The organism is Gemmata algarum, from assembly GCF_034097035.1.
Taxonomy (GTDB): Bacteria; Planctomycetota; Planctomycetia; order Gemmatales; family Gemmataceae; genus Gemmata; species Gemmata algarum.
Genome location: NZ_JAXBLV010000204.1, coordinates 1 through 50,422, shown reverse-complemented (window position 1 = coordinate 50,422; position 50,422 = coordinate 1). Strand labels below are relative to the sequence as shown.

The 50,422-nt window shown below is 65.9% G+C and carries 37 protein-coding genes; 13 read left to right on the top strand and 24 right to left on the bottom strand.

The window, feature by feature from the left end; translation table 11 throughout:
- From R5W23_RS23115 to R5W23_RS23070, 10 genes are all read right to left on the bottom strand, one after another.
- Positions 1–3,084 (bottom strand): valine--tRNA ligase (locus R5W23_RS23115; RefSeq protein ID WP_320688344.1); only part of this gene is annotated, 3,084 nt, incomplete at its 3' end.
- 162 nt (positions 3,085–3,246) lie between these two features.
- On the bottom strand, positions 3,247–4,854 hold the full coding sequence (gene cimA, locus R5W23_RS23110; RefSeq protein WP_320688343.1) for a citramalate synthase: 1,608 nt from the start codon (positions 4,852–4,854) through the stop codon (positions 3,247–3,249).
- Between the two features lie 208 nt (positions 4,855–5,062).
- Positions 5,063–5,626, bottom strand: coding sequence for a Uma2 family endonuclease (locus R5W23_RS23105; RefSeq protein WP_320688341.1), 564 nt, complete (start codon positions 5,624–5,626; stop codon positions 5,063–5,065).
- 107 nt (positions 5,627–5,733) lie between these two features.
- A complete protein-coding gene (locus R5W23_RS23100) occupies positions 5,734–6,315 on the bottom strand; it encodes a hypothetical protein (RefSeq protein WP_320688340.1) in 582 nt (193 codons plus the stop codon).
- 91 nt (positions 6,316–6,406) lie between these two features.
- Positions 6,407–6,991, bottom strand: coding sequence for a hypothetical protein (locus R5W23_RS23095; protein ID WP_320688339.1), 585 nt, complete (start codon positions 6,989–6,991; stop codon positions 6,407–6,409).
- A gap of 103 nt (positions 6,992–7,094) precedes the next feature.
- Positions 7,095–8,714, bottom strand: coding sequence for an L-aspartate oxidase (nadB, locus tag R5W23_RS23090; protein ID WP_320688338.1), 1,620 nt, complete (start codon positions 8,712–8,714; stop codon positions 7,095–7,097).
- Between the two features lie 121 nt (positions 8,715–8,835).
- On the bottom strand, positions 8,836–13,521 hold the full coding sequence (locus tag R5W23_RS23085; RefSeq protein WP_320688336.1) for a hypothetical protein: 4,686 nt from the start codon (positions 13,519–13,521) through the stop codon (positions 8,836–8,838).
- Positions 13,522–13,752: 231 nt separating this feature from the next.
- Positions 13,753–14,985, bottom strand: a complete 1,233-nt coding sequence (locus R5W23_RS23080; protein WP_320688334.1) for a TIGR02996 domain-containing protein — start codon at positions 14,983–14,985, stop codon at positions 13,753–13,755.
- Between the two features lie 219 nt (positions 14,986–15,204).
- On the bottom strand, positions 15,205–15,837 hold the full coding sequence (locus R5W23_RS23075) for an MOSC domain-containing protein (RefSeq protein ID WP_320688333.1): 633 nt from the start codon (positions 15,835–15,837) through the stop codon (positions 15,205–15,207).
- 59 nt (positions 15,838–15,896) lie between these two features.
- Positions 15,897–16,313: an organic hydroperoxide resistance protein gene (locus R5W23_RS23070; protein WP_261184119.1), complete on the bottom strand. Its 417-nt coding sequence runs from the start codon at positions 16,311–16,313 to the stop codon at positions 15,897–15,899.
- Positions 16,314–17,246: 933 nt separating this feature from the next.
- On the opposite strand from R5W23_RS23070, the gene R5W23_RS23065 reads away from it, so the two are divergent.
- From R5W23_RS23065 to R5W23_RS23050, 4 genes are all read left to right on the top strand, one after another.
- The gene (locus R5W23_RS23065) at positions 17,247–18,707 is read left to right on the top strand and encodes an NAD-dependent succinate-semialdehyde dehydrogenase (protein ID WP_261184118.1); all 1,461 of its coding nucleotides are present in this window, start codon (positions 17,247–17,249) and stop codon (positions 18,705–18,707) included.
- Between the two features lie 444 nt (positions 18,708–19,151).
- Positions 19,152–19,448 carry a hypothetical protein gene (locus R5W23_RS23060; protein WP_261184117.1) on the top strand — a complete coding sequence of 99 codons (297 nt, stop codon included), beginning with the start codon at positions 19,152–19,154 and terminating at the stop codon, positions 19,446–19,448.
- Positions 19,449–19,576: 128 nt separating this feature from the next.
- A complete protein-coding gene (locus R5W23_RS23055; RefSeq protein ID WP_320688332.1) occupies positions 19,577–20,716 on the top strand; it encodes a glutathionylspermidine synthase family protein in 1,140 nt (379 codons plus the stop codon).
- A 145-nt stretch (positions 20,717–20,861) separates the two neighbouring features.
- Complete coding sequence (locus R5W23_RS23050; RefSeq protein ID WP_320688330.1) at positions 20,862–22,412, top strand: hypothetical protein; 1,551 nt, start codon at positions 20,862–20,864, stop codon at positions 22,410–22,412.
- Positions 22,413–22,560: 148 nt separating this feature from the next.
- Here R5W23_RS23050 and R5W23_RS23045 read toward each other — a convergent pair whose 3' ends face one another.
- From R5W23_RS23045 to hisA, 7 genes are all read right to left on the bottom strand, one after another.
- Positions 22,561–23,277 carry a CPBP family glutamic-type intramembrane protease gene (locus tag R5W23_RS23045; RefSeq protein WP_320688328.1) on the bottom strand — a complete coding sequence of 239 codons (717 nt, stop codon included), beginning with the start codon at positions 23,275–23,277 and terminating at the stop codon, positions 22,561–22,563.
- A 50-nt stretch (positions 23,278–23,327) separates the two neighbouring features.
- Complete coding sequence (locus tag R5W23_RS23040; protein WP_320688327.1) at positions 23,328–24,767, bottom strand: HD-GYP domain-containing protein; 1,440 nt, start codon at positions 24,765–24,767, stop codon at positions 23,328–23,330.
- Between the two features lie 162 nt (positions 24,768–24,929).
- A complete protein-coding gene (locus tag R5W23_RS23035) occupies positions 24,930–25,550 on the bottom strand; it encodes an ExbD/TolR family protein (RefSeq protein ID WP_320688326.1) in 621 nt (206 codons plus the stop codon).
- Positions 25,547–26,347 (bottom strand): ExbD/TolR family protein, encoded by an 801-nt coding sequence (locus tag R5W23_RS23030; RefSeq protein ID WP_320688325.1) that lies wholly within the window; start codon positions 26,345–26,347, stop codon positions 25,547–25,549. Before R5W23_RS23030 ends, R5W23_RS23035 begins: the two co-directional genes overlap by 4 nt.
- Positions 26,348–26,445: 98 nt before the next feature.
- Positions 26,446–27,177 (bottom strand): MotA/TolQ/ExbB proton channel family protein, encoded by a 732-nt coding sequence (locus R5W23_RS23025; RefSeq protein WP_320688324.1) that lies wholly within the window; start codon positions 27,175–27,177, stop codon positions 26,446–26,448.
- Between the two features lie 219 nt (positions 27,178–27,396).
- Positions 27,397–29,544 (bottom strand): elongation factor G, encoded by a 2,148-nt coding sequence (locus tag R5W23_RS23020; protein WP_261184109.1) that lies wholly within the window; start codon positions 29,542–29,544, stop codon positions 27,397–27,399.
- A gap of 84 nt (positions 29,545–29,628) precedes the next feature.
- A complete protein-coding gene (gene hisA, locus R5W23_RS23015; RefSeq protein ID WP_320688323.1) occupies positions 29,629–30,363 on the bottom strand; it encodes a 1-(5-phosphoribosyl)-5-[(5-phosphoribosylamino)methylideneamino]imidazole-4-carboxamide isomerase in 735 nt (244 codons plus the stop codon).
- A 687-nt stretch (positions 30,364–31,050) separates the two neighbouring features.
- On the opposite strand from hisA, the gene R5W23_RS23010 reads away from it, so the two are divergent.
- Positions 31,051–32,391, top strand: coding sequence for an ATP-binding protein (locus tag R5W23_RS23010; RefSeq protein ID WP_320688322.1), 1,341 nt, complete (start codon positions 31,051–31,053; stop codon positions 32,389–32,391).
- Positions 32,392–32,394: 3 nt separating this feature from the next.
- Positions 32,395–33,840, top strand: coding sequence for a tetratricopeptide repeat protein (locus R5W23_RS23005; RefSeq protein ID WP_320688321.1), 1,446 nt, complete (start codon positions 32,395–32,397; stop codon positions 33,838–33,840).
- A 191-nt stretch (positions 33,841–34,031) separates the two neighbouring features.
- Here the strand turns inward: R5W23_RS23005 and R5W23_RS23000 are convergent, their stop codons facing one another.
- Positions 34,032–34,904, bottom strand: a complete 873-nt coding sequence (locus R5W23_RS23000) for a hypothetical protein (protein WP_320688320.1) — start codon at positions 34,902–34,904, stop codon at positions 34,032–34,034.
- A gap of 67 nt (positions 34,905–34,971) precedes the next feature.
- On the opposite strand from R5W23_RS23000, the gene R5W23_RS22995 reads away from it, so the two are divergent.
- On the top strand, positions 34,972–35,328 hold the full coding sequence (locus R5W23_RS22995; protein ID WP_320688319.1) for a cupin domain-containing protein: 357 nt from the start codon (positions 34,972–34,974) through the stop codon (positions 35,326–35,328).
- A gap of 71 nt (positions 35,329–35,399) precedes the next feature.
- Here R5W23_RS22995 and R5W23_RS22990 read toward each other — a convergent pair whose 3' ends face one another.
- Positions 35,400–35,822, bottom strand: a complete 423-nt coding sequence (locus R5W23_RS22990; RefSeq protein ID WP_261184103.1) for an NUDIX hydrolase — start codon at positions 35,820–35,822, stop codon at positions 35,400–35,402.
- A gap of 169 nt (positions 35,823–35,991) precedes the next feature.
- Between R5W23_RS22990 and R5W23_RS22985 the strand changes: the two genes are divergently transcribed.
- A complete protein-coding gene (locus R5W23_RS22985; protein ID WP_320688318.1) occupies positions 35,992–37,194 on the top strand; it encodes a PP2C family protein-serine/threonine phosphatase in 1,203 nt (400 codons plus the stop codon).
- 225 nt (positions 37,195–37,419) lie between these two features.
- Here the strand turns inward: R5W23_RS22985 and R5W23_RS22980 are convergent, their stop codons facing one another.
- Positions 37,420–37,881, bottom strand: a complete 462-nt coding sequence (locus R5W23_RS22980; protein ID WP_320688317.1) for a hypothetical protein — start codon at positions 37,879–37,881, stop codon at positions 37,420–37,422.
- Positions 37,882–38,143: 262 nt separating this feature from the next.
- Positions 38,144–39,637 (bottom strand): thiamine phosphate synthase, encoded by a 1,494-nt coding sequence (locus R5W23_RS22975; protein ID WP_320688316.1) that lies wholly within the window; start codon positions 39,635–39,637, stop codon positions 38,144–38,146.
- Positions 39,638–39,832: 195 nt separating this feature from the next.
- On the opposite strand from R5W23_RS22975, the gene R5W23_RS22970 reads away from it, so the two are divergent.
- From R5W23_RS22970 to R5W23_RS22950, 5 genes are all read left to right on the top strand, one after another.
- Positions 39,833–41,194, top strand: a complete 1,362-nt coding sequence (locus tag R5W23_RS22970; RefSeq protein ID WP_261184099.1) for a TolC family protein — start codon at positions 39,833–39,835, stop codon at positions 41,192–41,194.
- A 143-nt stretch (positions 41,195–41,337) separates the two neighbouring features.
- Positions 41,338–42,225, top strand: a complete 888-nt coding sequence (locus R5W23_RS22965; protein ID WP_261184098.1) for a phosphate/phosphite/phosphonate ABC transporter substrate-binding protein — start codon at positions 41,338–41,340, stop codon at positions 42,223–42,225.
- Positions 42,226–42,452: 227 nt separating this feature from the next.
- Entirely contained in the window at positions 42,453–44,792 is a 2,340-nt protein-coding gene (locus tag R5W23_RS22960) for a DNA gyrase/topoisomerase IV subunit A (protein WP_261184097.1), read from the top strand.
- A 437-nt stretch (positions 44,793–45,229) separates the two neighbouring features.
- A complete protein-coding gene (locus tag R5W23_RS22955; RefSeq protein ID WP_261184096.1) occupies positions 45,230–45,478 on the top strand; it encodes a hypothetical protein in 249 nt (82 codons plus the stop codon).
- Positions 45,479–45,516: 38 nt separating this feature from the next.
- Positions 45,517–47,469, top strand: coding sequence for a DNA gyrase/topoisomerase IV subunit B (locus R5W23_RS22950; protein WP_320688315.1), 1,953 nt, complete (start codon positions 45,517–45,519; stop codon positions 47,467–47,469).
- Between the two features lie 37 nt (positions 47,470–47,506).
- Here the strand turns inward: R5W23_RS22950 and R5W23_RS22945 are convergent, their stop codons facing one another.
- From R5W23_RS22945 to R5W23_RS22935, 3 genes are read right to left on the bottom strand one after another with little or no spacing between them, the layout of a single operon-like run.
- The gene (locus tag R5W23_RS22945) at positions 47,507–48,259 is read right to left on the bottom strand and encodes an SDR family NAD(P)-dependent oxidoreductase (RefSeq protein WP_320688314.1); all 753 of its coding nucleotides are present in this window, start codon (positions 48,257–48,259) and stop codon (positions 47,507–47,509) included.
- Entirely contained in the window at positions 48,256–49,455 is a 1,200-nt protein-coding gene (locus R5W23_RS22940; RefSeq protein ID WP_320688313.1) for a glycosyltransferase family 2 protein, read from the bottom strand. Before R5W23_RS22940 ends, R5W23_RS22945 begins: the two co-directional genes overlap by 4 nt.
- Positions 49,452–50,255 (bottom strand): lysophospholipid acyltransferase family protein, encoded by an 804-nt coding sequence (locus R5W23_RS22935; RefSeq protein ID WP_320688312.1) that lies wholly within the window; start codon positions 50,253–50,255, stop codon positions 49,452–49,454. Before R5W23_RS22935 ends, R5W23_RS22940 begins: the two co-directional genes overlap by 4 nt.
- Between the last annotated feature and the right edge of the window lie 167 nt (positions 50,256–50,422).

Below are 50,422 nucleotides of genomic sequence, written 5' to 3'. Positions count from 1 at the left end.
ATCGGGGCTGAAATACCGCACGTAGTACCGCTCGGCAAAGGCGATCGTGTTTGTCTGCAAATCCTTGAGGTTCTCTTCCAAGGTTGCGATCTGCTTCTCAATGTCGGCCAGCAGGTCTCGTTGCTGCTGCACCACCTCGGCCGGGGCGCTGTTCACGAACTTCTCGTTGGCGAGTTTCGACCGTGTGCCGTCGAGCGCCTTACGCTTGTCGGCGATCTGCTTTTCGAGCCGCTTCATCTCGGCGGCGGCGTCGATCAGCCCCGCGAGCGACACATACGCCTCGAAGTCCGGCTTCACCAACCCGCCTGCCTGTTTAGGCTTGGCGGTGTCGGGGCCGGCGGTGAGGGTTGCGATTCCCGCCAGCGGCCCGATGAACGCGGCCAGGGCGTTGAACTCGGCGGCCACGGCCGCGGAGCACTTCACGGCCACGTCGAGCTTCGTCTTGTCGTCCACCTGGTAGCGGTTGCGGATCTCGCGCACCCCGCGCACCAACTCCTGCATCCGGGCGAACCGCGCTTCCACGTCGGCGCTGATCCAGGCGTCGGGGTAGGACGGCCACGCGGCAATCGCCGCACTCTCCTCGGCCTTGGCTGGGGAGGGGAGCCCACGCTCAGGAGCGGTTTCGTTCAGCGCCTGCCAAAGGGACTCTGACACGAACGGCATGAGCGGATGCACCAGACGCAGAATGCCGTCGAGCACCCCGGCGAGCACCCGTTGCGCGGTGGGGCGCGCGGCGGCGTCCTTGAGTCGCCCCTTCGACATCTCGATGTACCAGTCGCAGAACTCGCTCCACACGAAGTCGTAGAGCAGCCGCGCCACGTCACTGAACTTGTAGCCGTCGAGGGCCGCGGTCACGGCCTTCGTGGTGGTCGCGAGCCGCGACAGCAGCCAGCGGTCTTCGGTGGGAAGTTCCGCGATGTTCACCGGTCCGGCCGCGTACCCTTCGAGGTTCATGAGGAGGAACCGCGTCGCGTTCCACATCTTGTTGGCGAAGTTGCGGCCCTCCTCGAACCGGTCGGAGCCCTGCTTCGCGGTGGGGCGGTCCGGGTCGTCCGTCTGCCACGGGCCGCCGGGCCGGAACTCCTTCTTGCACTCGGGGCAGGTGAGCTTCTTGGTCCGCATGTACATGTGCTCTTGCTTTACCGCCACATCCTTCCCGCAGTGCGGGCAGATGTTCGACACGGGGAGCTTGGCGTCCTGCGTCTCGGTGGCGAGCTTCACCATGCCGTAGCGCATGGCGTCGGTGCCATAAAGCTCAATGATGTCGAGCGGGTCCACCCCGTTACCCTTCGACTTGCTCATCCCCTCGCCGAACCCGTCGAGCACCTTTGGCGTGATGTACACGTGACGGAACGGGATCTCGTTCAGGTTGTAGAGCCCCGTTAGCACCATCCGCGCCACCCACAGCGTGATGATGTCGCGGCTCGTTACGAGTGTGCTGGTGGGGTAGTAGTAGCGGTCGTGTTCCCAATCGGGCGCGGTGCGGTCGGCGCGCTCCTCGGGCAGCGCCGGGCCGGGCCAGCCGAGCGTGCTGTGCGGCCACAGCGCCGACGAGAACCACGTGTCGAGCACGTCGTCGGATTGAGTGAAGCCGTGGGCTGTTAGGTCTGCGGATAATTCGGCATCGTCTTCGCGCAAACACACGAGGAGTGTGCAAGCCTCGGGGTGTTCGAGGAACGCGGCTTTGGATTCGTGCTTCTTCCACCAGTCGCGCCAGCGGTCGGCGTTGTTCCACATCGTGGCTTCGTCGGGATACCGAATCGACCACACCGGGATGCGGTGCCCCCACCATAGTTGGCGGCTAATGCACCAGTCGCGCTTCTCGCCGAGCCAGTCGAGGTACGACCGCGCATAGCGCTCGGGGAAGAACTTCACCTTCCCGGAGGTCACGGCGTCCATCGACATCTGAGCGAGACCGGGCTTGCCGTCCTCGCGGTCGGACATCTTCACGAACCACTGGTCCGACAGGAACGGCTCGATCGGGGTCTTGCTGCGGTCGCTGAACGGCATCGGCACGATCCGCTCGGACTTGTCCACGTACAGCCCGAGTTCCTTCATCTTCTCGGTCACGGCCTCGCGGGCCTTGTACCGGTCCAGGCCCTTGTACTCGCCGCCGGCGTCGTTGATGGTGCCGTCGGGGTTCAGGATGTTGATGATGCCCTTGTGCGGCTCATCCTCCCACACTTTCAGGTTGCGCTGCCAGCAGGCGTAGTCGTTCGGGTCGTGTGCCGGGGTCACCTTCACGCACCCGGTCCCCAACTCGGGGTCGGCGAGTTGGCCGTCGGCGATAATCGGGATCTTCCGCCCGGTGTGCGGTTGGAGCACGAATTTGCCCACGAGCGCTTTGTACCGCTCGTCGTTGGGATGCACGCACACGGCCGTATCGCCCAGCATCGTTTCGGGGCGCGTGGTGCTGAACGAGATGAACGTGTCGGGCATCCCGTCCACGGGGTACTTGAACGTCCAGAACCCGCTCTTGGTGTCCTCGGTGTAGGTCTCGTCGTCGGCCACCGACGTTTGCAGGTGCGTGTCCCAGTTCACCAGCCGCTTGCCGCGGTAGATGTACCCGTCGCGGAACATCCGGAAGAACGTCTCGCGCACCGCGCGGGCGCACACCGGGTCGAGGGTGAAGCGCGTGCGCTTCCAGTCGCAGCTCGCGCCGATTTCGCGAAGCTGGCCGAGAATGCGGGCCTCGTACTTGTCCTTCCACTCCCAGATGCGTTTCACCAACTCGTCGCGGCCCAGGTCGTGTCGGGTCTTCTTCTCCTGCGCGAGGACGAGCCGCTCCACCACGGACTGCGTGGCGATGCCGGCGTGGTCGGTGCCGGGCATCCAGAGGGCGTTGAAGCCCTGCATCCGCTTCCAACGGATCAGCACGTCCTGAAGCGTGTTGTTGAGCGCGTGCCCCATGTGCAGCGCGCCCGTCACGTTCGGCGGCGGGATGACGATCGTGTACGGCCCGTTGGGGTACTTCTTCTTTTCCGGGTCCGGCTCACTATGGAAGTAGCCTTTGCCTTCCCAGAAGGTGAGCCATTTCTCCTGAGCGGCCTTGGAGTCGTATGCCTTCGGAAGTTCGGTCGCCATATTACTTTACCTACAGCCTTTGGCGCACAGGGCGGGTGCCCTGTGCTACGCTCGCCGGCCCCTCCGGGGCGGGCAATTAGGGGATACGCTCAATACCTTTGCACCCCGGAGGGGTCGCCGGACGTAGCACAGGGCGGGAACCCTGTGCGACCTCCCGACAGTTTACTTTTGGTCGCGTTCCACGTCCTTGAACAGCTTGAACTCGATCGCGTCGCACAGCGCGAGCCAGCTCGCCTCGATGATGTTCTCGCTCACGCCCACGGTGCCCCACACGTCGGTGCCGTCGCGTGATTCAATCACCACGCGGACCTTGGCCGCGGTCCCGGCCTTCGGGTTCACTACCCGCACCTTATAATCCACCAACTGCATCTCTTCGAGGCGCGGGTAGAACCGCACGAGCGCCCGACGCAGCGCGCCGTCGAGCGCGTTCACCGGGCCGTCGCCCTCGCTGGCGGTGTGCTCGACGACCCCCGCCACTTTCAGCCGGACGGTCCCCTCCGTGATCGGGGTGCCGTTCGCGCGGGCCTCGATGTTGACCCGGTACGAGATCCGCTCGAACCACGGCTTGTACAGTGTCAGCGACTTGTCCACCTGCCACGGCTTGTGGTCCTTCGCGACCTTCCGCACGAGCAGGTCGAACGACGCCTCGGCGGCCTCGAACTCGTACCCCGCGTTCTCCAGGTCTTGAACGGCGTGGAGGATCTTGGTCGTCAGCGCCTTGTCGTGGTTCATCTGGTACTTTGCGGTCTTCGACAGGATCGTCGAGTGTCCGGACAGTTCCGACACCAGGATGCGGCGCTCGTTCCCGACGGCCTCCGGGGTGATGTGCTCGTAGGTGCTCGGGTCCTTGGCGACCGCGTGCGTGTGCATCCCGCCCTTGTGGGCGAACGCCGACTGGCCGACGAACGGCTGGCCGTTCCGGGCGTTCATGTTCGCCAACTCGTAGGCGTAGCGGGACGTTTCGGTGAGGCGCGTCAGGCTCCCGGGCTTGAGCACGTCGTACTTGTACTTCAGGGCCAGGTTCGCGATCACGCTAATCAGGTCAACGTTCCCGCACCGCTCGCCGATGCCGTTCATCGTGCCCTGCACCTGGGTCGCTCCAGCCCGCACCGCCGCGAGGGAGTTCGCCACGGCGAGTTCGCAGTCGTTGTGGCAGTGGATGCCGACCTCACACGGCAACGCCCGCGTCACGATCGCTACCACCTCGGCGACGCGCTCCGGCATGGTGCCGCCGTTGGTGTCGCAAAGGATCACCGCCGTCGCGCCGGCGCCCGCGGCGGCTTTGAGCGTGCGGAGCGCGTACTCCGGGTTGGCGCGGTAGCCGTCGAAGAAGTGTTCGGCGTCGTAGAACACCTCCCGGCCCTGCGCTTTGCAGTATTGAACGGAGTCCGCGATCATCGCGCAGTTCTCGTCGAGCGTGGTGCCGAGCACCTCCGTGACGTGGAAGTCCCACGTTTTGCCCACGATCGTCACGACCGGCGTGTGCGCGTCCAGCAGGGCCTTGAGGCACGTGTCGGTTTCGGCGGGCGTGTTTTTTCGCCGGGTCATGCCGAACGCGCAGACCTTGGCGTGTTTGAGGTCCAGCCCGCGCACCGCCTGGAAGTACTCGAAGTCCTTCGGGTTCGAGAGCGGGTAGCCGCCCTCGATGTAGTCCACGCCGATCTCGTCCAGCCGCTTCGTGAGGAGCAGCTTGTCCTGGAGCGAGAAGTTGACCCCTTCGCCCTGACTCCCATCCCGGAGGGTGGTGTCGTAGATGCTGACACGGCTCATGGCGGACTCGGGAGAGTGCAGAAAAGAAAAACCCCGGAGGGAACTCCGGGGTGCGTAAGGCTGAACCTTCGGCGGACCCCGCTTACCCGGAGGTAATAATCACGACGACGCCAATTACGGCGGTCGCGGTAACCAGGATGGCGGAGGTGTTCGACACGGTTCTATTCCTCTTCAGATCGCAGTAAAACTACACCACTTCCGGCAAGAATCAAGTGAATAGCGCGTCAACCGATAGACGCCACCCGGGTACCGCGGGTTCGGCGTCGGCCGTGCTTCCGCGTCGGAACGTCGTCGCTATTGTCGGCGCCGTGGCGGAGTAAGCCGTGACCGTCTGTGCGACCGGATCGACATCCCAGACCACCCGCGTGCCCGCTGCGAAGTAATCGGCGCGTTTGTCCGCGTACTCGCGATCGGCTTTCGGGCCGTAGTCGCTCTCGCTCCGCACCTCGACCGCAAAGACCGGGAAACCTTCGATGAACCCCATCGGGTTCGTGGGAAGTGCGCCGGTGTAAAACGATGCGTCTGGGCAAAGAGATTGACGACCCGATGGTAATGGAGGGTCGAAGGCGTACCCCGTCGGGTCGGCAACCGGTTCACCGTGACCACCACTCGTTGAGTAGTCTTCAAGAGCGCGAACAATCTTGCGTGCAACGCGGCTCGGCAAAAAACCGCTGGGCATGAAGGTCACGATCATCCCGTTGATGAGTTCGGCCTTCCCTTCGACTTTCATCAGGTCCGCGAGGGTCGCACAGGGCATCGCTTGTGTACTCATGTTCCCTCCTCACCTTACCGTATCATCGCCCTTGCCGGCGTGTCAATGAATGCGGCCCGCGGGACACTGCCTGAGCGTCCCGCGGGCCGGTCGGTGTGCGAACGAGGCTACTTCTCGACGGTGATCTTCACCGGCTCGCTCTTGAGTTCGTAGGCCTTCTCGCCGTCCTTATCAGAAATCGTGTACTTGGCGCTCAGCTTGTACTCGCCGGGGCCGGTCCAGTACACGTACCGGCCCGCCCCGCGTGCGCCGTCGGACAACCGCTTCACCGGGATCTCGTGAGACTTGCCCGGGGCCAGCGTCACCGCCTTCGGTAGCCGGAACTCCAGCGTCATTGCCAGCCCGCTGCCGAGGCTCACCGTGCCGTCGCCGCCGGTCAGGTCGAAGGTCCACGTGTTGGCGTCCCCGCCCACGTAAATCGTCACCTCGTCCTTGCTCGTGTTGACGATCTCCAGCACCAAATCGACCGCTGGCGGTCTGGGTGGTTGGGTCGGCTTACCGTCTTTCTGAGCTTGCGCAATCTCTTCCAGGTACTTTTTGAACTCCGCGGGAACTGTGCCACTGCCGAACTTGTACTTGTCGGTTTTGGCGACCAGTTTCAGCTTGACCGGCGGTTCGGCCTTCTTGTCCTCTCCCGAAGCCGACACGGCGAAGGCGATCAGCGCGACGGTCGCTGCGAGCAGTTTCATTTGCGGCACTCCACGGGGAAGGCGACACAGACCAGACGACGCCGTTGGGGGTGTGGATTGCGGGCTCCGCGAAGACGGCGGCGCGGAGCGGTCACTTGCCGACGGTGATCGTGATGGGCTCGCTCGTGAGTTCAGTGCCCTTGCTGCCGTCAGCGTTCGCGAGAACGTATTTGGCGCTCAGCTTGTACTCGCCGGGGCCGGTCCAGTACACGTAGCGGGACGCGCCGCGGTGCCCGTCGGCGAGTTGTTTGACCGGGATCTCGTAAGACTTGCCCGGGGCCAGGGTGACCGCCTTGGGGAACCGGAACTCTTCCGTGAACGCGCGCCCGCTACCGACCGCGACAGATCCGCTGCCGCCGGTGAGATCGAACGTGTACGAGTTTGAATCGCCGCCAACGTAAATCGTGGTGTCGTTCTTGGTGGTGTTGGTGAATTTGAGCACCAGCTCGACCGCCGGCGGTTGAGGGGGACGGGCCAACTTGCCGTCCTTCTGGACCTGCGCGATCTCTTCGAGGTACGTTTTGAACTCCGCGGGCGCCTTCCCGTTGCCATCGAACTTGTACTTGTCGTTTTTGGCCACCAGTTCGAGTGTGACCGGCGGTTGGGCCTTCTTATCCTCGGCCGAGGCCGTCACGGCGAACGAGACCAGTACGGCTGCGACTGTGAGCAACTTCATCTGAGACATCCCGCGAGACAGGCGACACAGACGAGACGGGGCACCGCCTCTCGCGGATTGATGTTTCCCGGTCGGTGGGGCCTATGGTTCGGGGACCGCGCCGTCAGGCGAGCGCGACGAACGGCTCGCTCACCACGTGGCGCCGGTCCCAGCCGGCGGCGTCGTTGCGGGCGGGGAAGTCGCTGCGGAAGTGCGTGCCGCGGGACTCCTCGCGGGTGAGGGCGGCGGCGATCATGAGCCGCGCGATCGTGAGCAGGTTTTGCAGCTCCCAGCCGGCTTTGCCGTCGAACTCCCGGCTCAGCGCGTACCGGCACCAGAACCGCAGGTCTTCTTTCGCTTCGAGCAGCCGCGCCCGCTCGCGCACGATGCCCATCTTCCGCACCATCAGGCCCCGGAGGGAGGCCAGTAGGTCGGCCAGGTCGAGCCCGGCGTCGTCGTCCGGCGGGATGACCGATCGGACCGGAAAGGCGGTCATGTCGCGGGGCATTTTCCGGACCGCCTCCGCCGCGCCGCGCCCGCAGTGCGTGCCGTACACCAGCCCCTCGATGAGGCTGTTCGAGGCGAGCCGGTTGGCCCCGTGCAGCCCGCTCGATGTGACCTCGCCGGCGGCCCACAGGCCGGGGACCGTGGTTCGCCCCTGCGCGTCCACCGTTACGCCGCCGACCATGTAGTGCGCGCCGGGCCGCACCGGGATGCGGTCCTTCGTGATGTCCAGGCCGAAGCTCTTGCACACGCGGTTGATGCCGGGGAAGCGGTTCAGCACCATCGCCGGGTCCAGGTGCGAGAGGTCCAGGTACACGTTCGGGTGCTGGGTGCGCTCCATCGTGCGGAAGATGGCCCGCGCGACGATGTCGCGCGGCGCGAGTTCGTGGCGCGGGTCGTCCTTCAGCATGAACCGCTCGCCGTTCACGTCGCGCAGGTGCGCCCCCTCGCCGCGGACCGCCTCGCTGACGAGGTACCGGGCCGACCCCGCAACGTAGAGCACCGTCGGGTGGAACTGCATGAACTCCATGTCGCGAAGTTCGGCCCCGGCGCGGTACGCCGCGGCCATGCCGTCGCCGGTGGCGACCGACGGGTTGGTGGTTTCGCGGTACACCATCCCGCACCCGCCTGACGCCAGAACCGTCTGCTTCGCCCAGATCAGCAGTTTGCCCAGGCCGTTGCGCGCCACCACCGCGCCGCGGCACGCGCCGTCGTGGGTCAGCAGGTCGATCGTGAACGTGTCGTCCCAGATGCGTATGTTGGGCCGCGTGCGGGCGTGGGCGATCGTCGCCCGCATCATCTCGAAGCCGGTGGAGTCGCCTAGCGCGTGAACGATCCGCCGATGGCTGTGCCCGCCCTCCCGGGTGAGCGCGAGCTGGCCGTTCTCCTCGTCGAACTTGGTGCCGAACGCGATCAGGTTCTCGATCTGCTGCGGCGCCTCGCGGACGACCATTTCCACCACGTCGCGGCTGCACAGGCCGTCGCCCGCAACGAGGGTGTCTTCGACGTGGTTCCCGAACGTGTCTTCCGGGGACCGCACGCCGGCGATTCCGCCCTGCGCGTAGGAGCTGTTGCTCTCGGTCACGCGGTCCTTCGTAACGACCAAGACCGAGAGGTCCGGCGGGACCTCGAGCGCGGCGCGGAGCCCCGCGATGCCCGCGCCGATCACCAGCACGTCGGCGAACCGATGGAACGTGTCGCGCGCGTCGAAGGACACAAGGTAGCGGTTCGCGGCGGACATGACGGAACCCGTGAAGCCGGTGTGAAGAGACCTAGTTAGCGTAGGGGAACGGCGGACCGAAAGAACAAAAACCCCGCGGCGCTCGAGGCGCCGCGGGGTTTTCGGCCGGTACGGGCGGAACTCACTTCTTCTCGTTGAGGAGCTTCTCGAACTTGAGCCGCAGGTTCTCAAAGCCCGGCGGTTCGGTGGTGACGGTGCCCGCGGTGCCGGACGACATGCCGGGACGCCCTTGGACCTTGCCGCCGCTGCCCGCCGTGATCGGCCGGTCGGGTTCGGCCGGTCCCTTCGGCGGCGCCTTCTCGCCGCTTGCGGAGCCCTTGTTCACGTCGTCGCGCAGCTTCTCGACGTGCTTCTCGTAGCCGCGGAGGAACTTCTCGTACTCGGCGTCGGTGAAGCCCTGTTTGCGCTTGAACGCCTCGTCGTACCGCTTCTTCTCGAACTGGTCCAGTTGCAGCTCCGCGGTCTTGAGCCGGTTCCGGGCGTCCTCCTCCATCGCCTCCTTGGTCGGCACGCTACCAGCGGGTCTGTTACCGGGCGTGCCTTGCGGCTGGTTGGCGTGGTTCTTCGCGTGCTGCTCCACCTGCTCGCGCAGCTTCTGCTCCTGCTCGGGGGTACCGGGCTGCTGCCCCTTCATCTTCTCCTGGAGGCGCTCGCGGTTCTCTTTGCCGATCTTGTCGTCCAATTCCTTCTCGGCCTGCTCGCGGGTCTTCTGGTCCTTCGACTGAAGATCCTGGGCCTTCTTCGTGAGGGCGTCGAGCTCCTCTTTCGAGAGCTCCTGACCCTTCGCACGTTCTTTGTCCTTTTGCGCGTTTGGATCGTCGATGGGCTCTTTGCCCTTGCCGCTTTCGCCGTTTTTCTTGGCGTTTTCTTCCGCTACGCGCTTGTCTAGCTCCTTCTTGAGGTCGTTGAGCTTCTGCTCCGCGGCGGCGCGCGTGTCCTTGTTGTCGGACTTCAGGTCGTTCATGAGCTGCTCGGCCTCCTTGCGGGCCTGCTCACCGACGGCTTTATCGAGCTTCTTGCGGGCGTCGGCCTTCTGCTGCTCGTTGCCGGACTGAAGGTCCTTCATGGCGTCGGCCATTTCTTTCATCTGCTTCTCGTCGAGCTTTGGCGCATCGCCCGGCTTGTTACCGGTCCCGTCTTTCTTGCCGTCGGTGCCGCTCTTCTTGTCGGCTGCCTCCTTCTGTGCTTCCTTCTTGAGGTTATCGAGCTTGCGCTCGGCATCCTTTCGGGTGTTCTCGTCGGGCGACTGGAGGTCGTTGGCGAGCTTCTCCAGTTCCTTGCGCTTCTCTTGGCCCATGGCCTTATCGAGTTTGTTTCGCGCGGCATCTTTTTGCTGTTCGTTGCCGGACTGAAGGTCCTTCATGGCGTCGGCCATTTCTTTCATCTGCTTCTCGTCGAGCTTTGGCGCATCGCCCGGCTTGTTACCGGTCCCGTCTTTCTTGCCGTCGGTGCCGCTCTTCTTGTCGGCTGCCTCCTTCTGTGCTTCCTTCTTGAGGTTATCGAGCTTGCGCTCGGCGTCCTTTCGGGTGTTTTCGTCGGGCGACTGGAGGTCGTTGGCGAGCTTCTCCAGCTCCTTGCGTTTCTCCTGCCCCATGGCCTTATCGAGCTTGTTGCGGGCATCGGCCTTCTTCTGCTCGTCGGGCGAAGTGAGGTTCTTCGCCGCTTCCTCAAACTCCTTGAGTTCCTGCTCGCTGGGTTTCTTATCCTTGGGCGTGCCGTTGCCCGCACCGCCCTGGGGTTTACTGGCGTTGTTCGGGGCGGGCTTTTCTCCGTTGCTCTCGTCACCCTTCTCGTCGCCCGCGCCACCGGTCGGCGGGTTCTTCGCGTCGGGCTTCTGAGGTTTGGTTTCGGCGGCGCGGGTGCCGTTCGGCTTTTGCGGCTGGTTCGCGCCGTCGGGCTCGGGCTTCGCTTCCGGTTGCCCCATCCCGGCGCCGGGGTTCATCGCGTCTTCTTTCGGCGGCATCCCTTTCGATTCCCCGGCCGGTGGTGCCTTATCCGGCTTCGCCTCGCCGCCCTCGGGCTTGGTTTCTCCCTTGGCTTCCGGCGGTGCGGTGCGGCCTTTCGGGTCGGCGGGCTTCTCGGCACCGCGTGCCGGGTCCGGCGTCGGCTTGGCTTTGCTCCCGGCGTCGGCCGCGGGATCGGACTTCTCGCCAGGGTTGGGAGCGCCCATCGGGGGCTGATCCGCATCCCTTGACGTTGAGGGCTTGGCGCTGCCGCCCGCGCTCTGATCTTGCTTCGGGTTCGCCTCTTTCGGTTCCTTCGTTGCGGATTGCCCTGCTTGTGGCTGCGCCTTCTCGGTGCCCGGAGCGTTCTCGATCGGTTCGTTGCGCGGTTCGGAGGGCGCGCCGTTCTTGGGCTCGGCTCCCGACTTCGTATCGGGCTGCTTTGAGCCGTCCGGCTTCGCGGTCGAGGGCTCTGGGGACTTTTCGGGGTTCCCCTCTGGCTTCCCGCTGGCGGCCGTGCCCTTTTCCGGTTGCATCGGATCGGGCTTTTGTTCGGGTTTCTGCTCCGCCATGCCGCCGGCGTTGCCGCTGTCGTTCTTCGGCTTGTTTTGGGCCGGGTCGGTGCGTTCTTGCGGGCTCGGGGTCTCGTTCGGCTTTGCGGAACTCGGGCTCTTGTTCTCCTCCTCGATCGCGTTCTTGAGCTGTTCCGCCTTGTTCTGAAGGTCCTTCTCCTCTGGCGTCTTGGGCGGCGGCGCGGTTTCCGATTGGTTCATGCCGCCCGTCCCAGTGCCGTTCGGGTCGTTCGGCTGCATGGGGTTGGGCTGGGCATCGTTCATGCCCTTGGACGGATTGTCGCTCTTCGCGCCGGCCCCCTTCGGCATCGGGTTGCCTTCGTTCGAGCCCTTGTCGGGTGTGCCGTCCGCTTTGCCGCCGGAGCCGTCCTGCTTGCCCTCGGGTTTGTTCGGCTGACCGTTTTCCTTCGGGGGCGGGTTCTCGCCCATCGGATCGTTGCCGTCCCGCTTGGGCGTGGCGTCGCCCTTTTTGGGTTCGCCCTCTTTGGGCTGTTGCTCGCCGTTCTGCTGCTGCTGCCCGCCGTTCTGCGGCTGGTCGCGCTTCTCTTGCTCCAGCTTCTGTTGCTGATCTTCGTTGTGCTTCTTCTCTTCGTTCTTGCGGTCGTTATTTTGCTGCTTCAGTTCCTGCTTCTTGGGCTCCTCGACGACCGGCGGCCCGAGGCGCACCCGCTTGACCGCGGACCTGCCGACGTTCGGCTTCGGCTCGGTGCAGTTGTCGGTGGCTTCGAGCCAGTACTCGATCACCATGTCCGGCTTGGCCTCGAACGGCACCCCAGCCGGATCGTTCATCGGCTCGGCGAAGTTGACCGAGCCCTTGTATTGGACATCGGTGGGGTAGGTGCCGTCCTTCTCGCGCTTGAACGACTTGCTCTTGCCGTACAAAAAGGGGCGGTCCAGCAGGTCGCGGGCCGCCGCCCCGGTGAGGCGCATCTTCAATGTGATCGTGTCGATACCAAAGTCATCGCCGATTTTACCGTCGATCACGAGCGGCCCGTTCGCCGGGACGGTGACCTCTTCTTCTTCGGGCTTGTCGATGACGAGGGTCGGCGCGGCGTCGTTCTGGACCACGATCGTGGACACGAACGGCTCGGCGCTCTTTTCGCCGTCGGTGGTGGTGTAGGTGAGCCTGTACCGGCCCGATTCCTTCAGCTTGAACCGAAACTGGAGGGCCTTCGGGTCGTCCGCGGTTGTGGTGCCCGCAACGACCGCCCCGCCGGGTTCGATGACCATCGCCCCGTCGCGAACGTCGTGGTTGGTTTGTGCGGTGAGGGTCACCGTTGTGCCGCGGTACCCCTGGATGAGCGGGCTGTTGATCGTTTCGGCCTTGCGGCGCAGGTACTTCGGGGATTCGTAGGTCGCCTGGAAGTGTGTGAACAGCGGCAGCGACCGCACCGTCACCTTATACTCGTCCGTCTGGTCGTCCCCGGCGGCGACCTTGTACCAGAACCCGTTTTGGACGTGGTGGTTGGGCACGCGCAGCTCGAAGTCGCGTGAGGTCTCGGCTTCCACCATCGGCACTTCGATGTAGTTCGGGTCCGCCGGGTTGTGCCGGATCAGCAGCCGTACCCGTTCGGGGCTGTCGGTGCGGGGGACCTTTCCGCCGATGTGAACCGCGACCGTGACCGTCTGGCCTTCGGTGATGGTCGGTTCGGCGGGTTCGGGCTTGGTCAACTTGATCTGTGTGCGGGTCGCCAGCGGCGTTGAGGTGAACGGTACGAACGCGCGGGTGAGGAGCGATCCGAACTGGGACGGGCGGAAAACGAAGAACAGGACCGCGAGCGTGAGGGCCAGCGCGATGGCGCCACCGCCGAGATAGAGCAGGCTGCGGTGGTCGACGGCCTTGTTTACGTCGGCCTTGGCGACCGACTTCGCGGCGCGGCTGGCCAGGGCCGCCTTTACGGTCGCGTTGAGGGTGCCCTTCTGCTGGGCATCGACGTAGCCGGTGACGCTGTTCTTGGCGTCCTCGATGGTGCCCTCGACCTGCTTGGCCGCGTAGAGCGGGTTGATCTTCTTGCGGAGCGGGTTCACGATCGTGAGGTAGGTGATCCCCGCGAGCGCCCCGACGAAGCCGAGCAGCGACAGTTGCCGGAGCCACTGCGGTAGGTTGAAGAACTTGTCGAGCAGAATCACCGCGGTGGCGTAGGCCAGCACGAACGCGACGAGCACCAACGCGCCGAACGCGAGGTCGTGGGCGCGGATGCGGGTGGTGGCCTGTGCGAGTTGCTCGTCCACCTGCGAGCCGAGCTTCGCGGCGGATTCTTTGGGGTCTTTCGGTTCGAGAACCGCGGCCATTTCAGCGATCTCCGAAGGCAGACGAGCTACCTGGCGTGTTCGGCACCGGGGGTTGCGGAAACGCAATACCCGATTATACCCCTTAGACGAAGGGCCGCCACGGTGGGATTGCCCGCGACCGGCGCGAAGTCGGGGAGTTACAATTCTGACGGGCGCTGTCGCTCCCGCTTCGGACTCGAACCGGTAAAGGGAATATGGCGTTCGCAACGTCCCTTCGCACAAAGTGCGGGATCATTCCAACAGACCGTAAGTGGGTTTTGAGAGAGCGTCCGCACGTTTTAGCACTTGTGCCGCGAACTCCTGAAATTCGCCTCTGGTGTATTCGCGTCCGTTGAGTGTTAGCGATTGTAAGTTGGGGAGGGTGCCGAGCCCGACGAGCGCCGTCTCGTCGTCCAAAGTGCCCAGGTCCAGGTCGAGCGTCCGGAGTTCTCGTAGGGCACTGACGCGCCGAAGGGTCGCTTCGCCGAGCCGACCACCTGCGAGGGTAAGATGTTGGAGGTGCGTAAGTTGTTCCAGGCCGATGACGCCCTCGTCACGAAGTTCCGAGAAGCCGTTAGCGATATACTCGAGACGCTCCAGCGCCTTGCACTTCATCAAGGGGACGAGCGATTCGGTGTTCGCACGCCCGAGGTGAATTGCTCGCAGGTTGGGTAGCCCGGCCAGATGCTCGAGCCCGGTTGCCGTCTCGCGCCCGTAAGCGATTTCGATCTCTTCCAGCTCCGGTAGGTAGGAGAGGAGTCGAAGCTCGGCGTCGGTGGTGGCTTCCTGAACGAGGCGCACCGCTTTCACCGGTTCGCCCTGCCGAACGGAGTCGTTCAATCGGGTGGCGCGCAGGTACCGAATTGCCGCAGACCTCTGCTGCTCTGGCGGTAGCAGAGTGACCTTACTGATGCGGCGTTCTTGAAACGCTCCCCACGCCCGGGCGTTGAGGTCCTCGAGAATTCGGACGTGGGTCCAGCACGGTAACGGTTCGAGGTGGGTCAGCCAAGCCACCTCGAACCCGGTCGCTTCTGTGGTGAGTTCATCGAGATTCGCCAGGCTTGCGATCTCGCGGAGGACAGCGGGCGCGAGGGGCGAAGACATGATTTCCAGATGGCGCAGGTTCGGCAACCGGCGGATGATCTCGAAATCTTTGACCGTCGCGCCCATAATGCTGAGGCTTTCTGGGAGCCCACGGAGGAACGAAATTGCGACCCTCTCGTCGCGGATTGCGTCACTGAATGCCGTAAATTGCTCAGTCCACTGCCCCCAGTGCTCTTCGAGGAGTAGGTTCGCTCGCTCGTTGAGTTTTTGGTATTCGTCCGACGTGTGATCATTGCGGTTCGCAAGCTCGATCTGAGTGCGGACGAATTCTGCGCGCCCGGGTTGCCCGTTTTCGTCGAGCCAGTCCGCGTAGACGAGCCGCGGTGTATCATCGTCCGGCTCGGCGTAGATCGCGCGCAGCAGCGCCGCTTCTTCGCTCATCAAGACCCCTCCCACCTGATCGCAACGGCTCGCTTGCCTTACGACCGCTTTGCCGCGAAATTTGTCCACCCTGGAGTGGCCAACGAACGGCCGCACAGGTGACCCGCACCGAAGCCGGTTGTGGATTCGTCCGCGCCGCAATGTTACTGCGCTTGCTGCCGTTTAGCCGCACCGGCTTTGCGCGTGGCACTCGATTTCGCTGGGTGGAAGAGCTACGAGCTAGTCGAGCCGTTCGCTGAAGTAGTCCTTCCAGGTTTGTGGCAGAACGGGTGACCGCATCGCCCGGCGGAGCAGGGGCTGGTTCTTCGCCTCCACCGTGAACAGCCGGACCACATCGCTCACGGTCAGCTCGTCTTGGGATTCCTGAACCAACTCGATGGCGTCGCCGGCACCGATCTCACCCTCAACCGCCACCGAGAAGTAGAAGCCGGTCCGGCCGGTCTTGAGCATCCGGCGGAGCACATCTTGCCGCCCGAACTTGATTCCCAGTTTGAAGCAGGGCATGCGGGGTTGCGTGACAACGAACTCGGCCGTTCCGATGCGGAACCGGTCACCGATGCGCACGTCTTCCGTCAGCCCCTCGGTGGTCAGGTTTTCACCGAACGCCGCTCCGGATAAGTCGGCGTCCGCGAGGTCCTTCTGCCACAACGGGTAGTGCTCGCCCGGGTACACGTACACGGCCTTCTCGACCCCGCCGTGGACCGACAGGTCCGACTGCTGGTCCCCTTCGATGTTGAGCGCAGAAACCCGCAGCCGCCGCTCGGTCGGCGTCTTGAAGATCGAGGTCCGGACGGTTCCGCCGTTCCATTCGACCCCGCGCGGCCCGCCGACACTCAGAGCGAGCACTTTCATGTGGGTGGCCCTCAAGATCCCCGCCCGGAGCGGAAGCGGGGCGATTCCGGAGCGACACATTACACCAAAGCGATCTCGACTTCGATGTTACCACGAGTGGCCTTCGAGTACGGGCAGATCTGGTGAGCTGCGTCAACGAGTTCGCGGGCGACGACCGGGTCGAGCCCCGGGAGGCTCACGTTCAGTCGCGCGCGGAGCACGTACCCGCCGTCGTTGGTCCCCAGGTCCACTTCGGCGTCGATCGCCCGGTCCGACGGGAGCGGCACCTTCTTCTGAGCGGCTGCCACCCCGATCGCACCCATGAAGCACGCCGACCAACCGGCCGCGAAGAGCTGCTCCGGGTTGGTGCCCGTGCCCGCGGCCCCCGGAGAGGTAAGTTTGATGTCGAGCCGGTTGTCGGAGGAGCGGGACGCGCCATCGCGGCCACCGGTGGTGTGAGTCTTGGCCGTGTAGAGAACCTTGTTGAGCGTGGTCATGATCGTCTCCTGCTGAGTCAATCTCCGTTTTGCAACTGAATGGACATACCCGGTGTTGAGTTGCATCTTGCAACCATTTCGAGCGAACGTCCTTGTGCCGTACCGAATGACGACGTGTGCGTGAGGTGTTACTGTGAGCAGGGATTATCTTCTCGCACTCTCAAAGGGATCGGTTCGCGCAAGTCGTGCGGGCCGATCGTCCCTGCGAGTGGTGCTCGCGCCGGCTCATCCAAGGGCTTGATTTGTGTTGGCGTTTGCGTAAAGATGCTGATTTGCGGGCGGCGATAAGTTTCTTTCTCTGATTCGCCCGTTTTTGCGGCTCGTCCCTGCAAATTACCCCGATCGGGCTCGATAATGCTTGTGCCCCCGGCCTCACTCCCCGGGGCGCTGTTTCAGAGCCAGCAGCGACCGCGGCCCGTGCTGGGAGCGGGTCGCGGTGCCTACGCTCTCTTTAACCGGCTCCGGCGGAACCCGACCCAAGGGCACTCCGCCGGAGCCGCTAACGTTTTGCAGCCGGTCGCGCCGCATCACCGCCTGCGCCCGTCTCATCCGAGGCGGCTCGTCCGCCGTGCTGTTGACACGGGGCGCTGTACCGCGACAGACGGTGCGGGACGGGACCGGTTTCGTTTCACCTCCACCTCCCGATGTGCGGCCTTTGCGTGGTCGCATACGCCGCCGGGCGCCCGTCAATCGCACGACGCTGGAACCATCAGCCGAGCGAGAACGGTGCTCGGGATGTCGGTCCCATCTGGAGACGGGCCGGGACGCCGCGAACGGGCTTGTGACCCGCCCCCGCCGCCCGGGTCGTTAAAAAGCGCAGCGCAATCGCACCCGCCTGTTGAGGTCCGTGTCCGATCGGGGCGGCGGCACTGCCGGTCCGTTCGGCGGTGCGTAGCATACCTGCATCTCGCCACGCTTTTTGGGAGTCGAACGATGTCCGCTTTGCCCGTCAAGAACCGCCAACTGTTCATCAACGGGGCGTGGTGCGAGTCTTCCACCGGTAACAAGCTCCCGGTCGTCAACCCTGCGACCGAGGAGACACTTGCGGACGTCAGCTTCGGTAACCGCGCCGACACCGCGAAGGCCGTCGCGGCGGCGTCCGCGGCCCTTCCGGGCTGGATGAAGCTGACGCCCTACGACCGCGCGAAGTTCTTGAAGAAGATCGCCGACCTGATGCGCGAGCGCGCCGATGCCATCAGCCGGGTGATGACGATGGAGCAGGGCAAGCCCCTCGTCGAGGCGAAGGGCGAGGTGATGCACTCCGCGGACACTTTCGAGTGGTTCGCGGAGGAGGGCAAGCGGGCCTACGGGCAGGTGATCCCGCCGGCCAACGCCGCCAAGCGGCACATGACCATCAAGCACCCCGTCGGTGTAGTCGGCGCAATCGCCCCGTGGAACTTCCCGCTCACGCTCCTGTGCCGCAAAATCGCGCCGGCGCTGGCCGCGGGCTGCACGATTGTTGCGAAGCCGTCGGAACTCACTCCGCTGTGCGGCATTGCGCTCTTCGAGTTGATCGAAGACGCCAAGCTGCCGCCGGGCGTCGCGAACATGGTTCTGGGGCCGGGCGAAGAGGTCGCGACCGAGTTCATGGAGAACCCGGCCGTGCGGAAGGTGAGCTTCACCGGCTCCACGCGGGTCGGCAAGATCCTCATGAAGCAGGCCGCGGACCAAGTGAAGCGGCTCAGCCTCGAACTCGGCGGCCACGCGCCATTTATCGTGTTCCCGGACGCCGACCCCGAGGTGGTCGCGAAGGCCGCCGTGCTCGGCAAGTTCCGCAACAACGGACAGGTGTGCATCAGCCCGAGCCGGTTCTTCGTTCACCAGGACATCGCGAAGAAGTTCACCGAGGTGGCGGTCGAAGAGGCCAAGAAGCTCAAACTCGGCAACGGTCTCGAGGACGGGGTCGTTGTGGGGCCGATGATCGAGCAGAAGCGTGTCGACGCCACCCGCGAACTGATCGCCGATGCGACGGGGAAGGGGGCGGCGTGCCTGACGGGCGGCGGGCGCCCCAAGGGAGCGGCGTTCGAGCACGGCTACTTCATTGAGCCTACCATCCTGCGAGGCGTAACGCCGGACGCGAAGATTTTGACGGACGAGCCGTTCGCGCCGGTTATGCCGGTGCTCGACTTCTCCAAGCTCGACGAGGTGATCGCTGCCGCCAACAACACGAAGTACGGCCTCGCCGCCTACGTGTTTACAAACGACCTGAGCGTCGCGTGGCGGATGGCGGAAGGACTGGAGGCGGGCATCATCGGGTTGAACGACCCGGTTCCGGCAACGCCGCAGTGCCCGTTCGGCGGGATGAAAGAGTCCGGCATGGGGCGCGAACTCGCTCACGAGGGGCTCGAAGCGTACCTGGAAACGAAGTATGTCTCGATGATGCTGCGAGGATAGCACGGGATCAGATCGTCGCTCGCTCGGCGCTGTAACGAGGGTTACAGCGCCACTCGATGGGAGTTGGTGGGTTGTCGGCTGGACATTCGCTGCCCGCCGACTGGTCAGGAGCTGGCAGTTCACTGGCCGTTCGCTACCGCAGAAGTGCCACCTTCCGGGCTCGGTCTCGCTACCCAGACCGAACGGGAACGACGCCGAACAGGCGAGTTGTGACGCCATGTATCCTGGTTCAGATGATGAGGTTCCGTTGTCGGCGTAATCGAATGGCTGATTCGAGCGATTTCACGCACGATATGGGTCAGAGAACCCGATCTGTCCGCAGGCGTTAGACCGTTCGTGAAAAAAACTCTACCCAAGCCGCTGCGGACGTGGTAAAGATGTAGGTGATTAGGTACGAAGAGTTAGATACCGCCCAGATCGGGCGCACCTGTCAGGGTGACTGCCATGACCCGCATGTCGCGTGAGCTGTCTCTTGTTGTGCTCGGTGCTACCGTGCTCACGGGCGCGTATTTCGTGTGGCCCGAAACGAACTACGAAACGGAAGCCGACAAGCAGGCGGAACGGCGCACCGGGGGGCGATCCCGGAGCGGCGGCGGTACGTTCATTTTCATCGGGCACTTTGGGGGTGGCGGCCCCTCCGCGGTGAGCGGCCGTGGGTCGCGCCCGCCGGCGATGGCGAGCGTGTCCAAGGGCGGCTTCGGGACCGTCGGCAGCCGCGTCGGCGGCGGCTTCGGCGGCTGATCCACACGCATTCGGCGGCGGCCGGCGCGAGCTGGCTGGTCAGTGGTGACGACACCACGCCAGCCCGGTTGCGCCGGCCGCACGCGCTTCCGCGCACCTCGCGACCGGCCCGTTCGGTAGGAGCTCCCATGCGCAGGGTCAGCGTCGATCCCCGCCCGAACTGGCAAAAGCGGGTCGAAGAGTTCGGCCTGTTCTACCACACCCTGCGCGGCGAACCGTATTGGGACGAGTCCGCGTACTACCAGTTCACCGAGTACGAAGTCGAGCGGCTGTACGAGGCGACCACCGCGCTGCACAAGATGTGCCTCGATCTCGTGCAGGACGTGATCGATAAGCGGCTCTTCGGGCTGTTCATGATCCCGCAAGAGTTCGAGCAGTACATCATCCGCTCATGGGAGAACGACGAGCCTTCCGTCTACGGCCGGTTCGACCTGGCGTATGACGGTGCGGGACCACCGAAACTGCTCGAGTACAACGCCGACACGCCGACCGGTCTGGTCGAGGCGTCGGTGGCCCAGTGGATGTGGCTCAAGGACGTGGACGAGCGCGGCAACCAGTTCAACAGCATCCACGAGGAGCTGATCGAAGCCTGGAAAGAAGTGCTGAAGCGGGACAGCGGTCCGATCCACTTCGCCGCGATGACCGAACTCGACACGCCCGAGGACTACATCACCGCAGAGTACATGCGGGACGTGGCGATCCAGGCGGGCGCGAAGACCACGTTCATTGATGTCGCGGAGATCGGCTACGACCGGCCGCGCAAGGTGTTCGTGGACAACACCGGTTTCCCGATCCATCGTTGCTTCAAACTGTACCCGTGGGAGTGGATGGTGCGTGAGGAGTTCGGCCCCTACCTCAGCACCGCTCCGACCCGCTGGGTCGAGCCGCCGTGGAAGATGATTCTGAGCTGCAAGAGCATCCTGCCGCTGCTTTATGAGCGGCACCCGGATAGCCCGTTCTTGTTGCCGGCGTCGTTCGACCCGCTCACCGACGGTAGCTACGTGAAGAAGCCAGTTCACGCCCGCGAGGGGGCCAACATCGAAGTGGTGATGGGCGGGCGCCTCGTACAGAGCACCGACGGACCGTACCAGGGCGGGCCGTATGTGTATCAGGCGCTCGCGCCGCAGATGAAGCCCCACGACGGCCGCTACCCGGTGATCGGGAGTTGGGTGGTGAACGGCGTGGCGTGCGGGATGGGCATTCGCGAGGACGATTCGCTCGTCACCCGAAACACCAGCCGGTTCGTACCTCACCAGATGGTGGGCTGAGCGCTTCGAGTTCGCGAGCGGCAACGCTGAAAGCGGACCCCGCCTGCCTCCTGGCGCCCGGATTCCGCCGCCTACTCTGAGTGCGGCGTTACGGCTTCCGACGACACGACTTTCGACTTCGACCGACTATCGTAGCGGAGTGCGAATGGCCACGACGTTCATTTTCGAGGAACTCGACGAGGCGACGCGCGAGTACCTCACCGCGGTGCGCGACAACGAAGGGGTCGGGTCGCCCGGCGTGTTCGCATCGACCAGCGATTCGCTCCCGGGGTGCGGGTGCATCGTCGGCCCGCTTATCATCGGCGCCACGCTGCTCTTCACGCTCATGCCCTGGCTGGGCATTATCCTTCACGAACCGCTCGGGGTTGCGTGCCTCCAGACCGGCGGCATCTTGCTCGGCGGGTGGCTCCTGATGGCCCGGTTCCGCACGCGCGGCGGGTCGAACGCCGGCACCTGGGTGTACGCCGACCCGCTGCACCTGTACGAGGCCTTCCGCGAGCAGGTGACCGTCACGCCGATCGACGACGTTTCCGACGCCAGCTACACGCACAACTACGACAGCAACGGGAACTACCAGAACAGCGTCATCAGCATCGCTTACGGCAAGCGCGGGCTCACCACGGTGACGCTTACCAACGAGGCGCGTTCCGAGTACTTGGTGACCTACTTGAACTACCTCGCGTGGGCGCGGGGGCCGGACGGCGGCGAGCGCGGGGAACTCCCGCCCGCGGACCTGGGCGGTCTCGCGCGGTACGTCGTGCGCAACGGCGACGAGCCGAAGGACGCCGAGAACAACATCAACCTGAGTCTGATCGAGTTGGACATCACCGAGGTGCCCGAAGAGCCGCAACGCGAGGGCCGTGCCGCGCCGCCGCTGCTGCCCTACGTGTTCATGTTCGTGGGGGCACTGCTGTGCTTCTTCGTCATGGGGGTCATCGTTAATCCGGTGGTCCGGGACAACACGATCTTCGACACGGTGATGAAGGACAACCCGCCGCCGTCGATGACCGAACCGCGGTTCCTCCGCGCTTACCTCACCGACCCGCGGAACAAACTGCACCGGGACGCCGTGACCCGGCGGCTGGCGCAGTTCTACGCTCCCGCGATCACCCACGTCGAGACGCGGGCGGAGAATAAGCTGCTCGGCCGCGGAATGGCCGAAGTGCTGAAGGGGTTGGGAACCGCCGAGCAACCCGTCGTGTCGCTGCGCGTGAGCGAGACCGCAACCCCGCCCGGGGCGGGCGCCAAAGAAGGGCGGGAGGAACGCATCCGAACCGAGTTCGCCAACGCGGTGAATACGGCATTCGCGAACGAGTCCTGGGGCAAGGCGATTCAACCACCGCCGGGTGAGGTCTTCACCCCCGAGTCACAACCGCCGCCGATCGGACACCAACTCATCGCGTTCGTCGAACCGCCGGACCCGGACGCCAACGGGAACGCGAAGCCGGTTCACTTCGATATCGCCTACGCCCTTAAGGACGCGGGCAACGGGCTGTTTACGATCGTCGTCAATGTGACGCTGAAGGCGGACGTGACGCAGGATGATGTGGGACGCGGGCAGTTCACGCTCCCGGGGACGTACGGCCTGACGGACTTTGAAACCCGTGCGGTTCCAGCGATCCGCGACACGCTCATCCGGCAGATGATCGGTCCGCCCGGGAACCCAGGAATGCCTGGAATGCTCAGAGCGCCGTGAGGCGTGCTCTGGTTCGTTGACGGACCAGAGCACGCGCTTGTACTGGGTGCGGCTCACGGTGCGGAATGGTACGGTTTACGGGCGCATGCGCCCGCAAGCCGATTCTGGACCAAGACCGACCCCGCGTTGCACCGCATCGGGTACAGATTCAACTAACGACCACGCCGACGAGAATGTCGTAGCCGGCGTGCGCGCCCACTGCGATCCCGAACCCACGGAACACGAACAGCGAGGTGAAGAACAGCCCCGCGATCGTGCGGAACACGAAGTAGTCCGCACGCATCGGCTCGCCGTAGGGGCCGACGTGGTGCGCTGCGGCAAACGCCAGGGCCGCGGCGAATGCGGCTAACGGCAGCGCCGCAACTCCCGGCAGGCCGACGACACGCAAGAGCAACACGAGACCGCCGAACAGCCCGAGTCGGAACAGCACTTCCTCGTAAATGCCTGCACCGATAAAGGTGAGGATTTGGGCTGCTGGGGCGGTTTGGAAGGTGAGTTGCAGCTTGATGCCCAGGCCGTCGATAATCGGGCCGAAGTTGCGGCTGAACTGCCACAGCACAACCGCAAACAGCACGCTCTCGAACGCCATTCCGAAGAGCGCGGTCAGCGGGTCCTCGGGTCGGTCGGACCAGCGCCACCAACTCCACAGGAGGAGCAACCCGAGCACGATGAGCGGGGCGACGAGCACGTGCCCGGCGCCGAACAGTTCGAGCACCCAGCGGAGCCACGCATCGGCCCCGTTCCGGAGCCGGGCCGCTTGGTCGCCGCCGATGCGGTACAGGCCGCCCTCGTAAGCCGCGATGAGCGGCAGGAGAAACAGAAAACAGACCCAAGGGTGTCGCGTTGCCGCGAGGTACGATTTCATTGCGGAGCGGGTGCCAGTGGTAAGCGGGCGGCCCCGCCACCGGCCGCGACTCAAACGAGGTCCGGGTAGCGGGAGCCGAGCAGTTCGCGGCGGCGCGCCAGGGGTACCGCTTTCACGATGCTTCCGCGGTCGGAGGCGGACAAGTCGAGGTGCTCGGCGCGCGGCAGGATCGCCCCGTCGGCGTCCGTCAGAACCGCGACGACCGGGCGCCCGGGCGCCCGCGGGTCCATGCGGTTGGCGTGATTCGCCACCACGACCCCCACGCGCCCGTCGGTCAACTCGATGACGGTGTTGACCGGGTAGAACGACAGGTGGAGCAGGTACTCGGCGAAGTCGCGGTCGACTTGGCTTTGCTCGGCCAGGAGGAGCACATCGGTCAGCGCCGCGCGCGGGTCCGCCGCGGGGCGGTGGGGCCGCTCCTCGTTGAGCGCGGCGTACACGTCTGCGACGCGGAGCAACCGCCCCAGCGCCGGGATCTGCGCACCGGCAACGCCGGCCGGGTAGCCGGTGCCGTCGGTCCGCTCGTGGTGCGTGGCAACGGCCGCGGCCAGCGGGCCGGCGAGGTTCGGGAACCGCCACAAGAGCAGCTCCGCGCCGAGCCGGGGGTGCGCCTCGATCGCCCGGCGCTCGTCGGCCGTGAGCGGCTCCGTCTTCGCCAAAACCGCGGCCGGGATCTTGAGCATCCCACAATCCATGACGAGCGCGCCGACGACCGGCGCGAGCGGCCGGCCGGCCCACTCGTAATCGAACGGGACGAGCCGCGCGACGACCTGGGCCACGTTCAGCGCGTGAGCTGCGACGTACCGCGCCGGCACCGCATAAGCCTGTGCCCCGCCCGGCGCGCTGGCCGACATCACCGGTGCGGACAGGTACCGAATGGACCGCCCCTGGCGCGCCTCTTCGAGCAACTCTTCCGCGAGTGCTGCGACCGGCTCCATCGCCACCGGCAAGTTGCAGTGCAACGCCGTGAAAAAGCTGGCAAGTTTGTCGATCCGGTCTTCGTCGCGGCGGCGGCGCGCGAGCAGTTGCTCTTGGACGGCGAGACGGTCCTGAACGACACCGAGCAACCCGTTCAGCCCGTCGCACAGCTTGAGCTGCCCCCCGGCCGAGTCGGGCATACCCTGCGCGAGTCGGACAACGGAGTCGAGGATGCCGACCGTCTCGCGGTGGTAGCAAACGAGCGGGTCGGTCTCGTCTGCGGCGCACGCCGCGACGAGTGGGTCGTTGGTAAACGTGCGCTGACGGTCGAGTAACCCCTTGGCGCGCGTGAGGAGCCGCTGGGCGCGGTCGGTGTACTGGGTCGCGGCCCCTTCGCCCGCGGCCCCGGGTATGCGGCGGAGCGTGAACCGGAACGATTCAACTTCGGACACGACGGGCACAACAGACCCCGTACCGTCCACCGGGAGCGCTTCGGGGACGAGATTCGGCGTCGAGTCGAGCCGCTGGCGAAACGCGGAAATGCGATCCAGAAGGTTGCGCGTGTCGCTCATCACCGTCCCCCGTCCGGTCCGACAAGTGTTCCCCAACACCGGTTCGGACCCGTTGTCGGAGTGTATCGGTTGTGCCGGTTGGTGGACTTGAGCCGATTTTCCTTCCTAGCGTCGCGGAGTGCCGTGCTTTGTTGCTTGAGGTGAATGGGGTAAATAAGGCGACTAATCTCGTTTGCGCTGGTTGTAAACGATGCGGTGGACCTGATTGCCCTTCGCGGCATCGAGAATTGCTGTAATAACGCCCCACGGTACAGATTTATCGCGGTCGAGCACCATCTCCTTACGCCCCGTGGAGTTGATGACGCTTTCCATCTCTTTGAAGATCTGTTCCTTTGCGACCTCTTTGTCCTCGATCTTGATGACCGGGCGCTCCCCGTCCATCCGCACAACGACTTTGAACACCCGATCTTTGATGTCCTTGTACTCGACCCGCGGGGTGCCTTTGCCCTCGGGGGTGTCTTCGGGGACTTCAATGGCGCGCTCGACCGACGCGTAGGTGATGGTGAGGATAAAGAAGATGAGCAGCACCAAACACACGTCGATGAGCGGGTTCATGTCGAGGTGCGTGTCGTCCACTTCCTCGGGCGGTAGCGGCTCGACATCTGCGGCGGCCTCCGCGAACGCGGGGTGCGCCTCGATCGGCTGCCAGTCGCCATCGGTCGGCCCCTTGACCTCGTCGGTGGGGAGGAAGTTGCCGTCGCGCAGGCCCGCCAGCACCTCGGCGGCGTTGGGCAGCGCGAGTACCTCAACAGCGCCCTCTTTGCGAACCTGCCACGGGCTCATTTCTCGTTGACCTCGACGACGGTGGCGACGGTGGAGTTGACCAGCCCGCTTTTCCGGAGCTTCTCAAGCTCGTGCTGTAACTCGTCCACCCGCTCGCAGGGCAGACCTTTGTGGCACGCAATGCGCACTTCCGGTGCGCGAGACGCGCCGGTCGATTTCAGCAGCGACTGGAGCGCCTGAAGGGCCGCCGCCGGCGTGGGTAACTGGTCGTGTTCCGGTCGCGGTGCGACGTTGCCCACCCGAACCGAGTAGTACACGCTCTCGGCGTTCAGTTTGTCGACGGTGATTGTAACGGCGTCGGGATCGCCGGTGAGTTGTCCGGCGTACTTCATTTCCGGTACGTCGATCGGTGCGAGCGCTCCGGACGCCTGGATCATGATGAAGAACACCAGCAGCACCATGCTAATGTCGATGAGCGGGATCATGTCCACCTCATCGTCGTCTTCGGGCCGGCGAACGCGCCCACGCGGTTCCGGGTCCGGCAACTCGACCGCCTCGTTCGGTCGTTCGGCCGGCGCGTCGGCCGCGGCAGGCTCCTGATGTCGTGCTGGTGATGCGGCCGGACTCGCCGGAACGGCGGTTGCCGGGGACGGGCGCGCGACGTAATCGGCGAGCAGTTCGTGCTTGCCGACGGAAACCCACGGCACTTCCGTGCCCGCGGGGCGGACCTTGTCGGTCCGGCCGAGTCGGCCCTGCGCGGTCCAGTCGGCGACAACGTTGTACGGCACGGCCTTGTAAACCGTGTTCGCGGCAACGAACCACACGTCGAACGCCTTGGGGGGCTTCACAACGGCCATGTTGGGGCCTTCGGAGGATGGGGCACGTCTTCGCGGGCTGATCACTGCAAACGGGTGGAACGTCTCGGGCGTTCCACTTCGGCAAATGGCACCGCGGCTCAGTCCGCCCGCGCGCGCCGCCTAGACCTGGCGGGGCGGCCGTCGTCTTCGTCGTCGTTCCGCTCGTCTTCCTCGCTCGTGTCGAGCAGTTTGGGGTCTTTCTTGTAGTTGGTCACGAGGGTGATGAGCTTTTGCGAGGAGGATTTCACGCGGATCTCGAACTTGGCGATCCACTCCTTGAACAGCACGTGACTGAAAACGAGCGGGATCGCGGTGAACAGACCGAGCGCGGTGGCGAACAGCGCGAGGCCGATTTTCGACGCGTGACCGCCGATCTCCTTCGCCTTACCAGTTGCAGCCCCTTCGCCGATGGCGTTGAACGTGTTAATCATCGAGATAACGGTGAAGAACAGCCCGACCATCGTGGCGATTTTGGCGATCGCGAGAATGGGCGCGAGGAGGAAGTGAAGTCGCGGGACGATCTCCAACTCGTTCTCATTCGCCATGCTCCGGCGCATCGCCGCCGCGCCCTGATCCGCTGCTTCGAGCCCGGCAACGAACAGCCGGCTGGGGATCAGTCCCTTTTCCTCCTTGCACAGCGCGATGGCGGCTTTGACCCCGCCTTTACGGAGGGTCTGCTGGAACACGGGCAGGAAGTCATCCATGTCCGTTTTGGCGGAGTTGTTGAGCAAGATCCGCCAAATGACCAGCGCGCCGGCGATCAGCGACATGATCACAAGTGGGATCGAGAAGTACCACTCGTTTATGAAGAAGTCGTAAACCGCTTTCATTGCGGAGGGTCCCAAGGGAGCGAGCGAGAGGTGCCTGCTTTAGGAGTATCGACGGTTCACCAGTCAGGCGAGCAGGGCTCGCGCAGTCCAAATGATGAACGCGCGGAGCGAATTGGCGTTTGCAACGGTCGCGCAGGCACTCGGGGGCATCGGCCCCCGAGTGCGCAACACGTATGGCGCGTTCCCGAACCGACAGCGCGCGCCCGTTCGTCGCGACCGTTACTCCTCGTCTTCGTCCTTCTTGAGTTGCACCCGGCTCGCGATCTGCTGCTGAACGGCGGCGGGCACCATTTCGTAATGGCTCAGCTCCATCGCGTAGGAGCCTTGTCCCTGGGTCATCCCGCCGAGCTGGGCGGCGTACTTCGCCACCTCCGCGAGCGGCGCGCGGGCGTAAATCACCGTCATGTCGCCCGGTAGGCTGTCCTGGTTCTCAACGTGGGCGCGCTTGGTCGGCAGGTCGCCGAGCACCGCTCCGGTGTATCGGCTCGGGGTCGTGATTTCCAGCTTCACGATCGGCTCCAGCAGCGCCGGGCGGGCGGTCATGAACGCCTTCTTGAACGCGAGCCGGGCCGCGGTCTTGAAGGCGGCTTCTGACGAGTCCACGTCGTGGTACTTACCGAAGTGGACCTCGACCGCACAGTCCTGGATGCGGTACCCGGCGAGCACCCCGCGTTCGAGCATCTCCTTGCATCCCTTCTCGACGGCCGGGATGAAGTTAGTCGGGATGCTCCCTCCGACGGTGTGGTCCAGGAACGCGAAGTTGAACGCCGGGTCGTAGTGGACGCTTCGCAGCTTCTCGAACCGCGACTTGTTCGCGAACTGCTCCTCGCACTGTTGCTGGGTCGTGATCTCGCGCGACAGCGGGTAGATGCGCAGGTGGACCTCCGCGAACTGCCCCCGCCCGCCGGTCTGCTTCTTGTGTTTGTGATCGCCGGCGCCGTCGCCCTGGATCGTCTCGCGGTACGGGATTTTGGGCTCTTTCGTGTTCACCTCCACGCCGAACCGGGCCTTCAGCCGCTCGCGGATGATGTCGAGGTGGAGCTGGCTTACCCCACTGATGACAAGCTCGTGCGTCTGGGCGTCGTGCGTCACCTTGACGGTCGGGTCTTCGGACGCGAGCTTGTGCAGCCCGATGGAGATTTTCTGCTCGTCGCCCCGGGTCTTGGGTTCGATCGCCAGCCCGAACATCGGGGCCGGGAAGTGCGGCAGTGGCAGCTTCGGCGCGTGGTTCGTGTACGCGATCGTGTCGCCGATCTCCAACCCCTCCACCTTCGCGACGGCAACGATGTCGCCGGGGCCGGCCTCGTGGACCTGTGTGGTCGCCTTGCCTTGCGCTTCCAAAAGGTGCCCGATGCGGAGCGTTTGCCCGTTGCGCAGGTTCACGACGTTGTGGTTGTGCTGGAGTTTCCCCGCCATCACGCGCACGAAACTCAAGTGCCCGACGAACTTGTCGTTGACCACCTTGAACACCTGCCCGACGAACTCTTCCTGCTCGGTCGGCTCGATCTGGTGCGTCGAGCCGTTGTGCCCGATCTGGAACCCGTCGAGCCGCTTGCGGGCGAACGCCGGCGACAGCCCGTACCGCGCGAGCGCGTCGAGCAACTCACGAACGCCCTTGTCCTTCTTCGCGCTGACGCAGAAGATCGGGATCAGGGTCCCCGCTTCCAGTGCGCGGCTGATGTCGGCCTCGAGTTCCGCCAGCGTGACCTTGCCTTCGCTGAGGTACTTTTCGAGGAGCGCCTCGTCTGATTCCACGACCGCTTCGATCAGCGCCGAGCGGGACCGCGCCACGTCCACCGGCACCGACGGCGGAAGGATCTGCTTGGGGTCGAGCAGGCAATAGATCTCGCGCATCCCGGGGCCGGTGCGGTCCGGCACGTTGAACAGCACGCAGTTCTTACCGAACGACGCCTGGATGTTCTCCACCAGCGAGGGCAGGTCAACGCTGTCGGCGTCGAGCTTGTTGACCACGATCGCGCGCGACAGCCCGAGTGCGGTCGCTTCGGCGAACATCTTGCGCGTGACCGCCTCCACCCCGTTGACCGCCGACACGACGATCACCGCGGTCTCGACCGCCGCCAGCGCCTCCAGCGCCGCGCCGATGAAGTCCGGCGAACCCGGGGCGTCGAGGATGTTCAGGTGCTTGCCGTCGTGGTCCGCGTGGAGGACGTGCGTGTCGATGGAGAAGTGGTGCTTGTGTTCCTCGGCGTCGGCGTCGGCCACCGAGGTGCCGTCGTCGACGCTGCCGAGCCGGTCGACCGCGTGGGCGTCGAAGAGCAGGGCATCGGCCAGGCTGGTCTTGCCCGCGGCGCGGTGCCCCACGAGTGCAATGTCCCGAACGTTCTCGACCAAGTGCTTAACGGCCATGACATGAACCCTCGCGGAGAGGAGCCTCAAGTCATTCGGTCGAAAGTCGTAAAGTCGAAGACGGTGAGGTGCAGGGTTTCGACTTTATGACTTGGGACTTTCGGACTTTCGACTCAAGGAAAGAGCGGCTGCGAGATCGAGAGTCCCTTCGTACAGCGCCCGGCCGATGATGCAGCCCGGAATCCCTTCGTCGATCAACCGGCGGACGTGGCCCAGTTCGCACACCCCGCCGCTGGCGATCACCGGGAGCGGGGTCGCGTTCTTCATCTCGACGAGCGCCTCGAAGTTCGGGCCGCTCATCATGCCGTCCTTCGCGATGTCCGTGTACACCACGGCCGCGAGCGGGGCGTCACTGACCTGCCTCGCGAGGTCCGTCGCCTTGGTGCGCGACACTTCGAGCCACCCCTCGGTGGCAACGTAACCGCCTTTCGCGTCCACCCCCAGGACAATGCGCTCCGGGTAGCGGTTCGCAACGGCGCGGGTCCAGTCTGGGGCTTGAAGCGCGCGGGTGCCGAGTACGGCCCAGCGCACCCCCCAACCGAAAACGGTTTCGAGGTCCTGATCGGTTCGCAGACCGCCGCCGAGCTGAACGGGCACGCCGGCGGCGCTCACAATGGCCTGAATAACGGTGCCGTTGACCGGTTTGCCGGCCTTCGCCCCGTCGAGATCAACGACGTGGATGCGGTCCGCGCCGAGTTCGACCCACTTACGGGCCACGGCTGCCGGGTCGTCCGAGAAGACCGTTTCGCGCGAGTAGTCGCCCTGCCGGAGTCGCACGGCCCGGCCGTTCAGCAGGTCGATCGCGGGGAAGATGAACATGGAGACTGTCCTTCGTTCTGCGGGTATTCTCGACAGCCCGACCGGCGAAAGCAACCCTTTTGAAGGAATTGTGAAGCGCGGGGGCGGAAAACCGGCCGCCGTTTCACGTGCCCTACCGCCAACTCGGTCGTAACAGGAAACGCCCGCTATATCCCGTAAAGGCCGTTACATCGGCCACTGAATTTGCCCAGTAGCACTTCCGGAAGTTCGCGCTGCCGGACCGAGTGGCCTTTAGTAGTGCTTTCCTCCGGCAAGTCAAACCGGCAGGAGCGGTTGCTTCGGCTGTAAACAACTGAATTAGAATACTTTGTGGCGGATCAAGCGGTGAGGGCTGAACTCGCATTTGGAACGCGCTGCGCGAGATTCGACGGTAGCGATGCCCCAGCGGATGACCCGTTTTAGACCAGTCAGACGGTAGCGAATGTCCACCCGGCGGCCAGTCGTCGGCAGGGGCGGCGCTGTACCCCCCCCTTACAGTGCCGCTCGACGGATGCGACGACATCACGGGGCACGACATTCCTTGCGGTCCCCATTCGAGGAAGAACCCGCGACATCGAGTCGATTCCCCTCGCCGTAACACCCACCGCCGGAATTGACCGTTCCCACTCATCCGTCACCATACCTAAGTTGAAAAGCACAGGGGGAATCGATTGCGCTCCGCCACAACCGCCCGCGAGAGTACGCTTCATGGCAACGCCTGATCCGCTGGCCGGACTCATCGCGGCCGTCCAACTCAGTCCCGACAACCTTCCGCTCCGCAAGCACCTCGCTGAAGCGTTCGCAGGGCTGGGGCGGTTCGCCGAAGCCGAGGCCGAGTACCGCGCCGTTCTCGCCACCCATGCACAGGATCTGACGGCCCGGCTCGGTCTGGCGCGGCTGTACCACCAGCAGGGCCAAACGAGTCAGGCGTTCGTCGTTCTGGAAAGCCTCGTGCGCGACCCGCAGGCGCCGGCGGAGGCCCATGTGCTGTTGGCGAAGCTGTGGCTCCGTGAGGGGGATGTCGAGCGGGCCGTGGCCCGGTACAAGCTCGGGGTCGAGATGGACCCGGACGCTGCGGACGCGGAGTTCGCCTCCCGGCTCGGCATCGATCAGTCCCCCGACGAGAGCGAAGTCTCGGACGGCCGGCTCGCCGTCGGTGATGTCGAAGAAGCGGCCGACGTGTCGGCCCGGTTAGAGAAACCCAAGGTTCGGTTCAGTGATGTCGGCGGCATGGACGCGATCAAGGAGGAGATCCAGCTCAAGATCATCCACCCGCTGAAACACCCCGAGCTCTATGCGGCTTATGGCAAGGCGATCGGCGGCGGGATTCTGATGTACGGGCCGCCCGGGTGCGGCAAGACCCATCTGGCCCGCGCCACCGCCGGCGAGGTGAACGCGTCGTTCATCGCCGTCGGGATCGAGGACGTGCTCGACATGTGGCTCGGCTCGAGCGAGAAGAACCTGCACGGGCTCTTCGACGAGGCGCGGCGCAACCGCCCGTGCGTGCTGTTTTTCGACGAAGTGGACGCCCTCGCGGCCAACCGCAGCGACCTGCGCCAGAGCTCGGGGCGGATGATTATCAACCAGTTCCTCTCGGAACTGGACGGCGCGACCACGTCGAACGAGGGCGTCCTGATCCTCGCCGCCACCAACGCCCCGTGGCACCTCGACCCGGCGTTCCGCCGCCCCGGTCGGTTCGACCGCATCCTCTTCGTGCCGCCGCCGGACCTGCCGGCGCGGGCGTCAATTCTGCGCGTCCTCACTTCGGGCAAGCCGCAACAGTCGATCGACTTCGAGCAGGTTGCGAAAAAGGCCGACCAGTTTTCCGGGGCGGATCTCAAGGCGGTTGTCGATTTGGCCGTCGAGGCCAAGTTGCGGGAAGCGATCACGAGCGGCGTCCCGAAGCCGCTGACCACAAAAGACCTGCTGGCGGCCGTGGCACAGGTGAAACCGTCCACGAAGGAGTGGTTTTCGACCGCGCGGAACTACGCGACGTTCGCGAACCAGGGCGGGCAGTACGACGACATCCTGAAATACCTCCGAAAGTGAACCATGCAAACGGATCGGTTCGCCCGCGCCCGCATTCTGATGGAGCAGAAGCGGTACGACTTGGCCAGCAACGAAATCACGGCACGGATCGGCGACGATCCCGAGGACCCCGAGGGCTACATCCTCGCGGCGCTGTGCCAGTACACGCTGGACCGACCCGGCGCCGGGGACGCGGCTCGCCGCGCGGTCGAACTGGCCCCGAACGACTCCCGAGCCCATTTCGCACTCAGCTTGGTCGAATCGAAGTGCGGCAACCTCGACGGAGCCGAGGCGGCCATCCGCCGCGCGATCGAGTTGAACAGTTGGGCCGCCGGCTACTTCGGCCAACTCGCCGCCATCGAGATCGGGCGTTACGACTGGAGCGCGGCCCTGCGGGCGGCGGACGAGGGGTTGGCGATCGACCCCGACGACGAGGTGTGTCTGAACCACCGCGCCGTCGCGCTGACGAAGCTCGGCCGCCACGACGAGGCGGCTCACACGCTGGAAGGCACGCTGGAGAAGCACCCCGAGGACGCTTACACCCACGCCAACCGCGGCTGGACGCTGCTGCACGAGAACGAACCGCGAAAGGCCGTTGACCACTTCCGGGAGGCGCTGCGGCTGGACCCGAATTCCGAATGGGCGAAGGCGGGGTTGCTGGAAGCCCTCCGGGCCAAGAACTGGTTTTACCGGCGGGTGTTACAGTTCTTCTTGATGCTGTCGCGGTTTTCGCCGCGGGTGCAGTTCGGCCTCATTATCGGAATGGTCGTGGTCGTGCGGGCGCTCGCGCAACTGGGCGAGCAGGTTCCGGCCGCGGAGCCGTTCTTTGCGGTCCTGATTTTCGGGTACGTCGCGTTCGTGGCCGCCACGTGGTTCGCGAAGCACATCATTAACATGCTGCTGCTGTTCGACCGCGACGGCCGGGTGCTACTGGACCGACAGCAGAAATGCCTGTCCGCGGTCTGCACGGTGCTCATGGTTGCGGTGCTGGCGTTGGTCGCCTCGGCGGTCGCGGGTACGGACCGGCGGGCCGCGCCGGCGGCGGTGTTCGTGTTCCTGGTGGCGGTTCACCTGGCGTCGGTTTTCCAGATCCCGGCCGGCCGGTTCCGGCTCTTGGGCGCCGGGGCGTCGGCACTCATCCTCGGCCTGTTCGCATACGAACGCTTCGAACGGTTCGAGCTGATCCATCAATTCGCCTTGCTCCAAATGCGTGCCGAATCGCACGACATGTGGGCGGCCGAATTCCAGGCCCGCAAGGCGGACATGACCGAAGAGCAAATTGCGGCTACCGAGCAAGGGCTCCAGAACTCCGCGAACAGCGTCGCCGGTTCGCTACGGCGCTTTCGCTCGCGCGCGGAGGAGCTGAACTCGTGGGAATCCGTTCTGGGGTTCGCGAGCCTTGGCGGGCTGCTGCTGCACGGGTTTCTGGCTGCCAAGGCGGTGCGAGCGCGGTTCGAGTCATTGATGTAGATCGGGGCCGAAACAGCACTGTCGCGTGCCGGCTCGCGCAACGCGGCCTAGCTGGTTGTGTTTGTTTCTTGTGGCACAGACGTTCCTGTCTGTGCGACCGTATCACGCCGCACAGACAGGAACGTCTGTGCCTCTAACACAAAAACAAAACTGACACCAGCAGCCGGTTCGTGTACCAGTGCGGTCCGTTATCACTTGGGAAGCGAGAGGTTGACCGGAGCGAACACGCTTTGGCCCTTCGTCACGGTGACCATGCGCACCGTTTCTAGCGGCGGAGCGTATTGGACCCGTTGAATGAGCCCGGATTCCGGGTTGCGCTCGTGTGCCACCGTGTTCCAGTTGGGGTGCCAGGCGACGAGTTCGTATTGCCCTTCCGGCACGTGTGACAGCTCGAACCGCCCGTCCGGCCCCGAGACGGTGAAGTACGGGTGCTCGCAGACGAACAGGTCGGCGGCCTGCCAGTAGTACCCCGACGCGCTCGTGAGTTCGATGCGGCCGGGGGCATCGAAGGTGCGCTCGAGCGCCTGATCCGGGTCCGGGAAGGGGATCGCGAAGAACGCGGCCCCGCGCCCCCGGAGCGTGTTGAACACCGGGTCGGCGGACCGGAAGCTCACGGCGGCGCCGCGGCGCACGAGCCCCACCCGGCCCGACTCGCCGCCTTCGGGAGTCACAACGATCTGCGCGTCGCGAAATTCGACCCGCACCGGGGCCGCGGCCCACGGCTTCGCGCGAGCGGCATCAACGTTCCGCAAGTACACGACGGCGCCCTGGAGCGCGTAACTCGCTCGATCGATTCGCGGGGCGTAAGGGTGCGAGAGGACGCGGCGGGTGTACCCGGTGCCGTCCGGACGGGGGCGCACGTCGGCGACCGGTTCGACGACCGGTATCGCCCCGGTCCAAGTGACCGAGCCGATGATTCCGCCGGACTCGGCGGGTCGGAAACCCGCGCCGCCCTCAAGAGCCGGGGCGGCGCTTGAGGGTGCCGGCGAAGCGACGGACGGCGGCTCCGCACCGCACCCGAACGCGCCGAACAGCATCGAAACGAGGAGCAAAGCTCGCGGCACGGGTCGGTGTCCTCTCGAACGCACGGGCCGTAACGGGTAATGTGTTCTCAACCCGCGGAGAACAACCATGCCAGCGACGGCGACGGGTTACGTCATCAAGAAGCAGAGCGAGGCGCCGAACGTGCCGTGCCCGTGCGGGGTCAGCACGCGCATTCTGACCGGTGCCGACGGCGCCCCGTGCTCGCTCCACGTCACCACCATCGCGGATGCCACCCGGCACTACCACCGCGACACGACCGAGGTGTACTACATTCTGGAAGGGCAGGGCAAGATGGAATTGAACGGCGAATGGCACGAGGTGGGGCCGGGGACCGTGATCTGGATCGAGCCCGGCACCCGGCACCGCGTTACAAGCGAACACGGCCTGAAGACAATCGTGTTCGCGCTGCCCGCCTTCAACCCCGCGGACGAGTGGTTCGACTAGCACCGCGTGCCGATCCGTTCAGCCCCTGCGGTTCGGAGAACGGGTTGCGGCACGACTCGCGTGCTCAGGCGTCAGGCGGTAACGAGAAAAGGACGGGGCGGCTGTTGCTTCGCGTGGAACGCGAACGCGACCAGCTCGCGCAGGCCGGGCTCCTCGATCCGGTCGAGCGCCTCACCGAGCGGGAACCACGTGCGGTTGCGGAAGTGGCGCTCGGGCCACTCGTCGCGGGCCTCGGTGACGACGAGCCGGTACACGAGCACGAACAGCTCGCGGCCGAGCTTCTCGTAAGCGTAGGACCCCAGCGGTTCGGCGTCGATCGCACCGACCACGCCGGCCTCTTCCCACGCCTCCGCGAGAGCGGCTTCGCGCGGCGTGTGGCCGACCTCGATCTGCCCCTTTGGGACGACCCAGCGGCGCCCGCTGCTCGATCGGACCAGGCACACCCGTCCGTCGCGCACCGGGACCGCCGCGGCCTGTCGCACCCAGATCGGCATCGGTTTCTCCCCGCGCGGTTGTTCACGGTGTATCTTCTCGCATCAGAGGGGGCGGTCAAGCTCCTTCGGACACATTCCGCGGAATCGGGCGGCGGGGGCCGCGGGTTCTATAATTCCCCCTCAAAATCGCGCCGCCGGCCCACGCCGTCGCGCGGCCCACAGGTGACGAATGTTGACGCGGCCAGACCAGTTGAGCGTGCGACAGGTGATGGTGCCGACCCCCGTGCAGGTCCCGCCGTCCTGCCCGCTCCGCGACGTGATGGGGGAGATGAACCGGCTGCGGATCGGCGCGGTGCTCGTGACGACCGGGGGGCACGAGCTTCAGGGGATCTTCACCGAGCGCGACCTGCTGCGCCGCGTCGCCGACGCCGACCCCGGCTGGCGCGAGCTGCCGGTGTCCGCCTGGATGACGCCGGACCCGATCACCATCGGCCCGCACGAGACCTGGGAGGAGGCCGTCGCCCTGATGGAGCGGAAGCGGGTGCGGCACCTGCCCGTGGTCGAGGGGCGCACGGTGCAGGGGCTGCTCTCCACCCGGATGCTGCTGGGCCGGCGCACGGACGACCTCAACCGGCTGGTCGAGCACCGCACGCACGAACTGAAGCGGGCGCTGGGGGAGATCATGGCGCGCGACGCGGAGATGCGGCACAACCTCCGCGCCGCGGGGCGGCTCCAGACCCGGCTCCTGCTGCCGCACGCGCCCCCGCCCTGGCCGGAGCTGCGGTGGGGCGTTCACTACGCGCCGCTCGACCACCTCGGCGGCGACTACTACGACGTGGCCCAACCGGACCCGGACCACATCGGGTTCCTGATCGCCGACGCCAGCGGGCACAGCATCGCGGCGGCGATGGTGGCCATCATGTCGCGGTCCGCGTTCGCCGACGTGGCGGGCAGTACGGTCTCCCCGGGCGCGGTGCTGTCCGAGATGAACGCCCGGCTCCAGGGGCTCGCGGACGACCGGTTCGTAACGGCGTTTTACGGCGTGCTGAACCGCCGCACCCGGGTGCTGACGTACGCCAGCGCCGGGCACCCGTACCCGCTGCGGTTCGTGGCTCGGACCGGGGCGGTGCAGCCGCTCTCGGCGCACGGGTTCCTCCTCGGGATCGTGCCCGACGAGCAGTACCGCGAGCGCACCGTCCAGCTCGAGCCGGGGGACCGGCTGTGCTTCTACACCGACGGTTTGGTGGAGGCCCGGGACGACCGCGGTGAGGGGTACGGCACCGACCGGCTGGAAGCCGCGTTCACCGCGGGCGGGGCGCTCGCGGCCGAGCCGCTGCGGGACCGCCTGCTCGAAGACCAGCGGGCGTTTCGGGGGGACCAGAAGCTGTCCGACGATGTCACCCTGGTGGTGTGCGAGTTGGCGCGGGACTGACGCGCCGACGGGACGGTTTTGGTTTTTGAGTGTGGTCCGCTCACTCCGTGAGCGGTCGTTCCGCGTCCCCGACTCGCTTCGCGGGCGTGCGGCCCCGTCGTTGCGTGCAACGCGAATCCGATACCCGGAGGAACCGCTCACGGAGTGAGCGGACTACACTCAAAGGCCTGTGAATGGGTCTGTTACACCAACTGGAAACTACCGGATTCGGTACGAGGCCAGGACTCACTTCTTTTTCTTCTTCGCCTTATCTTCGGTCGCCTCGGGCTTGTCGGCTTTCGGCTTGGGGGCGAGCTTCGGCTTGCTCGCTGCCTGCGGCGCGGGGCCGGCGGGCGGTTGGCTCACGACGTAGCCCGCCGCCCGGAGCGGCTCGACGAGCTGATCGGCCTCGGAGCGGGCTTCGGGGCCGTCCACGCGGGCCAGCGCGATCACCGCGTACCAGTACCGCTCGCGGTCGCGCGGGGAAAGGGTGTCGGGGTCGGCCCCGGCCTCGCGGCCGAGTTCGGGGTCGTAGCGGAGGTTCTTGAGCAACGCGGACAGCTCGCGCCACGTCGCCCCCGCGGACACCTTGGTGCCGTCCGGTTTGGTGACGGTGCGGCCGATCGCGATGTGAAGCAGCCCGCGGAACCGCCCGGCAACGATGCCGTTGGTCCGGGCCGCTTCGAGCACCTCTCGCAAGCTGTCCATTCGGCGGCCCCGCTGCCCATCGGTGACGGCGACCCGGTCGTGCTCCGATTCGGGGGTCAGAATCCGCGCCACCCCCGGAACGACACTCGGCGGAGCAGTCGAATACAGATCGCCCATTTTACCAACTCACCGAATTTATACCCAAAGGTGCTATGTCGCCTCATCTTTTCGTCACAGCCGATGAAGAATGATGACGAACAAGCCCGCAAACCTCCAGCATTTGTTTTCCCGGGGGTGATACAACCCGCGCAGCGGCGGTGGGTTAGAGCGGTGATTGCGTTAATGCGGCTTTCAGCACCTGTGCCGCGTGTTCAGGATCGTCGGCGGTTGAAATTGCGGCACTCACCGCCACCCGCCGCGCGCCCGCCGCTATCACGTCCGCGATGTTCCGGGCACCGATCCCCCCAAGTGCGAACGCCGGTAGCGCCGTTTCGGCGGTCGCGGCGCGAACGAAATCGAGCCCCGGGAAGCGGTCGAACGCTTTCGTTTTGGAGGGGAACGTCGGGCCGATCCCGATGTAATCCGCGCCGTCCAGCACCGCCTGACGGACCTGTTCGACCGAGTGCGTGCTCACGCCGATCAGCGGGTCCGGCCCCAGCACTCGTCGCGCGTCCTTCACGGTGATGTCGTCCTGGCCCAGGTGAACGCCGTCGGCGTCGCACAGCCGGGCGATGTCGGGCCGGTCGTTGACGATGAACAGCACCCCCGCTTCGCGGGACCAGGCGCGCACGTCGCGGGCCAGGGGCAACAGCTCCCGGTCGGGCATCCCCTTCTCCCGGAGCTGGAACACGTCGGCCCCGCCGCGGGCCGCTTCGCGCAGGGTCCAGTCGAGCGAGGCGACGCACTGTGCCCGCGTCAACAGGACGTACAGCCGCGCGGACGCGAGCCGCTCGCGGCTCCCGGCCCCGATCGTGAGTGCGCGTTCGAGCGTGTACGCCCGGTACCGCACCGCTTCCAGCGTGCGCCCGAGGTCGGGGCCGAACACCTTGCCGAACTCTTCCAGGCTCCGGAGCGACTCCTGGAGGCGCTTCAGGTTGACCACCGCCACGTGGGCCGGGGACGCCCGCTCGTACTCGCTCGCGGCGGTGGCCGTGGTGCCGACATCGCGTAGCGTTTCGCGGGACGCCAGCAGCACCCGCGGGGGCAGCTTTTGCGCCGCGGCGGCCAGTCCGTGCCGCAGCTCTTTCACCTCTTGCGTCAAGAACCGGTCGTCGAGCACGAACCGCGCGTAGTCCTCCAGCACGCGGGCGGCCTCACGCGCCCGGTTGAAGCTGGCGTCCAGAACCCGGGCCGCGTCCACTTCGGCGGTCGGCTCTGTGATCGCGAAAACCGTCACTTCCGACACGGGTTCGGCGGCGCGGGCTTCGGATTTAATCAGGACCGATTCAAGTCGCTCGGGGGTGAACCCCAGCGCCGCGCAGGACGCGCGGAACGTGTCGCTCGCCCGCAGGACCGCGATGAGAAAGGCGTCGGTGAGGAACTCGGGGTCGTGTCGGTGGGCGATCGACCACGCGCGCGCCGCGTTGAACAACACGGCCACGTCCGGCGCGACGGGGGTCTCCCCGCCGCGGAGGGCCTCACGGACGGCGGGGACCGACACGCCGATGTGCTCCAGCAGCACCGCCGGCCGCCCCTCGTCCTCCTCGAGCAGGGCGAGCACGTAGTGCCCCAGCCGCACCGCGTCGGCCCCCGCCTGCTCGGCCCGGTCGCGCGCCCCGGCGACCGCACGTTCCACACCCGGACTGGTCTGATGCATAGCCGCGTTACCCCTTACAGCACTGTCATTGTACTGCCACAGCCGATACAGCCGGAACGACCGGCAGGTTCTTGTCGGGAGGTTCTCTTCGGCGCGGCCGGTCTCATCCAGACCGCCCGGAACGCGGACGATGAAAGTCCGGGACGAACGGACTCGTCACCCCGGTGTCAAGGGACGGCAACGATGAACGGACTGGTGCGCACACACACTCTCGCCGTCCGGCTGGCGGCCGGGTTCCTTCCGCTGACCGTTATGCTCGGGGCGGCGAGCGCGCGACAGCCGGTGCTGCCGACCGTTCCGCAACCGGTGCCGGCCCCGCGCGGGCACGCGGTGCTGGCTCAGGTGCCGCTCCCGGCGCCCGTTCCCGTCGAGGCGGCCCGGGGCGAGGCCGGCCCGGAGCTGTCGCTGGGCGAGTGCGTCTCGATCGCCCTGGCGCGGCAGCCGTCGCTGCGGGCGGTGCTGGAGAGCACGGCCGCGGTGGAAATCGGGTACAAGTCGCTCTCCAACTTCGGCACCGCGGCCACGCTCTTCAGCCCCGACGTGGACGTCCGCAAGCAGCAGGCCAAGCGCGGGCTGATGGCCACCTCGGCCGAGTACCAGAAGCTGCACAACGAGCTCGTGCAGGACGTGACCCGGATGTACTACACCGCGGTCTACGCCAAGCAGCAGCAGGAACTGGCTAACCGCGTGGTGCTGCGGCTGGACAACCTGATCGAGATCGGCCGCGAGTACCTCAAAACCGCGCCCGCGCAGGAGCTCAAGGAGTCCGGGTTCAACACGCTCAAGCTCCAGATGATGGAGAACGGGCTGTACGAGGCCAAGAAGCTCCAGATCGACGCCCGGATCGGCCGCGAGCGGGCGCTGGCGGGGCTGCGCGAGCTGATGGCCGTGGACGCCCGCACGTTCCCGTTCCGGATCAAGGACCAGGCGCTGCCGGTGATGGTCCAGGAGGTCCCGCTCACCATGACCCGGGTGGCGGAACTGGCGCTGGAGCGGCGCCCCGAACTGGTGCTCGCCGCCGCGGGGGTGGACGCCTTCCGGCTCGAGGTGTACGCGCAGGGCAAGATCCCCTTCAAGCGGGCCACCCGGACGTTCGTCTCGGGCGCGGACATCCACGCGAAGGAGATCCCCGCGACGAACCGCGGCGCCGACTACCGGCCCGGCGGGATCATCCCGGAGATGCCCCCGCAGCTCGTGGGCAGCAAGTACGACCGGGTGTGCCGTGCGATGGCGTTCGCGCAGCGGGCCGAGGCGGTCTACGACAAGGCCCGCAACCTGATCCTCCTCGAAGCGGAAACGGCGTACCTGGATTTCGACCAGGCGGCCCGGCGGCTGGAGATCGCGACCGAGCAGTTCGCGCTGAGCAAGCGGATCCAGGAGCAGGCCCGGGCGGTGGCCGAGTTCACCAAGTCGAAGGACCAACTCGTGCTGGCGGAAGTGGAAGCGTCGCGGGCGCAGTCCGGGTACTTCGAGGCGGTCCACCGGTACCTGCTCGCGCTCGCGGCCCTGGAGCGGGTCACCGCGGGCGGCATCTGGCCCAAGTTCCCGGACCGCTAGGGGCGGGCGGTGCCGTTCCGAGTTTCCAGTTCCGGGCTCCAAGCTGACGACAGGGGCGGTCAACCGTGCCGGGTGGTTCGGTCGCCCTTCGTGCGGGATTTCAACCTGGGATCTGAGGCGTTGCGAAGAAAAAGGGGTGCGCTGTGGGTCGCGTGTACGCTGTCATCGTGTGCTGTTTGCTGCCGGTCGCGGTAGCGGTCGTGCCGTCGGCCCCGCGGGCGGCGGCGGCCGAGCCGGTCGCGCCGGCGCGGATCGGGCTCCCCGCGAACATGTTCAGCGGGCTGCCCGCGCCCGTCGTTCAGCGGGCCTCGCGGCCGTTCCAGAACATGCTGGAGAAGCAGGCCGGGCTCAAGGGCGAGGTGACCGTCGGGAAGGACTACACCGAACTCGCCGAGATGCTCCGCGGCGGTAAACTGGAACTCGCCGTGTTCCACGGGTTCGAGTTCGCCTGGGTCAAGCAGCACCCCGAGCTGGTGCCCCTGGTGGTGACCGTGCCGACCAACAAGCTCCAGGCGTGCCTGGTGGTGAACGTGAACTCGAAGGCGGACGGCCCGCACGCCCTCAAGGGCGAGAGCGTGGCGATCCCCAGCGGGACCAAGGCGCACTGCCAACTGTACTACGACCGCCTCAAGGACGCGGCGCCGGCCGGGTGCTGCGAGGTGGCGAAGCTGAAGGGCCGCACGGTCGAGGACGCCCTCGACGCCGTGTCCGACGCCGAGTGCCCGGCGGCGCTGGTGGACGCCGGGGCCCTGGTCGCGTACCAGAAGCTGAAGCCCGGCGCCGGCCAGCAACTCAAGGTGCTCGCCCAGTCCGAGCCGTTCCCGCCCGGGGTGCTCGTGTACCGCAAGGGGGCGCTGACCGAGGAGGCCGCCAAGCAGGTCCGCGACGGGCTGGTCAAGTGCGTGAACACCGACGAGGGGCAACTGCTCACCAGCCTCTGGCGGCTGAAGGGCTTCGAGGCGGCCACGCAGGCGTACCAGTTGGACCTGGACAAGTGCTTGAAGGTGTACCCGGCGCCCAAGCAAAAATAACCGCGCCGCCCCGCAACCGCACGAACCCGCGCCCGCCGCACACCCCTCAAACCCGCTCCCGCCCGACCCACCCCCCGCACCCGCGGGGGGTGTTCGCGCTTCCGGCGGAGCTTCCAACCTTTAAGTTGGTAGTGCGGGCGATATAGTGAATGCAGTGATCGGATGTATAGTTGAAGTGCCCGGAACAATGGTAGGGTGCGCGGGCCGCACCCTGGTGAGACGCTGTCATGGCCGAGACGATCGAGACCGTCACAATCGCGGACGAGGTGCGCACGCGGTTCCTGACCTACGCCATGTCGGTGGTGAAGGGGCGCGCGCTGCCCGACGTGCGCGACGGGCTGAAGCCCGTGCAGCGGCGCATCCTGTACGCGATGTTCCAGGACCTGAAGCTGACGGTGGACAAGAAGGCGCTGAAGTGCGCCAAGATCGTCGGCGAGGTGATGGGCAACTACCACCCGCACGGGGACAGCGCGCTGTACGAGGCGCTCGTGCGCATGTCGCAGAACTGGGTGCTGCGCGTCCCGCTGGTGTACGGGCAGGGGAACTTCGGCTCGGTCGACGGCGACCCGCCCGCGGCGTACCGGTACACGGAAGCGAAGCTGACCCGACAGGCGGAACTGTTGCTCGACGAGCTGGGCCAGGACACCGTCGATTCGGTGGCGAGTTACGACGGCACCCGCCACGAGCCGGCGGTGCTGCCCGCACAGTTCCCGAACCTGCTGGTGAACGGCACCGCGGGCATCGCGGTCGGCATGGCGACGCAGATCCCGCCGCACAACCTCGGCGAGGTGCTCAAGGCCTGCACGCTGCTGATCGACAACCCCGACGCGACGGTTGCGAACCTGCTCGACAAGGTCAAGGGGCCGGACTTCCCGCTGGGGGGCAAGATCCTCGCGGACCGCGCGGCGCTGCGCAAGATCTACGAGGAGGGCGTCGGCTCGATCAAGGTCCAGGCGGAGTGGAAAGAGGAGAAGATCGACCGCGGGGTGCAGATCGTCGTCACCTCGATCCCGTATGGGGTGAACAAGGGCGACCTCGAAAACACCATCGGCTCGATCATCGACCAGCGGAAGCTGCCGCAACTGACCGGCCAGTCGAACGAGTCGAACGAGAAAGACGGGCTGCGCCTGGTGCTGGAGGTCAAGAACGGCACCGACCCGAACCTGGTGATGGCGTACCTGTACAAGCACACCGAGTTGCAGAAGACGTACTCGTACAACATGACCGCGCTCGTCCCCACCGAGGACGGTAAGGGGATGAAACCGCGGGACAGGCTAAGTCTGTGGGACCTGCTCACTGAGTTTCTCAAGTTCCGGCTCGCAACGGTCCGCCGGCGGTTCGAGTACCAGTTGCGCCAGTTGCGCCGGCGGATTCACATCCTGGAAGGGTTCCAGATCATCTTCAACGCGCTGGACCGCGCCATCAAGATGATCCGCGAGAGCAGCGGGAAGCCCGACGCCGCGGAGAAGCTGAAGGCCGCGTTCAAGCTCGACGACGAGCAGGTGGGGGCGATCCTCGACTCGCAGCTCTACAAGATCGCGCAGCTCGAGATCCAGAAGATCATCGACGAGCTGACGGAGAAGAAGAAGCAGGCGAAGGAGATCGAAACCATCCTCGCCTCGGAAAAGAAGCTCTGGGGCGTCATCAAGGGCGAACTGGAGGCGCTGATCGAGAAGTTCCCCGAGCGCCGCAAAACCCGCATGGCCTCCGACGAGGACGTGCTGGAGTTCAACGAGGAGGCGTACATCGCCCGCGAGAACACGAACGTGGTTCTCACGAAGAACGGGCGGATCAAGCGGGTCGGCCGGCTGGCGTCGGTGGAAACGACCCGCGTCGAAGAGGGCGACGCGGTTGCGGCGGTGGTTCCGGGAAGCACGCTCGACCACGTCTCGTTCTTCGCGGACGACGGCGCGGCGTACACGATGCGGATCAACGAGGTTCCGGCCACCGCCGGGTACGGCGAGCCGATCACCAAGTTCTTCAAACTCGCGGACGGCGCGAAGGTCGTTGCGGCGGTCACCACCGACCCGCGGTTCACGCCCGCGGACCTGCCCGCGAAGGGCGACACGCCCGGCGGCCCGTTTCTGGTCGTGGCCACGCGCAACGGGTTCGTGCTGCGCCTGCCGCTGACCGCGTTCCGGTCCGAGTCCACGAAAGTCGGCCGGCGGTTCGTGAAGCTGGAAGAGGGCGATAAAGTGGTGATGGTGCGGCTCGCGGGGGCCGAGGAGGGCGTGATGCTCGCGACCTCCGGCGGGTACGTCACCCACTTCCCGCTGGACCAGGTGTCGATCCTGTCCGGGGCCGGGAAGGGCGTCATCGGCATCGAACTCGAATCGAAGGACGACTGCCTCGGCGGGGTGCTGGTGGGCGGACGGTTCGACAAGCTCGTGGTGGAAACCGAGAACGGGAAGACCCAGGACTTCGGCCCCGGCGCGGTCAAGACCCGCAAGCGCGGCGCGAAGGGCGAGAAGCCCGGCGCGCGGACCAAGTTCGCGCGGGTGGTCCCGCCGGAGATCCAACTCGCCGACTGGGACGCTGTCGAGGGCAAGAAGAAGGACGCCGACTAAGAGGTATCGATGGATGCGCCCTCTGCGTTCGAGTTGGAAGCCCACCCGGTTGTGAAAGCGGCACTTGGTGCCGCCTGGGTAGATTCGCTCTCCGCCGATCCCGTTCAGCGGCACGAGGAGGGAGGGTGGATTTACCAGAATCTGGTGACCGGCGAGATCGAGGTGCGCCGGGCGGTCCGCGGGTCACAGGTATCGATTTCGCTTGTGAACCCGCCTCATGTCGATGGGTGTGTTGTAGTCGGGAAGTTCCACACACACCCTAACCCATCTGCCGAAGGGTGGGAGCCCGGTCCGAGCCCACAGGACCTCCGGATCGATGCGGTTCATGGTGTTCCGGACCTAATCCAAGCCGACGACGGCGTTTATCATTCTGGCCCCCCGCGGCGGCGCGGCGGATTGACCGGGAGCCCGGGGTTCCCCGATTGAGGAGAGCGGATATGGCGAACACTCTCGGTTCGGTACTGCCTTCGCGAACGCTCGCGAGCGACGAGGCGCTCCGAATCGCCCGTGCCGATGCAGAAACCGCTTACCACGATCTGAACCCTTACCGCATCGAAATTATGCTCGAAGCGGACGGCTGGCACATCGCTTATGAGCCGAAGGACGCGACGCTCAACGGCGCGGGACCGCATTACGTTATCGATGCCGCGACTGGCGCTATCGTGTCCAAGAAATATTACCAGTAAACGGTCTCGTACACCCACGATCAAGCATCCGATCAGCTATGAGCGCACTCACCGCCGGCCGCACCGCGGCGTACCGAACCGAAGACATTCAGGTCCTTGAGGGGCTCGAACCGGTCCGCAAGCGCCCCGCCATGTACATTGGCGGCGTGGACGCGAAGGGCCTGCACCACCTCGCGTGGGAGATCCTCGACAACGCCGTTGACGAGTACATCAACGGCTACGCCGACCACATCACCGTGACGCTGCACAAGTCCGGGCAAGCGATCACGATCTTCGACAACGGCCGCGGCATCCCCGTGGACATGCACCCCAAGCACAAGAAGACCGGGCTCGAACTGGTGCTGACGGTGCTGCACGCGGGCGGCAAGTTCGGCGAGTCCGAGAGCGGCTACATCCACTCCGGCGGGTTGCACGGGGTCGGCGCGTCGGTCGTGAACGCGCTCTCGAAGAGGCTCGTCGCGACGGTGCGGCGCGACGGGTTCGAGTACCGGCAGGAGTACGCCAAGGGGACGCCGCTCGCGAAAATCGAGAAGGTCGGGCCGTTCCGCGGGCACGGGACCGGCATCTACTTCGAGCCCGACGACACGATCTTCAAGACCGTCCGGTTCGACCCGGACACGCTCCGCGCCCGGCTGGAGGACACGTCGTTCGTCCACAGCGGGCTGCGGATCACGTTCAAGAACGAGGTGACCGGCGAGACGCTGGAATTCGCGAACCCGGGCGGGCTGCCCGCGTTCCTGGGGCGCTTGGTGCTGGACGGGCAGAAGCCGCCGGTGACCGAGGCGTCGTTCTCCGCGGTGCGCGAGACCGGGGACAAGATCGAGGTCGCGCTCCAATGGACGGAGTCCACCGAGGAGACGTACCGGTCCTATGCGAACGGCATCCGCACCCCCCAGGGCGGGACGCACGAGAACGGGCTAAAGTCGGCACTGCGCAAGGCCGTGCAGAGCTACATCGACACCCACGACGACGTGAAGAAGCAGAGCAAGGGGCTGAAGATCACCGCGGACGACATCCGCGAAGGCATCGTCGCGGTGCTGTCGGTGTTCCTCCGCGACCCGATGTTCCAGTCGCAGACCAAGGACCGGCTCACGAACACCGAGATGGAAGGTTCGGTCGATAACTTCGTTCGCCCCGCCCTCGAGGCGTGGCTGAACAACAACAAGACCGCGGCCGACTCGATCGTGGGGCGCATCGTCATCGCCGCGCGGATGCGCGAGGCGTCGCGGGCCGCAAAGGAGGAGGTGAAGCGGAAGGCACCGGGGAGCAAGCGCCTCAGCCTTCCGGGCAAACTCGCCGACTGCAAATCGACCGACCGCGACGAGACCGAACTGTTCATCGTGGAAGGCGACTCCGCAGGCGGGTCGGCGAAGCAGGGCCGCAACAACAGCACGCAGGCCGTGTTGCCGCTCCGCGGGAAGATCCTGAACTGCGAAGGGCTCCCCGCCTCGAAAGCGCTGACGAACCAGGAAATCGCCGACCTCGTCACCGCGATCGGCACCGGCATCGGCGACAAATTCAACTACGGTAACCTGCGGTACGGCAAGATCATCCTGCTGATGGACGCCGACGCCGACGGCTGCCACATCACGACGCTGATGCTCGCGTTCCTGTTCCGGCACATGCCGGAACTGATCCGGCACGGGCACGTGTACATCGGCCGACCGCCGCTGTACCGGGTGAATGTCGGTAAGGACATCCACTGGGTTCAGGACGATCAGGGTAAGGAGGAGCTGGTCGAGAAACTGACCAAGGCGAACCGCAAGTTCGAGGTGACGCGGTTCAAGGGTCTCGGCGAAATGGACGCGAAGGACCTCGCCGCGACGACGCTCGACCGGCGGACCCGCACCCTGCTGAAGGTGAGTACCGACGGCGCGGCCCTGGAAACGGACCGGACGTTCGTTGATCTGCTCGGCAAGGACGCGAAGCCGCGGTACGACTTCATCATGGCAAAGGCCGATCAGGCCGTGGACGAAGACCTGGACGTGTGATCGACGGGGCGGCCCGGGCGCCGCCCCGGCCGCGGGCTCACTTCGCCCGGACGCTCGACAGGCCGCCGTCCACGCTGACGATCTGGCCGGTCACCCAGGTGGTCTCGGGCGCCAGGAGCCAGGCGATCGCGTCCGCCACGTCGCCGGGCTCCCCGATGCGTCCCAGCGGGTGCATTGCGGTGGACGCTTTGAGGGTCGCTTCGCTCGAGGTCAGCCGCGCGGCGAGTGGGGTGCGGACGAGCCCCGGGGCGACGGCGTTCACGCGGAGGTTCCGGCCGGCGTAGGTGGCCGCGGCCGAGATCACGAGGCCGTTCACCGCACCCTTTGCGGCGGCGATCGCCTCATGGTTGGCGAGCCCGATTTTCGTCGCCACGGTGGACATGAGCACGACCGAACCGCCGCCGGTCATGCCCTTGACGGCGGCCCGGAGCACGTTGAACGCGGTCGTCACGTTCACCGCCAGCGTGTCCGCGAACTCTTGGTCGGTGGTGAGGTGCGCCGGCTTCAGCAGGATCGAGCCGCACAGGTTCGCGGCACCGGTGATCGGCCCGAACTGTTGCCCCGCCTCGGCGAACAGGAGGTCCACAGCGCCGGAATCGGTCGCGTTCAGGGGGCGCACCGCGACCGTCGCCCCGGCGGTCGTCAGCTCGCTCGCCAGGGTGTCCAGTTTGTTCGGGTCGCGGCCCGCGAGCATCAGCTTGCACGGCCCGCGGGCCGCGAGCCGCCGACACAACGCCGAGCCGATTCCGCCCGCCGCACCGACGATCACGTAAGCCGGGATGTCACTCATAGTTTTGCTGCCGGAAGGGCGCGGCCCTTCCACCCGACCGGTTTCCCGATCACCCAGCGCAGGACCGCGTACCACTGAACCGCGAGCAGCAGCAGGATCGCAACCGGGTGCAGGAGCACGCCGACCCACGACTGGCGGAAGTGAACGGCCGCGTGGCACCGCTTCGAGAGTGACATGACGATTGCGCTGCCGAGCACCGACAGGGCGAAGGGACGCACCGCCTGTTCAACCGTTCGCTCGTGCGGGTCCGCCTCGAACGTGAGACCGCTCAGCGCCAGCACGAGCAGCAGGGCAGGTACTACCTGCCCGCAGAACAGAGTGACAGTCCAGAACCCGATCTGCCCGGTCGCGGCCATGCCCTCACGGGCGTTCTTCGCCAGCCCGAACCAGACCGCCGATGCCGAACGGTACATCCGGCACGAGGCGAGGTGCGTGGCGTCGCAGATGTCGGTCCCGAACCCGGCTTTGCGGTAGGCGCGGGGCAGCGTCAGCCCGTCGTGGAAGGACGATCGCACCGCCCCGTGCCCGCCGACCGTTTCATACGCGGCGCGCGCGGTCATGAACCACTGCCCGCACCCGGCACCGAACGCGGCACGCGGCGAGCGGCGCATGCCCCACAAAGGGAGAAAAGATAGCAGTAGCCAGTTGATGAGCGGGATGAGCAGGCGCTCGAAAAGGGTTCCGGTCTCCTGGTGCGGGAACCCACTCACCAGGGCGCACTTGCTTTCGCGGAGAAATCGCGCCATCCGCGCCAGCGCGTCCGGGCGGAGGCGCACGTCGGCATCGAGGAACGTGAGAATGTCGTAGCGGGCCAACTGTGACAGCGCGAAGCACGCATGTTGCTTTCCGGCCCATCCGTCCGGTAGCGGCGGCGCCGACTGGACCCGCACCCGCGGGTCCGCAACCGCCAGCGCTCGGACGATATCCGCCGTGCGGTCGGTGCTGGCGTCGTCGAGGACGATGACCTCTAACTCCACGTGACGGGACGCGAGTACCGACCGCACGCACGCCTCAATGCCGAGTTCTTCGTTCCGTGCCGGGATGAGGACCGAGATGACGGGTTGGTCCGCCGCGGCCGCGTCGCCACCAGAGGGCAGGGCGGGGGGCTCCCGAAATAGAACTGAATTCCACAGATAGAGCAGGGCGGGGGCCGCTGCGCAAAGCAGCGCTCCCAATGCCAAGCCGACAAGTGTCACGGCCGACGCTCTCCCGTTACGACGTCGTGTGAGGGATCAAACGACCGCCCGCGGACCCAAGCCTTCAGCCGGCGCCAGGAGTCGTACACGCCGCCGACACCGGTGCGGCCGGCGAGGAGGTCCGTGAACGCCGCCGGATCACGCCTCACGGCCTCGGCACTGAGCACGTCGAGGTTTTGCGCAAGAGCCGTTTCGATCCGAGCGGTCCAGGCCTTGCCGTCCAGCCCACGATGGTCGGCGGCGCGGAGCGGTTCGCCGATGCGGACGAGCGCCTCGGGCGTGCTTTCCGTCCAGAAGGTGTATTCGAGTGCGACCGGCAGCACCGCGCCGGTGGTCATGCGGGCGGCGAGGTGGCCCACGCCCGATTGCAGCGCGAGCGGGCGCTCCCGCACGTCAGTGAACCGGCCCTGAGCGGTCACCCAGAACGTGTGACGGGGGCGAGACAGGATCGCCGTACCCGTCCGCAAGAACGCGGCAGCTCCGCGGAGCGACTTCGTATCAACGCCGACGAACCCGAGCTTTGTGAAGAACCGGTAACGCTCGACAGCGACCGCGTCGATGGCCGCAAAATGCTCGCGTGGCCCGAACCGGTCGCTCAGCACGATGCCGATCATCGGGTCCCACCACGACGGGTGGTTCAGCGCGACCAGAAGCGGCTCGTCCCCGGTCGGAACGGCGGCCCCGCTCTTCGACAGCCGCACCGCGTGGAAGTGCTTCCGCACGTACCGCCGGGCGTACTTGCGGAAGCCGCGCAGCAGCCAGCCCCAGCGGTTCGGCAGTTCGGTGGTGCGAGCCGACATCACGACACCCCGGCCACTTGAAGAGTGATGGTACTGGAGCGCGGGCCTCTGGCCCCCACGACCGACACACAGCCGTTTGGTGTCGCGTGGACTCGAGACGCGCGCCGACGCCAACGAGCGGGCTCGCTGCAGCGCCGGCCGCATCCTCATACGTGAACACACCTGCG

What these genes read in the sequence shown, in the direction of transcription:
- cimA (WP_320688343.1), bottom strand. Translation starts at nt 4,854, where the DNA reads ATGAGCCGTGTCAGCATCTACGACACCACCCTCCGGGATGGGAGTCAG.
- R5W23_RS23105 (WP_320688341.1), bottom strand. Translation starts at nt 5,626, where the DNA reads ATGAGTACACAAGCGATGCCCTGTGCGACCCTCGCGGACCTGATGAAA.
- R5W23_RS23100 (WP_320688340.1), bottom strand. Translation starts at nt 6,315, where the DNA reads ATGAAACTGCTCGCAGCGACCGTCGCGCTGATCGCCTTCGCCGTGTCG.
- R5W23_RS23095 (WP_320688339.1), bottom strand. Translation starts at nt 6,991, where the DNA reads ATGAAGTTGCTCACAGTCGCAGCCGTACTGGTCTCGTTCGCCGTGACG.
- nadB (WP_320688338.1), bottom strand. Translation starts at nt 8,714, where the DNA reads ATGTCCGCCGCGAACCGCTACCTTGTGTCCTTCGACGCGCGCGACACG.
- R5W23_RS23085 (WP_320688336.1), bottom strand. Translation starts at nt 13,521, where the DNA reads ATGGCCGCGGTTCTCGAACCGAAAGACCCCAAAGAATCCGCCGCGAAG.
- R5W23_RS23080 (WP_320688334.1), bottom strand. Translation starts at nt 14,985, where the DNA reads ATGAGCGAAGAAGCGGCGCTGCTGCGCGCGATCTACGCCGAGCCGGAC.
- R5W23_RS23075 (WP_320688333.1), bottom strand. Translation starts at nt 15,837, where the DNA reads ATGAAAGTGCTCGCTCTGAGTGTCGGCGGGCCGCGCGGGGTCGAATGG.
- R5W23_RS23070 (WP_261184119.1), bottom strand. Translation starts at nt 16,313, where the DNA reads ATGACCACGCTCAACAAGGTTCTCTACACGGCCAAGACTCACACCACC.
- R5W23_RS23065 (WP_261184118.1), top strand. Translation starts at nt 17,247, where the DNA reads ATGTCCGCTTTGCCCGTCAAGAACCGCCAACTGTTCATCAACGGGGCG.
- R5W23_RS23060 (WP_261184117.1), top strand. Translation starts at nt 19,152, where the DNA reads ATGACCCGCATGTCGCGTGAGCTGTCTCTTGTTGTGCTCGGTGCTACC.
- R5W23_RS23055 (WP_320688332.1), top strand. Translation starts at nt 19,577, where the DNA reads ATGCGCAGGGTCAGCGTCGATCCCCGCCCGAACTGGCAAAAGCGGGTC.
- R5W23_RS23050 (WP_320688330.1), top strand. Translation starts at nt 20,862, where the DNA reads ATGGCCACGACGTTCATTTTCGAGGAACTCGACGAGGCGACGCGCGAG.
- R5W23_RS23045 (WP_320688328.1), bottom strand. Translation starts at nt 23,277, where the DNA reads ATGAAATCGTACCTCGCGGCAACGCGACACCCTTGGGTCTGTTTTCTG.
- R5W23_RS23040 (WP_320688327.1), bottom strand. Translation starts at nt 24,767, where the DNA reads ATGAGCGACACGCGCAACCTTCTGGATCGCATTTCCGCGTTTCGCCAG.
- R5W23_RS23035 (WP_320688326.1), bottom strand. Translation starts at nt 25,550, where the DNA reads ATGAGCCCGTGGCAGGTTCGCAAAGAGGGCGCTGTTGAGGTACTCGCG.
- R5W23_RS23030 (WP_320688325.1), bottom strand. Translation starts at nt 26,347, where the DNA reads ATGGCCGTTGTGAAGCCCCCCAAGGCGTTCGACGTGTGGTTCGTTGCC.
- R5W23_RS23025 (WP_320688324.1), bottom strand. Translation starts at nt 27,177, where the DNA reads ATGAAAGCGGTTTACGACTTCTTCATAAACGAGTGGTACTTCTCGATC.
- R5W23_RS23020 (WP_261184109.1), bottom strand. Translation starts at nt 29,544, where the DNA reads ATGGCCGTTAAGCACTTGGTCGAGAACGTTCGGGACATTGCACTCGTG.
- hisA (WP_320688323.1), bottom strand. Translation starts at nt 30,363, where the DNA reads ATGTTCATCTTCCCCGCGATCGACCTGCTGAACGGCCGGGCCGTGCGA.
- R5W23_RS23010 (WP_320688322.1), top strand. Translation starts at nt 31,051, where the DNA reads ATGGCAACGCCTGATCCGCTGGCCGGACTCATCGCGGCCGTCCAACTC.
- R5W23_RS23005 (WP_320688321.1), top strand. Translation starts at nt 32,395, where the DNA reads ATGCAAACGGATCGGTTCGCCCGCGCCCGCATTCTGATGGAGCAGAAG.
- R5W23_RS22995 (WP_320688319.1), top strand. Translation starts at nt 34,972, where the DNA reads ATGCCAGCGACGGCGACGGGTTACGTCATCAAGAAGCAGAGCGAGGCG.
- R5W23_RS22990 (WP_261184103.1), bottom strand. Translation starts at nt 35,822, where the DNA reads ATGCCGATCTGGGTGCGACAGGCCGCGGCGGTCCCGGTGCGCGACGGA.
- R5W23_RS22985 (WP_320688318.1), top strand. Translation starts at nt 35,992, where the DNA reads ATGTTGACGCGGCCAGACCAGTTGAGCGTGCGACAGGTGATGGTGCCG.
- R5W23_RS22980 (WP_320688317.1), bottom strand. Translation starts at nt 37,881, where the DNA reads ATGGACAGCTTGCGAGAGGTGCTCGAAGCGGCCCGGACCAACGGCATC.
- R5W23_RS22975 (WP_320688316.1), bottom strand. Translation starts at nt 39,637, where the DNA reads ATGCATCAGACCAGTCCGGGTGTGGAACGTGCGGTCGCCGGGGCGCGC.
- R5W23_RS22960 (WP_261184097.1), top strand. Translation starts at nt 42,453, where the DNA reads ATGGCCGAGACGATCGAGACCGTCACAATCGCGGACGAGGTGCGCACG.
- R5W23_RS22955 (WP_261184096.1), top strand. Translation starts at nt 45,230, where the DNA reads ATGGCGAACACTCTCGGTTCGGTACTGCCTTCGCGAACGCTCGCGAGC.
- R5W23_RS22950 (WP_320688315.1), top strand. Translation starts at nt 45,517, where the DNA reads ATGAGCGCACTCACCGCCGGCCGCACCGCGGCGTACCGAACCGAAGAC.
- R5W23_RS22945 (WP_320688314.1), bottom strand. Translation starts at nt 48,259, where the DNA reads ATGAGTGACATCCCGGCTTACGTGATCGTCGGTGCGGCGGGCGGAATC.
- R5W23_RS22935 (WP_320688312.1), bottom strand. Translation starts at nt 50,255, where the DNA reads ATGTCGGCTCGCACCACCGAACTGCCGAACCGCTGGGGCTGGCTGCTG.